48 protein-coding genes (2 of these 48 cut by a window edge) are annotated in these 57,671 nt (G+C 32.4%); 24 read left to right on the forward strand and 24 right to left on the reverse strand.

Features of this window, described 5'->3' with window-relative positions:
* Together AX016_RS09570 and AX016_RS09575 are read left to right on the forward strand one after the other, a co-directional pair.
* Positions 1–706, forward strand: the 3' portion of a protein-coding gene (locus tag AX016_RS09570; protein ID WP_100895388.1) for an alkaline phosphatase D family protein. 329 nt of this gene lie to the left of the window's left edge; 706 of the gene's 1,035 nt are visible here — the last part of the coding sequence; its start codon lies off the left edge, out of view; the stop codon is at positions 704–706.
* A gap of 113 nt (positions 707–819) precedes the next feature.
* Positions 820–1,239, forward strand: a complete 420-nt coding sequence (locus AX016_RS09575; protein WP_100895389.1) for a nucleoside-diphosphate kinase — start codon at positions 820–822, stop codon at positions 1,237–1,239.
* Positions 1,240–1,314: 75 nt separating this feature from the next.
* On the opposite strand, the gene AX016_RS09580 is transcribed toward AX016_RS09575, so the two are convergent.
* The 3 genes from AX016_RS09580 to recF all read right to left on the reverse strand — a co-directional run bounded on the left by AX016_RS09580 (position 1,315) and on the right by recF (position 3,238).
* The gene (locus AX016_RS09580; protein WP_100895390.1) at positions 1,315–1,611 is read right to left on the reverse strand and encodes a DUF721 domain-containing protein; all 297 of its coding nucleotides are present in this window, start codon (positions 1,609–1,611) and stop codon (positions 1,315–1,317) included.
* Between the two features lie 2 nt (positions 1,612–1,613).
* Positions 1,614–2,036, reverse strand: coding sequence for a hypothetical protein (locus tag AX016_RS09585; RefSeq protein WP_100895391.1), 423 nt, complete (start codon positions 2,034–2,036; stop codon positions 1,614–1,616).
* Between the two features lie 122 nt (positions 2,037–2,158).
* Positions 2,159–3,238, reverse strand: a complete 1,080-nt coding sequence (gene recF, locus AX016_RS09590; protein ID WP_100895392.1) for a DNA replication/repair protein RecF — start codon at positions 3,236–3,238, stop codon at positions 2,159–2,161.
* A gap of 124 nt (positions 3,239–3,362) precedes the next feature.
* On the opposite strand from recF, the gene AX016_RS09595 reads away from it, so the two are divergent.
* The 7 genes from AX016_RS09595 to AX016_RS09625 all read left to right on the forward strand — a co-directional run bounded on the left by AX016_RS09595 (position 3,363) and on the right by AX016_RS09625 (position 9,629).
* Positions 3,363–4,124, forward strand: coding sequence for a tetratricopeptide repeat protein (locus AX016_RS09595; protein WP_100895393.1), 762 nt, complete (start codon positions 3,363–3,365; stop codon positions 4,122–4,124).
* Positions 4,125–4,131: 7 nt separating this feature from the next.
* Complete coding sequence (gene ribH, locus AX016_RS09600; RefSeq protein WP_100895394.1) at positions 4,132–4,614, forward strand: 6,7-dimethyl-8-ribityllumazine synthase; 483 nt, start codon at positions 4,132–4,134, stop codon at positions 4,612–4,614.
* Between the two features lie 174 nt (positions 4,615–4,788).
* Positions 4,789–5,079, forward strand: a complete 291-nt coding sequence (locus tag AX016_RS09605) for a riboflavin synthase subunit beta (protein ID WP_100895395.1) — start codon at positions 4,789–4,791, stop codon at positions 5,077–5,079.
* Entirely contained in the window at positions 5,079–6,959 is a 1,881-nt protein-coding gene (mutL, locus tag AX016_RS09610) for a DNA mismatch repair endonuclease MutL (RefSeq protein WP_100895396.1), read from the forward strand. The genes AX016_RS09605 and mutL overlap by 1 nt, the downstream gene beginning before the upstream one ends.
* A complete protein-coding gene (locus tag AX016_RS09615; RefSeq protein WP_100895397.1) occupies positions 6,959–7,702 on the forward strand; it encodes a rhomboid family intramembrane serine protease in 744 nt (247 codons plus the stop codon). Before mutL ends, AX016_RS09615 begins: the two co-directional genes overlap by 1 nt.
* Positions 7,703–7,704: 2 nt before the next feature.
* Positions 7,705–8,595: a rhomboid family intramembrane serine protease gene (locus AX016_RS09620; RefSeq protein ID WP_100895398.1), complete on the forward strand. Its 891-nt coding sequence runs from the start codon at positions 7,705–7,707 to the stop codon at positions 8,593–8,595.
* Positions 8,596–8,690: 95 nt separating this feature from the next.
* Positions 8,691–9,629 carry an endonuclease/exonuclease/phosphatase family protein gene (locus tag AX016_RS09625; protein WP_232732616.1) on the forward strand — a complete coding sequence of 313 codons (939 nt, stop codon included), beginning with the start codon at positions 8,691–8,693 and terminating at the stop codon, positions 9,627–9,629.
* On the opposite strand, the gene AX016_RS09630 is transcribed toward AX016_RS09625, so the two are convergent.
* The 11 genes from AX016_RS09630 to udk form a co-directional block, all read right to left on the reverse strand.
* Positions 9,612–9,926: a DUF6122 family protein gene (locus AX016_RS09630; protein WP_100895400.1), complete on the reverse strand. Its 315-nt coding sequence runs from the start codon at positions 9,924–9,926 to the stop codon at positions 9,612–9,614. The two genes, AX016_RS09625 and AX016_RS09630, sit on opposite strands and share 18 nt — an antisense overlap.
* Positions 9,919–10,551 carry a WbqC family protein gene (locus AX016_RS09635; RefSeq protein ID WP_100895401.1) on the reverse strand — a complete coding sequence of 211 codons (633 nt, stop codon included), beginning with the start codon at positions 10,549–10,551 and terminating at the stop codon, positions 9,919–9,921. The genes AX016_RS09630 and AX016_RS09635 overlap by 8 nt, the downstream gene beginning before the upstream one ends.
* Positions 10,552–10,640: 89 nt before the next feature.
* The gene (gene lepB / locus AX016_RS09640; RefSeq protein WP_100895402.1) at positions 10,641–12,335 is read right to left on the reverse strand and encodes a signal peptidase I; all 1,695 of its coding nucleotides are present in this window, start codon (positions 12,333–12,335) and stop codon (positions 10,641–10,643) included.
* Positions 12,336–12,436: 101 nt separating this feature from the next.
* On the reverse strand, positions 12,437–13,138 hold the full coding sequence (gene dapB, locus AX016_RS09645) for a 4-hydroxy-tetrahydrodipicolinate reductase (protein WP_100895403.1): 702 nt from the start codon (positions 13,136–13,138) through the stop codon (positions 12,437–12,439).
* A 3-nt stretch (positions 13,139–13,141) separates the two neighbouring features.
* Positions 13,142–13,789, reverse strand: a complete 648-nt coding sequence (locus tag AX016_RS09650; protein ID WP_100895404.1) for a DUF5683 domain-containing protein — start codon at positions 13,787–13,789, stop codon at positions 13,142–13,144.
* Positions 13,782–14,687 (reverse strand): ParB/RepB/Spo0J family partition protein, encoded by a 906-nt coding sequence (locus AX016_RS09655; protein ID WP_100895405.1) that lies wholly within the window; start codon positions 14,685–14,687, stop codon positions 13,782–13,784. The genes AX016_RS09650 and AX016_RS09655 overlap by 8 nt, the downstream gene beginning before the upstream one ends.
* On the reverse strand, positions 14,687–15,460 hold the full coding sequence (locus AX016_RS09660; protein WP_100896840.1) for a ParA family protein: 774 nt from the start codon (positions 15,458–15,460) through the stop codon (positions 14,687–14,689). Before AX016_RS09660 ends, AX016_RS09655 begins: the two co-directional genes overlap by 1 nt.
* A 188-nt stretch (positions 15,461–15,648) precedes the next feature.
* On the reverse strand, positions 15,649–17,796 hold the full coding sequence (gene scpA / locus AX016_RS09665) for a methylmalonyl-CoA mutase (RefSeq protein WP_100895406.1): 2,148 nt from the start codon (positions 17,794–17,796) through the stop codon (positions 15,649–15,651).
* Entirely contained in the window at positions 17,789–19,147 is a 1,359-nt protein-coding gene (locus tag AX016_RS09670; protein WP_100895407.1) for a methylmalonyl-CoA mutase subunit beta, read from the reverse strand. Before AX016_RS09670 ends, scpA begins: the two co-directional genes overlap by 8 nt.
* On the reverse strand, positions 19,140–19,472 hold the full coding sequence (locus AX016_RS09675; protein WP_100895408.1) for an FtsB family cell division protein: 333 nt from the start codon (positions 19,470–19,472) through the stop codon (positions 19,140–19,142). The genes AX016_RS09670 and AX016_RS09675 overlap by 8 nt, the downstream gene beginning before the upstream one ends.
* A 7-nt stretch (positions 19,473–19,479) precedes the next feature.
* Positions 19,480–20,088: a uridine kinase gene (gene udk, locus AX016_RS09680; protein WP_100895409.1), complete on the reverse strand. Its 609-nt coding sequence runs from the start codon at positions 20,086–20,088 to the stop codon at positions 19,480–19,482.
* Between the two features lie 156 nt (positions 20,089–20,244).
* On the opposite strand from udk, the gene AX016_RS09685 reads away from it, so the two are divergent.
* Positions 20,245–21,456 (forward strand): multidrug effflux MFS transporter, encoded by a 1,212-nt coding sequence (locus AX016_RS09685; RefSeq protein ID WP_100895410.1) that lies wholly within the window; start codon positions 20,245–20,247, stop codon positions 21,454–21,456.
* Between the two features lie 3 nt (positions 21,457–21,459).
* Here AX016_RS09685 and AX016_RS09690 read toward each other — a convergent pair whose 3' ends face one another.
* Both AX016_RS09690 and AX016_RS09695 read right to left on the reverse strand, forming a co-directional pair.
* Complete coding sequence (locus AX016_RS09690; RefSeq protein WP_100895411.1) at positions 21,460–22,536, reverse strand: anhydro-N-acetylmuramic acid kinase; 1,077 nt, start codon at positions 22,534–22,536, stop codon at positions 21,460–21,462.
* Between the two features lie 3 nt (positions 22,537–22,539).
* Entirely contained in the window at positions 22,540–24,264 is a 1,725-nt protein-coding gene (locus AX016_RS09695; RefSeq protein ID WP_100895412.1) for a glycoside hydrolase family 3 protein, read from the reverse strand.
* A gap of 132 nt (positions 24,265–24,396) precedes the next feature.
* On the opposite strand from AX016_RS09695, the gene murQ reads away from it, so the two are divergent.
* The 3 genes from murQ to trhA all read left to right on the forward strand — a co-directional run bounded on the left by murQ (position 24,397) and on the right by trhA (position 34,789).
* Positions 24,397–25,212 carry an N-acetylmuramic acid 6-phosphate etherase gene (murQ, locus tag AX016_RS09700; protein WP_100895413.1) on the forward strand — a complete coding sequence of 272 codons (816 nt, stop codon included), beginning with the start codon at positions 24,397–24,399 and terminating at the stop codon, positions 25,210–25,212.
* A 456-nt stretch (positions 25,213–25,668) separates the two neighbouring features.
* Complete coding sequence (locus tag AX016_RS09705; protein ID WP_100895414.1) at positions 25,669–34,092, forward strand: T9SS type B sorting domain-containing protein; 8,424 nt, start codon at positions 25,669–25,671, stop codon at positions 34,090–34,092.
* A gap of 88 nt (positions 34,093–34,180) precedes the next feature.
* The gene (trhA, locus tag AX016_RS09710; protein WP_100895415.1) at positions 34,181–34,789 is read left to right on the forward strand and encodes a PAQR family membrane homeostasis protein TrhA; all 609 of its coding nucleotides are present in this window, start codon (positions 34,181–34,183) and stop codon (positions 34,787–34,789) included.
* A gap of 7 nt (positions 34,790–34,796) precedes the next feature.
* Here trhA and AX016_RS09715 read toward each other — a convergent pair whose 3' ends face one another.
* Positions 34,797–35,225: a DUF4268 domain-containing protein gene (locus AX016_RS09715; RefSeq protein ID WP_100895416.1), complete on the reverse strand. Its 429-nt coding sequence runs from the start codon at positions 35,223–35,225 to the stop codon at positions 34,797–34,799.
* 3 nt (positions 35,226–35,228) lie between these two features.
* Positions 35,229–35,906, reverse strand: coding sequence for a ZIP family metal transporter (locus AX016_RS09720; protein ID WP_100895417.1), 678 nt, complete (start codon positions 35,904–35,906; stop codon positions 35,229–35,231).
* A 74-nt stretch (positions 35,907–35,980) separates the two neighbouring features.
* On the opposite strand from AX016_RS09720, the gene AX016_RS09725 reads away from it, so the two are divergent.
* The gene (locus tag AX016_RS09725) at positions 35,981–37,144 is read left to right on the forward strand and encodes a THUMP domain-containing class I SAM-dependent RNA methyltransferase (protein ID WP_232732617.1); all 1,164 of its coding nucleotides are present in this window, start codon (positions 35,981–35,983) and stop codon (positions 37,142–37,144) included.
* 98 nt (positions 37,145–37,242) lie between these two features.
* Here the strand turns inward: AX016_RS09725 and AX016_RS09730 are convergent, their stop codons facing one another.
* Genes AX016_RS09730 through rlmD form a run of 3 tightly spaced genes read right to left on the reverse strand, consistent with a single transcriptional unit; the run spans position 37,243 to position 39,982 of the window.
* A complete protein-coding gene (locus AX016_RS09730) occupies positions 37,243–38,037 on the reverse strand; it encodes a DUF6048 family protein (protein WP_100895419.1) in 795 nt (264 codons plus the stop codon).
* Complete coding sequence (locus tag AX016_RS09735) at positions 38,018–38,530, reverse strand: DUF6452 family protein (protein WP_100895420.1); 513 nt, start codon at positions 38,528–38,530, stop codon at positions 38,018–38,020. The genes AX016_RS09730 and AX016_RS09735 overlap by 20 nt, the downstream gene beginning before the upstream one ends.
* A 39-nt stretch (positions 38,531–38,569) precedes the next feature.
* Complete coding sequence (gene rlmD / locus AX016_RS09740) at positions 38,570–39,982, reverse strand: 23S rRNA (uracil(1939)-C(5))-methyltransferase RlmD (RefSeq protein ID WP_100895421.1); 1,413 nt, start codon at positions 39,980–39,982, stop codon at positions 38,570–38,572.
* 256 nt (positions 39,983–40,238) lie between these two features.
* Here rlmD and rocD point away from each other — a divergent pair, with 256 nt between their 5' ends.
* On the forward strand, positions 40,239–41,519 hold the full coding sequence (gene rocD, locus AX016_RS09745; protein ID WP_100895422.1) for an ornithine--oxo-acid transaminase: 1,281 nt from the start codon (positions 40,239–40,241) through the stop codon (positions 41,517–41,519).
* Between the two features lie 27 nt (positions 41,520–41,546).
* Here rocD and AX016_RS09750 read toward each other — a convergent pair whose 3' ends face one another.
* Both AX016_RS09750 and AX016_RS09755 read right to left on the reverse strand, forming a co-directional pair.
* A complete protein-coding gene (locus tag AX016_RS09750) occupies positions 41,547–42,596 on the reverse strand; it encodes a S66 peptidase family protein (protein ID WP_100895423.1) in 1,050 nt (349 codons plus the stop codon).
* Between the two features lie 36 nt (positions 42,597–42,632).
* On the reverse strand, positions 42,633–43,940 hold the full coding sequence (locus tag AX016_RS09755) for a carboxypeptidase-like regulatory domain-containing protein (RefSeq protein WP_100895424.1): 1,308 nt from the start codon (positions 43,938–43,940) through the stop codon (positions 42,633–42,635).
* Positions 43,941–44,165: 225 nt separating this feature from the next.
* On the opposite strand from AX016_RS09755, the gene bshC reads away from it, so the two are divergent.
* From bshC to AX016_RS09780, 5 genes are read left to right on the forward strand one after another with little or no spacing between them, the layout of a single operon-like run.
* Positions 44,166–45,767 (forward strand): bacillithiol biosynthesis cysteine-adding enzyme BshC, encoded by a 1,602-nt coding sequence (bshC, locus tag AX016_RS09760; protein WP_100895425.1) that lies wholly within the window; start codon positions 44,166–44,168, stop codon positions 45,765–45,767.
* 5 nt (positions 45,768–45,772) lie between these two features.
* A complete protein-coding gene (locus AX016_RS09765) occupies positions 45,773–47,143 on the forward strand; it encodes a pyridoxal phosphate-dependent decarboxylase family protein (RefSeq protein WP_100895426.1) in 1,371 nt (456 codons plus the stop codon).
* 51 nt (positions 47,144–47,194) lie between these two features.
* Entirely contained in the window at positions 47,195–48,730 is a 1,536-nt protein-coding gene (guaA, locus tag AX016_RS09770) for a glutamine-hydrolyzing GMP synthase (RefSeq protein ID WP_100895427.1), read from the forward strand.
* Positions 48,731–48,732: 2 nt separating this feature from the next.
* Positions 48,733–51,135 carry a LysM peptidoglycan-binding domain-containing protein gene (locus tag AX016_RS09775; protein ID WP_198519423.1) on the forward strand — a complete coding sequence of 801 codons (2,403 nt, stop codon included), beginning with the start codon at positions 48,733–48,735 and terminating at the stop codon, positions 51,133–51,135.
* A 4-nt stretch (positions 51,136–51,139) separates the two neighbouring features.
* Positions 51,140–51,676: a DUF922 domain-containing protein gene (locus AX016_RS09780; RefSeq protein ID WP_100895429.1), complete on the forward strand. Its 537-nt coding sequence runs from the start codon at positions 51,140–51,142 to the stop codon at positions 51,674–51,676.
* Between the two features lie 60 nt (positions 51,677–51,736).
* Here the strand turns inward: AX016_RS09780 and AX016_RS09785 are convergent, their stop codons facing one another.
* Positions 51,737–52,768, reverse strand: coding sequence for a hypothetical protein (locus AX016_RS09785; protein WP_100895430.1), 1,032 nt, complete (start codon positions 52,766–52,768; stop codon positions 51,737–51,739).
* Between the two features lie 120 nt (positions 52,769–52,888).
* Here AX016_RS09785 and AX016_RS09790 point away from each other — a divergent pair, with 120 nt between their 5' ends.
* The 4 genes from AX016_RS09790 to mnmA form a co-directional block, all read left to right on the forward strand.
* Positions 52,889–53,122 carry a DUF3820 family protein gene (locus AX016_RS09790; RefSeq protein WP_100895431.1) on the forward strand — a complete coding sequence of 78 codons (234 nt, stop codon included), beginning with the start codon at positions 52,889–52,891 and terminating at the stop codon, positions 53,120–53,122.
* 61 nt (positions 53,123–53,183) lie between these two features.
* A complete protein-coding gene (locus AX016_RS09795) occupies positions 53,184–54,806 on the forward strand; it encodes a CTP synthase (RefSeq protein ID WP_100895432.1) in 1,623 nt (540 codons plus the stop codon).
* A 113-nt stretch (positions 54,807–54,919) separates the two neighbouring features.
* On the forward strand, positions 54,920–56,770 hold the full coding sequence (gene yidC, locus AX016_RS09800; protein ID WP_100895433.1) for a membrane protein insertase YidC: 1,851 nt from the start codon (positions 54,920–54,922) through the stop codon (positions 56,768–56,770).
* A gap of 377 nt (positions 56,771–57,147) precedes the next feature.
* Positions 57,148–57,671, forward strand: partial view of a tRNA 2-thiouridine(34) synthase MnmA gene (mnmA, locus tag AX016_RS09805; RefSeq protein ID WP_100895434.1) — the 5' portion only. 667 nt of this gene lie beyond the right edge of the window; only the first 524 of its 1,191 coding nucleotides appear in the window; the start codon lies at positions 57,148–57,150; its stop codon lies beyond the right edge, outside the window.

A 57,671-nucleotide genomic window follows, 5' to 3' on the forward strand; every position in this document is an offset into this window, starting at 1 on the left:
TTATGGTTTAAATGATGGTGGCGCAGAGTTTAAGGCAAAGAAGGAAAGTGAACAAGAGTTTTTGGACTTTATGGATGTGGCTAAAGATAGTCCTCGTAGAACAAGAGAAGGTGTTTACGCTGTTCATAATTACAACTTGCCAGAGGGGAAAATAAAAGTTTTGGTTTTAGATACACGCTATTTTAGAACGGCTTTAACACCATCTACAAGTAAAAAAAGACGTGTACAACCTAATGTTTACGGAGAGGGAACTATTTTAGGTGAAGAACAGTGGAAATGGCTAACAAACGAGCTTGTAAATTCTGATGCAGATTTTAACGTGCTAATTAGTAGTGTACAGTACTTGTCTAATAAACACGGTTTTGAAGGCTGGGGGAATTTTCCGCATGAAGTAGATAGGTTGAAAAAATTATTAGTAGAAAGCAAGGCTAAAGGAACAATTATTTTATCTGGCGACAGACATATATCTGAGTTTTCTGTAGATACGGTAAAAGATCTAAATTATCCTTTGGTAGATTTTACAAGTAGTGGTTTAACTCATACTTACACAGGCTTTAATGGAGAAGAAAACCCATATAGAGTAGGAGAGGTAGTTTTTGTAAAAAGCTTTGGACTTTTAAATTTTGATTTTAAAACTAAAACTGTAGACTTTAAGATGATGGGAGATAATGGGCAAGTGTTAGGAGAATTAAAACAAACGTATTAAGTAGCTTGTAATCATAAACCTAACAATCTATTAACGGTTGCTTTACAAGCTTTTAAGTTAATTTGTTGCGTGTTATATTAAAAGCATTATTTTTGCAAAAAATTAAAAAGACGATGATTACAAACAGAACTTTTACAATGATTAAGCCAGACGGTGTAGAAAATGGTCACATTGGTGGTATTTTAGAAAAAATTACATCTGCAGGTTTTAAAATTGTAGCTATGAAATATACGCAGTTAAGCACAAGAGATGCAGAAGCATTTTACGCTGTACATAACGAGCGTCCGTTTTTTGGAGAGTTAGTAGAATTTATGACTAGAGGTCCTATTGTTGCTGCTATCTTAGAAAAAGATAACGCTGTTGAAGATTTTAGAGCTCTTATTGGTGCTACTAACCCAGCTGAAGCTGCAGAAGGTACTATTCGTAAATTATATGCAACTTCTATAGGAGAAAATGCAGTACACGGATCTGATAGTGATGAGAATGCTGCTATTGAAGGAGCTTTCCATTTTTCTGGAAGAGAAATTTTCTAGATCTCACACAAAAAATACTAAAAAACCATCAAGTATTACTTGATGGTTTTTTTATGCTTTAAAATAAAATTTAGTTTAGCGTAGTACTAGTTTTTTAACTACTTCTTTTCCTAAATCTTCATTTATCATTTTTATTATTTTGGAATTTCCGTGACTTAATTCTTCTCTTAAAACAGAAGAACTTAAAGACACATACAAAGTTCCGCCTCGCAACTCTACAGCGGTAGTGTAGTTGTTTACGCCCGGCCCCATAAGGTTTTTCCATGCAGTACGCGTATCTACAACGTTTATACCACGGTCTAACTTGTTTTCTTTAATAAAATCTTGTAAAAGATCTCCTAGTTGTAGGTTTTCTTTTTTTCGTTTTGCCATTATTAGTCTATTTGTATAGGTTGGTAGCGTTTGTAAACGTATGTAATTTGTTCGGTATCCTTTACAGTAAAAGAGTCTTGTGTAAGATTTAGTAATTCTTCTTCTCTCTGGGTAAGGTCGTTTGTGTATAGTATGGTAAAAGTAGTTTCTTTTTGGGTAATTAATACCTTGTCTATATCTTTATTTGTGTTAAAAGTGCCTCCTATTTTTGGCTGTAATTTTGTTCTAAATCCTTTTAGATTATCAATCTTAAAAAAATCTACCATAGGACTAGCTTTATAATTTTTGCTGCTACCGTCTGCAAAAAAAACTTGGCTAATTTCCCAATATCCGTTTAGGAGGTGCAAATCTTCTTTTTTTACAGCGGTTTTACTGTTACATCCTATAACCAGTATTATAGCAAGTAAAAAGATTATTTTTTTCATTTTAAGACTTATTTTTTAGGCAGATGATACGCTTGTTTTGCAAATTTAGGTATAAAATAAGAGTAAGTTTTGGTCTTATTTTATTTTCTGATAATAAAAACGAAAACCGTAATACTTAGCTATTAAAGTTTAAATATCTTGTAACTCTGGTGTATATTTTTTACCACATTTTCAGTACGGTCTGCGTGTGTGTCACTAATAAAAATTTGTCCAAAATTATCATCATCTACTAAAGATACAATTTGTGCTACTCGGTTCTCGTCTAGCTTATCAAAAATATCATCTAATAATAAAATAGGAGTTGTTTTAGCTTGTTCTTTTATAAAATTAAACTGCGCTAATTTTAAAGCAATTAAAAATGATTTTTGTTGTCCTTGACTACCAAATTTTTTAACAGGATATTCATTAATCTCAAAAGATAAATCATCTTTATGTGTACCTACAGTTGTGTATTGTACAGCTCTGTCTTTTTCTAAACTTTCATCAAACAACTGCAATAAACTTTTTTCTAGTAATTTACTATTGTAAGTAATGGTAACATTTTCTTTGCCTCCAGAAATAGCTGCGTATTGCTCTTTAAAAATAGGAATAAAAGCATCTAAAAAAGCAACACGTTCTTTGTGTATTATACTCCCGTATTCTTGCAATTGTTCATTATAGACACTAAGTGTTGTTTTGTCAAAAGTATGGTTTACAGCAAAATATTTTAGTAAAGAATTACGCTGTAAAAGTATCTTGTTGTATTTTAAAAGGGCAGTTAAATACTCTTTGTTAGATTGTGATATTACACCATCTATAAACTTACGTCTTGTGTCACTACCTTCTAAAATAAGATCGCGATCTGCAGGCGATATAATAACTAAAGGTAAAAAACCAATATGATCAGAAAACTTATCATATGCTTTACCATTTCGTTTAATTACCTTTTTTGCACCCTTTTTTAAGCTACAAATTATTTTTTCATCTCTTTCTCCTTTAAAAAACAAACCATCTACAACAAAAAAATCTTCACCGTGTTTTATGTTTTGTGAGGCAATTGGGTTAAAATAACTTTTGCCAAAAGATAAGTGGTAAATAGCATCTAAAATATTTGTTTTTCCTACGCCATTACTACCAACAAAGCAGTTTATTTTAGCATCAAAATCAAATTCCTTAGAGTCAAAATTTTTATAATTTACAAGAGATAATTTCTTTAAAAGCATTCTGTTTTTGGCAAGTTTTATTTTGAAAATATAAGAGAAGTCGCAAATTATTGAAAAATAACGAATAAATAAGGTTTTAAATTTCAATAAAAACTTTATTTTTGCGCGATTAACAAAATTAACTATGGCTACATATAAAAAGCGAGGATACAAACCAAAGACTAAAGAAGAAGAAGTAGAAGTACAAGAACAAGATAGCACAACTGCAGAAGTTTTTAATACTTTAGATGAAAGTGCGTCTAAATCTGAAGAATGGGTAGCAAAGAACCAAAAAGTAATTTTAGGTGTTATTGGTGTTATTGCCGTTGGTATTTTAGGTTACTTAGCTTATGTTAATTTTGTACAAAATCCAAAAATAAACGATGCTAATAATGAAATGTATTACCCAGAGCAATACTTAGACCAAGCATTAAACAATACATCTGCAAACAAAGATTCATTATTAACTTTAGCTTTAAACGGTTCTGAAGGTAAATACGGATTTTTAGATATTATTAAGGACTACAGTGGTACACCAACAGCTAACTTAGCTAGTTACTCTGCAGGTATGGCTTACTTAAACTTAAAAAATTATAAAGAGGCAATTAACCATTTAGAAGACTTTAGTACAGATAATGTTACTTTAGGCGCTTTAGCAAAAGGTGGTATAGGAGATTCTTTTATGCAGTTAAACCAAACTGAAGATGCTTTAGGATATTATGAAAAAGCAATTGCACAAGGAGATAACGATTTTACAACTCCAAGGTATTTATACAAAGCGGGTATTGCAGCTTTAGAATTAGGAGAAAAAGATAAAGCGTTAAAATTCTTTGAAAGAATTAAAAACGAATACTCTGCATCTATAGAAGCAACAACTATTGATGCATTTATAGGAAAAGCAAAATAAGAAAGATATGGCTACGGCTAATAAAAATTTATCAGTTTACGATAAGGCTTCAATCCCAAACGCGAAAGATTTTCGGTTTGGGATTGTTGTTTCAGAATGGAACACAGAAGTTACAGAAGGATTATATAATGGTGCAATAGAAGCATTATTAGATTGTGGAGCAGTACAAGAAAACATTATACGTTGGGATGTTCCTGGTAGTTTTGAACTTACTTTTGGTAGTAAAAAAATGATTGCAACACAAAAAGTAGATGCAGTTATAGCTATTGGTAGTGTTATACAAGGAGAAACCAAACATTTTGATTTTGTATGTAGTGCAACAGCGCAAGGAATAAAAGACTTAAATGTACAAACAGATACACCAGTTATTTTTTGTGTGCTTACAGACAATAACTTACAACAAGCAATAGACCGTAGTGGTGGTAAGCACGGTAATAAAGGTACAGAAGCAGCTATAGCAGCAATTAAAATGGTAGCTTTAGGAAACTAAGCTCTGTTTTAAATATCATATAATTACTCCTAAGAGTCTTTTTAATAAAGATTTTTAGGAGTTTTTTTTATATTGATTTTAGCCTTTTTATGCTATTTTGACTTGTTAACAAGTTTTGGCATAGTATCTGTGCTATTTTTTGTGTTTTTAAGTACCTTTGAAAATCTAGCTATTATGGGAAAATTTACAAGATTACGGAAGAATAAATCGTACGAATACAAGCCTCGTTATTTTGATGATAAAGGTGAGGGTAACCCGTATAAAATTCAACATAAACTAGATCAATACCGTACAACTGTTGGCCCAAGGCAAGGATTAAAAAGTAAGTTTGGAAACGCTTTTTCTGACTTACGCAAAGAGGGAGACAGAAATATGAAAATAAGAATGGCTATTATTATTACCATTTTAGTTTTCGCTTTTTTATACATTATAGACTTTGACCTTTCAATATTCTCCATAAAATAATGGCAGATATCATAAAACTTTTACCGGACCACGTTGCAAACCAAATTGCAGCTGGTGAAGTTGTTCAGCGACCAGCATCTGTAGTTAAAGAACTACTAGAAAATGCAATAGACGCAGGAGCAACAACTATAAAATTAATTATAAAAGATGGTGGTAAATCTCTAATACAAGTTGTAGATAACGGTGTTGGTATGAGTGCTACAGACGCTAGACTTAGTTTTGAGCGCCACGCAACATCTAAAATACAAAGTGCAGAAGATTTATTTAATCTAAACACAAAAGGGTTTAGAGGTGAGGCTTTGGCTTCTATTGCGGCAATTGCTCGTGTAGATTTGCAGACCAAAACAGCTGACGAAGAAACAGGTACGGCTATAGAAATAGAGGGTAGTGAAATTAAATCTCAAGAGGTTGTTGCTACACCACAGGGTACTTCTTTAGCTGTAAAACACTTGTTTTTTAACATACCTGCGCGTAGAAATTTTTTAAAGTCTGATGCTGTAGAATTGCGTCATATTACAGATGAGTTTCATAGAGTAGCTTTAGCGCACCCAACAATTGCTTTTAATTATTACAATAACGGAAGCGAACTTTTTAATTTGCCAGAGTCTAATTTTAGACAGCGAATAGTAAATATTTTTGGTAAAAAATCTAACGAGAAATTAGTACCTGTAGAAGAAGAAACTCAGGTTGTAAAGGTTTCTGGTTTTATATGTAAGTCAGAGTTTGCTAAAAAGAGTAGAGGAGAACAGTATTTTTTTGTAAATAATAGATTTATAAAAAGTCATTATTTGCATTACGCAGTACTTGCTGCTTTTGAAGGGTTAATAAAACCGGGTACACATCCTGGTTACTTTTTAAATTTAGAAGTAGATCCTTCATCAATAGATATAAATATACACCCTACAAAAACAGAAATTAAGTTTGATGATGAGCAGACTTTATATGCTATTTTAAGGTCTACTATAAAGCATAGTTTGGGGCAGTTTAATGTAGCGCCAACTCTAGATTTTGAGCACGATAGTAATTTGCAAACACCATATGATTATAAAAATAAGAATGCAGTGTTGCCAAAAGTAACTGTAGATTCTACTTTTAATCCGTTTGCAGAAGAAACAAAGGTAACTTCTAGTAATTCTCCAAAATCATCATCTACTTCTTCTTTCTCATCATATAAAAAACCTAGTCCACAAAGTTGGGAGAGTTTGTATGTAGAAACTGCACCAACAGAGGTTAAAGCTTCTGGTTTTGAAGGATTAAGTTTTGAGTCTGAAGTTAGTACAAAGTCTATTTTTGATGATACTGAGGATGATTTAGATACAACAGCAATTACATTTCAGTTAAAAAGAAAGTATATTGTAACTACTATTAAATCTGGTATGGTTGTAATAGACCAAGGAAGAGCACACCAACGTGTGTTGTACGAGAAATTTTTACGTACTGTTACTTTAAATGAAGGATTAAGTCAGCAATTACTTTTTCCAATACAACTATCGTTTTCTTTAGCAGAAATAGATATACTTAAAGAAATAAAGGATAATTTAACTACTATGGGCTTTGTTTTTGGCAACATCAGCGAAAGTGTAGTAGAAATAAATGGTATTCCGCCAATGGTAGCAGAGGCAGAAGTAGATGCTATTTTTGATGAGTTAATGGCAGATTGTCAGCAAAATGTAGGAGCAGATGGTTTTTCACAGGCAGATGTTTTAAGCAAAGCATTGTGCAAATCTTTAGCTGTTAAAACAGGAGATGTACTAGATAAATTATCACAATCTGCGCTGGTAAACGATTTGTTTGCGTGTACAGAATCTATGGTAAGTCCGTTTAACAAGCCAATTTATGTGACTATCACAGAAAATGATATTGATAAAAAATTTATATAATGGGTAGACTTACAGATGTTATTAAGCATTTAATTATAATAAATGTTATTTTCTTTTTGGCAACAGAAACCCTAGGGGACCAAATGTACCAGTGGTTTTCTTTGTGGTTTCCAGAAAATGAAAATTTTCAATTGTGGCAATTGGTGTCACATATGTTTATGCACGGAGGTTTTATGCATATAGCATTTAATATGTATGCTTTGTACGCTTTTGGTACGCCTTTAGAACAAATGTGGGGTAAAAATAAATTTTTATTCTTCTATTTTTCTGCTGGTATTGGCGCAGCATTAATACATACAGGTGTTAACTATTTTTACTTTAATAAAGGTTTAGATGCTATTGTAAATTCAGGGGTTAGTAAGGAGCACGTAATGAGTATTATAGCAGAGGGTAAATATATGCCAGACTGGTATAATGTGGCGTCTAAAAGTACAATAGATAATTTTTTAAGTGCTTATAATACGCCAGCAGTAGGTGCTTCTGGAGCCATTTATGGTGTTTTAGTAGCCTTTGGTATGATGTTCCCAAATGCCGAATTAATGATGATATTTTTACCTATTCCAATAAAGGCAAAGTATTTTATTCCTGTTTTAATTGGTATCGATTTATTTTCAGGCATAACAGGTTATTCTTTATTTGGTGGCGGAATTGCTCATTTTGCACATATTGGTGGTGCCATTTTTGGATTTATTATGATGTGGTACTGGAAAAAAAATCAGTTTAACAACAATCGCTGGAATTAAAAATGAATGGAGATTTAAAATATCAATATGCAAGATTAAACGTTGCTGAAAAATTAATAGCTATTAATGTTGTTGTTTTTTTATCTACTCTAATCTTTGTTAATTTATTTAGGCTGCCAAATATTGTGCAGTGGTTTAATTTGCCTGAAAACATAGGTGATTTTATTTTACAGCCTTGGTCTATTGTTACATATTCTTTTTTTCATAATGGTTTAGGACATATTTTTTGGAATATGTTGATGCTCTATTTTTTTGGGAGAACTTTTTTAAACTTATTTAATGCCAAAAAGTTCTTAAATGTATATTTTTTAGGAGTAATAGTAGGTGGCTTATTGTTTATGCTAGGTTATAATACTATACCAGCTTTACTTGGACAAAATAGTGTTTTAATTGGTGCATCTGCAGGTGTAACGGCGGTTTTAATTTTTGTATGTACTTATTTACCAAACCAAACAGTGCGTCTGCTAATTATAGATTTAAAATTATGGCATTTGGGTGTTATAATAGTTGTTTTAGATTTAGTTAGGTTATCTACGGGGCAGAATGTAGGCGGAATGTTAAGTCATTTAGGTGGTGCAGCTTTAGGTTATGTTTATGCAAAACAATTAACTAATGGCACAGATATAGGAGCAGGTTTTGGTAGGTTTATGGATAGTTTAGCTAATATTTTTAAGAAAGAAAAAAAGGCGCCTATGAAAACAGTTTATAGGAATACAGCATCTAAATCAGCATCAAATAAGACAGTACATAATACAGCAACAACTATAGATCGTAAAAAGGCAGATAAGCAACGTAAAATTGATGCTATTTTAGATAAAATTAGCAAGTCTGGCTACGAGAGTCTATCTAAAGAAGAAAAAGATTTTTTATTTATAGCGGGTAAAGAGGACTAGTGAAAAAGCAATCGTTTTTTAATAGAATTGTATTTGTTCTCAATTATTTGTTTGCATTACTACTTTGTGTTTCTTACTTAGCACCATATATATCTGTGAAAGTACTTCCATTTTTATCTGTATTTAGTCTGTCATTACCTTTATTAGTTTTAGTTAATGTTATTTTTTGTTTGTATTGGTTACTTGCTAAAAATAGGCGAATACTACTTTCTGCGTTAGTACTTATTCTAGGTTATTTCTTAATAGATTCTTTTTTTAAGTTTTCTTTTAAAAGTGAAGAGGCTAGTAGCAAGGATTTAAAAGTGATGAGTTACAATACAAGAGGTTTTAATAAATATGAATGGTCTAGTGATAAATCTCTCGGTGATAAAATTATTGATTTTGTGTTAAATGAAGATCCAGATGTAGTATGTTTTCAGGAATTTAGTAGAGTTCGTTATCATCAACTAAAACATAGATATAAATATAATTATGTTGCACCTGGGTTTTATGTGAATAAGGTAAACCAAGCAATTTATTCTAAATATCCAATAGTAAATACGGGCGAGTTACCATTTAAGCACACAAACAACATTGCCAGTTTTGCAGATATACTTTATAAAAATGATACCGTAAGAGTTTATAATTTACATTTAGAGTCTTTAAAGGTTGTACCAGATATTGAGACAATTTCTAATGAAGAGTCTTCTAAATTATATGGCAGAATAACAAAGTCGTTTAAAAAGCAACAAGACCAAGCTAAAATAGTGCAAGAACACAGAAGAAAGGTGGCTTATAAAACCATAGTTTGTGGTGATTTTAATAACAACCAATACTCTAATGTGTACAGGACTATAAAAGGAGATTTACAAGATAGTTTTATTAAAAAAGGAACTGGTTATGGTAGAACTTATAATTTTAAATACTATCCTGTTCGTATAGATTTTATTTTGGCTAGTAACGAATTTAGTGTTACTGGGCATAAAAATTACGATATAAAACTATCGGACCATTTTCCTGTAATGGCTACTTTTAATTTAAGAGCTAATAAATAAACAGTCTACAATATCTGCTAGCATATGTAGTAGTAATGCTATTCCAAAAATTCTTGTTTTCTTAAAAAATAACAAACCAATATAAACAATCATTGCCCAATAGGTGTGTAATGGATGAAAGTTAATACTACATCTGTTAGCTTCAAAAATAGGTGTGGCAAGTAAGTGGTCTAAATCTATTAAAATAGCGGCTAAAAGTATTATAATAGCTCTAGAGCGCTGTTCCTTGTAAAAAAAATAACCAATTAATATGGGTACAATAAAGTGTATACCGTAGTGTAAGCAAAACCTAAGCATTGTTTAATTTAAGTGTATGATTTTGCAAATAGGTAAGTGCATTTGTGCCTTCATTAAAAAGTAAATCTAAAATACTGCAGTTTTCTATAAAGCCATTACGATCGTTAAAAACCTGAAAGTATTCTTCTTGTTTAAAATCTATTTTGCTTTTAGATGAAACAAGCAGCCTGCCATCTATTATATCATTAGGATTTTTTTGAAAAGTAGAAGTTTTTTCTTGGGGCATATCAACCTGAAGAAAATCACATATTAGTGATGTTGTTTCTAAATTTAGATCTAATAAAAAAGTATGTTTTTTTTCAAATAAAGAAATAAGTTCGTCTTCATAAAACTCAAAAAAAGCAGATGTTCTATAAGCTGTTTCTAGTGTTCTCCAATGTTGGCGTTGCCAAGCATAATCATTCTCTACTTTTACATCTTTGTATAGCTGTTTACCACTAGATTTACCTATGTGTTTAATAGGTATGTTTAGCATATGCTTGCCAATGTCAGCAGCAATATATGTTCTGTTTCTAAATGTTTGCTTTTGGTAATTATCATTCACTTCCCAACATACTTTATTGTTTGCTATAGCAATAAAGTTTGCAATATTTAAAAAATACCCAGGGTGTAATAAAACAGACATTAAATTTATATGTTAGTGTAATTAAAGGTGAGTATGTAAGTAGATTTACACACCCATCTTTGATATTATTATTATTATTTAGTGTGTTATTAACTAGTTTTTTTCTTCTTTTTTCTAAAGTAGTCAAAGGCAAAGTACGCAACTAATGCTATTAAAAAATATTTTAAGTATGATACAGGTTCTCCAGAGCCTCCAACTGTTGTAAAGAAACGATTCCAACGAGGTTTCCAATTAGAGAAACCATCATTAATACCATCTATACTCATCCAAATAAATATAGGTTTACCTACAACGTGGTTTTCTGGTACAAAGCCCCAGTATCTACTATCTTCAGACTGGTGTCTGTTATCACCCATCATCCAAAAATAATCTTGTTTAAAGGTGTACGTATCTGTTACTTTACCATTAACAGTAATTTGGTTTCCTGCTTGTGCTAGTGTGTTACCCTCGTACTCTGTTAGTATTTTTTTGTAAATAGGCAGGTTTTTAGTGTTTAATTTAATTGTAGCACCTGCTTTAGGAATGTAAATAGGGCCAAAATTATCTTCCGTGCCTGCTAAATTTGCATTTTGTGGAAACACCTTTGTAGTAGGGTTTTTGTAGCTAAACTTTTTAACGCTCACTACTGCGGATAACTTTTCAATTTTTTTAGCTTCAGCTTCCGTAAGGTTAAACAAGTTCATTGTTCGTACATCTTCAGCTTTTAGGTAATTTTTTATTTTTTCACTTCCAAAGTTACCTGTGTAATAAACGTAGCTAGAGTCTTGTTTTATTTCATCTAAATTAGTTCCTTTTTTCATTAACTCAGGAACGTTGTTTTTTTGTAAAACCTCCTTTGGTATACGTGTGGTATATCCTGTAAAGTTTTTTCTTCCTAAGATGTTAAGAACAGTATTGTCTAAAGGCGCTTTTGTAGTTACTACATGAAAAAACATAGGTTTTGCTCTGTCTGGTAAAACAGTTTTTTTTCCATTAATGTGCACATAGCCATCTACAACAGAGATTGTATCTCCAGAAATACCAACACAACGTTTAACGTAGTTAGATTTTTTATCAATTGGTTTTTTCACTCCTTTTTCCCTAACAAAAAACTGCCTTACTGTATCTGCTGGCCAGCTAAAAACAACAATGTCATTTCTTTTTATTCTCTGAAAACCAGGTAGTCTAAAATAAGGTAATTGCGGTTTGTTTAAGTATGATTTTAATCCTAGTACAGGTAGCGTATCGTGTACCATAGGAGCCGCAACCGTTGTCATTGGAGTACGTGCACCGTAATTAAACTTGCTTACAAATAAGAAATCGCCAACTAAAAGTGTTTTTTCTAAAGATGAAGTAGGTATTACATAAGGCTGTATAAAATAAGTGTGTACAAAAGTGGCTGCAACAATTGCAAATACTATAGAGCTTACCCATTCTCCTAAACCAGTAGTTGGGTGTAAACTTCTGTCTTCTATATATTTTACATCTAACGCGTAGTTTACATAGTAGATATAAAACCCAAGTGTTAATATAACTAACCAAGTGTCTAAAAGACTATTTTTACCGTAACTTCTAATAGTTTCTACCCAAATTACAGGAAACATTAAAAGGTTAATTATTGGAATAAAAAGTAGAATTACCCACCATTTTGGTCTTCTAATAATTTGCATTAAAACAATAGCGTTGTAAACAGGTATTGCTGCTTCCCAAGCTTTTCTGCCCGCTTTAACGTATAGTTTCCACGTTCCTAAAAAGTGTATTACTTGTATTATTAGGATAAAAATGATCCACTGAGATATATTCATTTTTTTAATTTATGGGTTTAAGTATACTATTATTGGTGTCGTATTTTTTAAAACTAAATTATTTTTTACGAAACAGTCTACTTTGTGTTATTTTTTAACTTTTAATTAAGTTCAAGAACGTCTTTCATAGTAAAAACACCTGTTTTACCAACAATCCATTCGGCAGCAATTACAGCTCCAAGCGCAAAGCCTTCTCTGTTATGTGCTGTATGTGTAATGTCTATACTATCTACATCGCTATTGTAACTTACTGTGTGTGTGCCAGGAACTTCTGGAATCCTTTTTGCTACAATTGGAATGTTATTTTCGTCTGCCTCATTAAGCTGCCAGCCTTTGTATTTGGAGTGTTCTAAAACACCTTCTGCTAATGTAATAGCAGTTCCACTTGGAGCATCTAATTTTTTTGTATGATGAATTTCTTCCATAGTAACATTGTACTGTCCTAACGTTTTCATCATTTTTGCTAAGTAACTATTAAGTTCAAAAAATATATTTACACCTAGGCTAAAGTTTGATGCGTATATAAAAGCACCTTTTTTGTTAGTACACAATGCAACAGCATCATCATATTTATCTAGCCAACCTGTTGTACCAGATATTACAGGAATGTTATTGTTTATACATTTTTCAATATTACCAAAAGCAGCATTTGGCAAGCTAAAATCTATAGCTACATCTATGTTTGAAAAATCTATATTTGTAGTATCTGCATCTATTTTTGCAACAATAGTGTGGTTTCGGTTAGTGGCTAACTGTTCTATCATTTTACCCATTCTTCCGTACCCGAACAAAGCAATATTCATACTCTAAAATTTTATTTGTAACGCAAATCCGTAATTAGGATCTGCTGTAATAGGATTGTACTCTAAATAAGGTTTAATGTTTAAACTAAGATTGTCATCTACATTAAACTGTCTAAGATGCGCTTTTACATTAGCTTCAATAATATTTAAGGCATACAAGCCAATAGTAATAAGTAAAGATAAATCTCTGTCTTCTTGGTAGCGTTCTTGTGCTCTTTGTAAATCGTCATCACCTAACCTCGGATTTCCAGGATCTATTTCTTGACCGTTAAAGGTGTAAAACTCATCATCCATAAAACCAGCTTTTCTTCTTTTAAAAGCATCTCTGGTTCTATTGTATTGCTTATTGTTATAAGTATATGCATATACACCAGTACCAATTGCAGCGTAAACCAAAGGAACTTTCCAAGTATCACCATTATAAACCTGACCTAAACCAGGTAAAATAGCAGAATAAAATGCAGCTTTACTAGGAGCTAACGGGTCTATTCTTCGGTTTTTGCTTAAAAGAACTTCGTCTACAAGTACTCCTTTTTCTTTTAAATCTTGTGTAAGTGAATCCTTTTCTTGTTTAGTTTTTTTTTGATCTTGTGACCAACCTAAAACAACAAAAAAACTAAAAAACAGTAGTGTAATTAGGTTTTTAAGCACCAGTAATTATTTTTTTTAATCGATCAAAATCTTCAGCAGAAGTAAAAGAAATTGTAATTTTTCCTTTTCCTTTTTCAGTTGCTGTAACAGCTACTTTTGTATTTAGATGTTTTTCTATTTTAGCAGAACCATCTTTTACAAAATCTGGAGATTTACTTACTTTTTTAGTAGCGGCTTTAGGTGTGTTACCACCTTCTTGATGCTCTTTTACAGCTTTTTCTGTGTCTCTAACAGATAAATTGTTTGATACTATTTTCTCGTACAAGTCTATTTGGTCAGACTTTTTATCAACGTTAACTAAAGCTCTACCGTGCCCCATACTAACAAAGCCATCTCTAATACCGGTTTGTATAATAGGATCTAGTTTTAATAGACGTAAATAGTTGGTAATAGTAGACCTTTTTTTTCCAACACGCTCACTCATTTTTTCTTGAGTCAGTTGTATTTCATCAATAAGTCTTTGGTATGATAAGGCTATTTCTATAGGATCTAAATCTTGTCTTTGGATGTTTTCTACCAAAGCCATTTCTAAAGACTCTTGGTCATTAGCAATTCTAATATAAGCAGGTATAGTCTCTAGTCCAAGTAATTTAGAAGCTCTAAATCTACGTTCACCAGAAACAAGTTGGTACTTATTAAATTCTAATTTACGTACAGTAATTGGTTGTATAACACCTAATTCTTTTATAGACGTAGATAATTCTACTAACGCTTCTTCATTAAAGTGAGATCTTGGCTGAAAAGGGTTAACTTCTATTAAATCTAAATCTAACTCAATAATATTACCAACAACTTTGTCAGCATTTTTATCTTCAGCAGAATTAATATCATTTTCAGGATCTTTAAGTAAGGCAGATAAACCTCTACCAAGAGCCTGTTTCTTTGTTGCTTTCGCCATTATACTTTCTCCTTATTTTTTTTCATTATTTCGTTCGCCAAATTTAAGTAATTGGCAGCTCCTTTACTACTTGCATCATACTTAATAATGCTTTCTCCGTAACTAGGTGCTTCACTAAGTCTAACGTTTCGTTGTATTATAGTTTCAAAAACCATTTCAGAGAAATGTTTTTTAACTTCTTCTACTACTTGGTTAGATAGTCTTAATCTAGAGTCAAACATTGTAAGTAACAAACCTTCAATATCTAATTCTGGATTGTGAATTTTTTGAACACTTTTAATAGTGTTTAATAATTTGCCAAGCCCTTCTAAGGCAAAATACTCACATTGTATTGGAATTACAACAGAATCTGATGCTGTAAGTGCGTTTAGTGTTAAAAGTCCTAAAGATGGTGCGCAATCTATAAGAATATAATCATATTTATCCTTAATTTCCGCAATTGCTTTACGCATCATATACTCGCGCTGCTCCTTGTCTACCAGTTCAATCTCAATTGCAACCAAGTCTATATGAGATGGTATAAGATCTACATTTGGTGATGTAGTAGGCATAACTGTTTCAGAAGCAGATTTGGTGTGCTCTAACAATTCATACGTACCAACGTCAACGCTATCAACATCTATACCTAAGCCAGAAGTTGCATTTGCTTGTGGATCAGCATCTATAAGCAATACTTTTTTTTCTAGTACGCCTAGGGAAGCGGCTAGATTAACAGAGGTGGTAGTTTTTCCAACTCCGCCTTTTTGATTAGCGATGGCTATTATTTTGCCCATTGTCATAGTAAGTTTAGTGGGGCTAAAAATACACTTTTTTACGACTATATAAAACCGAAGTTGTTAATAGTTTGCAAATAAAAAGCAGCTATAGGTAGCTGCTTTTGTTTTTTTAGTGCCAAAATCTGAGATAAATTTTAATTTTTTAACTCATTTTCAGCGTATTTTATTTTAAAATGAAATAAGTTTTACTCCATTAAAATTTCTAAAATTTGAATGGCAGCATCACTAATTTTTGTTCCAGGACCAAAAACGGCAACTGCACCAGCATCAAACAAAAATTGGTAATCCTGTTTAGGTACTACACCACCAACGATAACCATAATATCTTCTCTGCCGTGTTTTTTGAGCTCTTTAATTACAGCAGGAACAAGTGTTTTATGACCAGCAGCTAATGAAGAAACACCTAAAATGTGTACATCATTCTCTACGGCTTGTTTGGCAGCTTCTTCTGGTGTTTGAAAAAGTGGACCTATATCTACATCAAAACCTAAGTCTGCATAACCTGTAGCTACTACTTTGGCACCACGGTCGTGACCATCTTGTCCCATTTTGGCAACCATAATTCTGGGTCTTCTACCTTCTGTTTCTGCAAAAGCATCTGCCATAGCTAATGCTTTTTTAAAACTTTCGTCGTTTTTAATTTCTTTAGAGTACACGCCTGTAAATGATTGTATTTTTGCTTTATGTCTGCCAAAAACAGTTTCTAGAGCATCACTAATTTCACCTAATGTAGCTCTGTGCTTAGCAGCTTCTACAGCTAAAGCTAATAAATTTTTAGAAGTACTGTTATTTTCGCTAGCATTTTTACTCTCCTCAGCTGCTTTTGTTAAGTTGGCTAATGCCGTATTAACTAACTTAGTATCTCTTGTGGCTTTAATATGCTCAAGTCTTTCTACTTGTTGTTTGCGTACTTGTTCATTATCAACCTCTAAAATATGCAAGTCATCTTCGTTCTCTAATTGGTATTTATTTACCCCAACAATTACATCTTCATTACTATCTATACGTGCTTGTTTTTTAGCAGCAGCTTCTTCAATTCTCATTTTTGGTATACCAGCCTCAATAGCCTTGGTCATACCACCTAATTCTTCTACTTCCTCAATTAACTCCCACGCTTTTTGTGCAATTTCTTTGGTTAGTTTTTCTACGTAATAACTACCTGCCCAAGGATCTACTGTTTTTGTTATCTTGGTTTCTTCTTGTAGGTAAATTTGAGTGTTACGAGCAATTCTTGCCGAAAAATCTGTTGGTAGTGCAATTGCTTCGTCTAATGCATTGGTATGCAAACTTTGTGTGCCACCAAATGCCGCCGCCGCCGCTTCTATGGTTGTTCGGGCAACATTGTTAAACGGATCTTGCTCGGTTAAACTCCACCCGCTGGTTTGGCAATGTGTACGTAATGCTAAAGATTTTGCATTTTTAGGATTAAATTGTTTTACCAATTTAGCCCATAACATACGACCAGCACGTAGTTTTGCAACTTCCATAAAGTGGTTCATTCCTATAGCCCAAAAGAAAGATAGGCGAGGAGCAAAACTATCTATATCCATACCGGTTTTCAGTCCGGTTTTAATATATTCTAATCCGTCTGCTAAGGTATAGGCAAGTTCTATATCTGCCGTTGCACCAGCTTCTTGCATATGGTAACCAGATATACTTATGCTATTAAATTTAGGCATAAACTCACTAGTATACTCAAAAATATCTGCAATAATTTGCATAGAAGGTGTAGGTGGGTAAATGTAGGTATTACGCACCATAAACTCTTTTAAAATATCATTTTGTATAGTCCCAGCCAGTTGGTTTAAAGCAACACCTTGTTCTTGCGCGGCAACAATATAAAACGCCAAAATGGGTAAAACAGCACCATTCATAGTCATAGAAACCGACATTTTATCTAGAGGAATACCACCAAATAAAATTTTCATATCCTCAACAGAGTCAATTGCAACACCTGCTTTACCAACATCTCCAACCACACGTTCATGGTCACTGTCATAACCTCTGTGTGTAGGCAAATCAAAAGCAACAGACAATCCTTTTTGTCCTGCAGCTAAATTACGCCTGTAAAAAGCATTACTTTCTTCTGCAGTAGAAAAACCTGCATATTGCCTTATTGTCCAAGGTCTGCGTACATACATAGTAGAGTATGGGCCTCGTAAATTTGGAGCTAAACCAGCAACAAAATTTAAATGTTCTACACCATCTAAATCTTGTTTAGTGTATGTTTTTTTTACAGGAATACCTTCTGCAGTGTTAAAAATAGAAGTATCAGATTTTTTAGCACTGTCATCTATATTTAGTTCTAAGTGTTGTAAATCTTTTCTACTCATCTTTTAATCTGTTTTGTTCTAAGGTTTCTGCCAATCTTTTTTCAATAATTGGTTCTATAAGTGTTTTACGGGCATTTGTTTTTACAAACGGGTACAACTCTAAATCTTCCTTTATTTTGTCAGCTTTATTTATATACTTGTTAGTACCAACCAAGACTTCCTTTTCGGTATTAAAAAGCTCTTGTTCTTTAGCTGCACTTTCTTTAATTTTCTTTTGAATGCTGTGGTTTTTTAAGTTTGATAAAAATCCGCCACTAGCTTCTATCGATTTAAAAAGTTCTAATGCTTTTTCTGCTAATTGATGCGTTAGAGACTCTATATAATAAGCACCATCTGCAGGATTGGTAACTACATCTAAATAGCTTTCTTTTTTTAAAATAAGTAACTGATTCCTTGCAATGCGTTCTCCAAATTCATTATCCTTATGGTAAATAGCATCGTAAGCCAAATTGTATATGGTATCTGCACCGCCCATACTTGCTGCCATACACTCTGTAGTGGTACGTAGCATATTTACATTATAATCATACAATGTTTTATTTCGCTTACTTGGTACAGCTAAAATAGTACAGTCTGCATTTGTGTTGTATTCTGCAGTTAGTGTTTTCCACAGTAAACGTAATGCTCTTAGTTTAGCAATTTCAAAAAAGTAATTACCAGAAACACTAACTTTAAATGTAAAGTTAGGAATGGTATCTTCTATAAAATAATTTAAATATTCGTTAGCGTGTGCCACAGCAAAAGCCAACTGCTGTACCATTGTGGCTCCTGAATTTTGGTATGTACTTACATTAACACCAACTGTATTGGTTGCTTTTTTAGATATCTGAGTAAGTACCTCGTGGTCTTTCTCTAGATTATAATACCAATTGCCTGTAATGGCTAAATTGCCAATTATGTCTACATTGTAATGTATATTTACTTCTTGTTTTTTACAGAATTCTTCAATTTTAGAAATATATTCTGATGATAAAAACTGTAGAAAAAAGTAAATTGTTTTATGTTTTAAATCGATGTTTTTTAAGAGAACGTGAATCTTAATTTCATCATTAGGAATCGTAAAAATTAAGTCTTCAGCACCTCTTTCTAAAGCATTAATAGCTTTTTTATTTGCAGCAGCTTCGTTATGCACAAAAATAGCCTGACCAACTTTCCAGTCTGGTGTAGCTACATTTGTTGTTTTACCAGCAAGATCATCTTCATTGTAAAAAGGTTTAACCTTAATACCTTCTGGGGATTCCCAAACAAGCGTGTCATTATAGTCGGCACCTTTTAAATCTACCTGAATTTTTTGTTTCCATTCTTTGGTAGACACTTCAGAAAAATCATTAAACAATGTTTTTTTACTCATCTTCTTTAGTTTTAATGCTGTCTTGGTATTCTATTAAATAAATTTCTTCGTCTTTCTTTTTTAGAAAGTACTGCTCACGTGCAAATTTTTCTAATTCTTTAGGATCACTTAGTTTTTCAATAATTTTTTTGTCTCGTGCAATTTCATCCTTTAAATATTCTTTCTGCTTTTCTAGACTTTCAATCTGGTTTTGCAGTTCGTTGTGTATAAAGAGAGAGTTGGTGTCAAAAAAAATCATCCAAATAACAAAAACAGTAAGTACTAGCACATACATATTTGTAGCTACGCCAAACCATTTTTTACTTCTAAGCTTTTTAAAAATCATCTAAAAATTAAACTAATTTCTCGTTTATAATTGTACGTACAATATCTATGGCAACGGTATTGTGTTTGTTGTTTGGTATAATAATATCTGCGTATTCTTTACTAGGTTCTATAAACTCTGCGTGCATAGGTTTAATAGTACTTTGGTATTTTTCTAGAGTTTCATCTAAATCCCAACCTCTTTCATTAACGTCTCTTTTAATACGTCTAATTAAACGTTCATCAGAATCTGCGTGTACAAATATCTTAATATCCATCATTTTTCTAATTTCTGGATCTGTCATTATTAAGATACCTTCTACAATAACCACTTTTCTAGGTTGTGTAGGTACGGTTTCATCTGTTCTGTTACATTCTAAAAAAGAGTACACGGGCTGTTGTATAGTGTGTCCTTTTCTTAATTCTTCTAAGTGTTGCTTTAATAATTTAAAGTCTATTGATAGTGGATGGTCAAAATTCGTTTTTCTTCTTTCTTCTAATGATAAATGAGAAAGATCATTGTAGTAAGAATCTTGAGAAATTACGCATACTTCATCATCTGGTAATTCATTAATAATCTGGTTTACAACCGTTGTTTTACCACAACCTGTACCACCAGCTATCCCTATTATTAACATAAATTTAGTTTTTTTTGTCAAAAATACAATTTTGCTATTATATATTTTTGATTATTCCGTTTAGTATTGATTTTATTACGGTAAACGCACTTACTTTAACTTAAAATTTAATGGGGTTAGCCTGTTATTTTAAAGCAAGTAGGTTATTTTTGCAGGATGCAAAAAAACTCTTCAAAAAAACAATTTGAATTTGTTGCCTTAATGGCCTCCTTAATGTCTATAGTTGCTTTAACAATAGATGCTTTGTTACCTGCAATTTCTCATATAGGAGAAGCTATACATAGTTTAGACCCAACAAAAAATCAGATGTTAATTACAATGATATTTTTGGGGTTAGGAGTAGGGCAATTGTTTTTTGGACCATTATCAGACAGTTATGGTAGAAAACCAATTGTATATGCAGGTTTTACTATTTTTACTTTAGCAAGTATAGTTTGTGTAAATGCTACTTCTTTAGAGGTTATGATTGTTGGTCGTATTTTTCAAGGAATAGGATTATCTGCGCCTAGAACTATTACAATTTCTATTATAAGAGATAAATATAAAGGAGATTATATGGCAAAAATAATGTCTTTTGTTACTGCTTTTTTTATATTAATTCCTGTAATAGCTCCGGCAGTTGGTAAAACTGTATTGGATGTTTACAATTGGCAAGCAATTTTTTATGTACAATTATTTTTTGCTTTGGTTGTTTCTATTTGGTTTTGGAAACGACAAGAAGAAACACTGAAACCAGAATTTAAAATTCCTTTTACAGGGTCTATATTTTATGATGGATTAAAAGAGTTTGTTAAGCACAAAGAAACAGTTGCTTTTACATTTGTGTCTGGACTTATTACAGGTGCTTTTTTGGTTTATTTAAGTGCAGCGCAACATATCTTTGAAGATCAGTTTAATTTGGTTGATGAGTTTCCATACATTTTTGCAGGCTTAGCTATATCTATTGGTTCTGCTACCTTTTTAAATGGTACTTTAGTTTTACGTTTTGGAATGCGTAAATTAATATTTATAGCACTAAGTTTATTTTGCGTAATTAGTATAACTTATTCACTTTTATTTTGGGGAAGTGCAAACCCACCTTTACCCGTTTTAATAGGCTTTTTAGCAATACAGTTCTTTTGCTTAGGCTTTATTTGGGGTAACTCTAGATCTGTGGCAATGGAGCCAATTGGCCATATAGCAGGTGTAGGTGCTGCAATTAATGGATTTGTGGCTACAGTAATTTCTATACCAATAGCAACCTTAATAGGTAGTTATGTAGATACTACAGTCTTGCCTTTATTTATTGGCTTAGCGGTTTGTGGTAGCTTATCACTTTTGCTATTTATGTCTGTTAAAAAAACAAGAACAGCAGCTTTGTCTAAATAAAATTTACTGCGGAATATAAATTACACCACAACTAGAGTCTTTTTTTGCACCAGTAACCGATGCCAATGCATTAGGTTTTTCTAAGTGACGTAACACTCCCATAAATGCAAAAATTAAAGCTTCTTTAAATTCTATCACAGTTTTAGATGTAGTGTCTATTGTAAAGTTAACGCCTAATTTACTTTTTAAAGTATTCATTAAAAACCCATTTAAAGCACCGCCACCAGTAACTAATAGTGAGTTATTTGTTTTGTTTGAAGCATTTAGTAAGTCTTTAGAAATAGTATCACAAATATGAATTACAGAGGTATGTAAAATATTCTCTGTAGCATCTTTAGTCTTTTCTATAATTGGAATAATCTCTTTTTTAAACCATTCATAGCCTGTAGATTTAGGGTAGGGTAGTTTATAATATTCTAAATTGTTTAATTTATGTAGTAATTCAGTATTTACAAAACCACTCTTAGCTAGCGCTCCGTTTTTATCGTACGCTAAGTTAATAGTATTAGTTACATAGTTTAGTAGCATATTAGCTATGCCAATATCATAAGCTACTCTTTTGTTATTTTGCTGAAAAGATACATTACTTATACCACCAAGATTTAGACAAAAATCGTGTTCAGAAAACAAATGCATATCACCAATAGGAACTAAAGGAGCACCTTGTCCACCAAGAGCAACATCATTGGTTCTAAAATCAGCAATAGTTGTTATACCGCAAGCATTAGCTATATGTTGTCCAGAACCAATTTGTAAGGTGAAGCCTTTTTCTGGTTTATGGTGTGTAGTATGCCCGTGACTAGCAATAAATTGAACTTCTAATTTATGCTCTTCTCCAAATAGTTTTACTTGTTCTCCTAACCAACTCCCGTAGGAGTTATGCAACTCTGTAAACTCTGGTACAGCTAAATTTATAGCATTTTTTAATTGTGCTTTAAATTGGGTTGTGTAATCTACACTTTTTGTGTTTAGGATTTTAAACTCCCAAGTTTCGTTTTTTTTTAAAAACTGACAATAAGCAAGATCTAAACCGTCTAAAGAGGTCCCAGACATTAGCCCTATTACGTTGTATGTTTGCATAAATTAATCTATTGTAACAGATAGTTTTCCTTTAGCGTTTACCTTATCTAAAAAGTGTTCTGCTGCATTTTCCTGAAAAACAGGAAAGTCCTGGTATGCTACAATTATATTTTTAGCATTACTAGTGTCTATTTTTGTTAATACATAAGGGTTACCAAATACATATAATATTATATTTTTATTAGCCATTAAATTGGTTAATAATTCTAATTCATTATCAGATATACCAAAGTTATTTTTTGGTTTTATACTTGGCGGATATAAAGCTATAACCACATTTTCTTCAGTTTTTACAGCTTCTTTTATTTTAGATATTGTAGTTTTACTTGTGTTGTGGCTAACAAATTTTAATTCTTCTTTTATCTTATTAAAAAATGGATTTTCTTTATTACTGGTTATTTCAATACCAATAAAACCATCAGACTTAAAATTAGCAATAGTATTGGGATTACCTTTAACAACAGTTAAACTTTCGGTTGCTAAAAAGGTATTTAAACTTTTAGCAGTATAGTAGTTTTTAGACGGGCTAACAACAGTGTTCATTGCTTTTTCCTTAAGTTGCCAAACTCGTTTAAAGCTTTCTTCAATTTGTTGCTTTGTAGCATTTTTTAAAATAGTGGCAACACCTTCTTTAGGGTTTTCAGCAAAACATAAAACATCATTTCCAGCATTAAAAGCAATCCATTCTAATTCTCCTTTAACAGGGTATAGTTTAGAAACACTTTTCATATTTAAGGCATCAGAAATAACAACATTATTAAAATTCATTTCACCTCTTAAAAGTCCTTTTATTGTTTTTTTTGATAGGGTAGTGGGCGTATTTTTTTCTTCGGTTAGTGCAGGTACAGCTAAATGACCTATCATAACACTTTCTACTCCATTATTTATAAGTTGCTGAAAAGGGTATAACTCATTTGCTAGCAAAGCTTCTTTGGACTTATTTATTACAGGTAATCCAATATGTGAGTCTGTAGCTGTATCTCCGTGACCAGGAAAATGTTTAAGACAACTAATTATTCCTTGACTTTGCATACCATTAACAAAAGCAATGGCATTTTTAGTTACTAGTTCTTTGTTTTCTCCAAAAGACCTATAACCAATTACAGGATTATTTGGGTTGTTGTTTATATCTACAACCGGAGCCAAGTTCCAATGTATGCCTGCTTCTTTACAATCCTTAGCAATGTTTTTGCCAACCTCATATATAAGAGAATCTTTATTCTGCATTGCACCAAGTGTAATAGCGTAAGGATATTGCGGAGTATTATCTACACGCATTGCTAATCCCCATTCTGCATCAATAGCAATTAAGAGAGGATATTTTGCAGCTTTTTGATATCTTTTAATTAAAGATTTTAGCCTACTTAAACTAAGCGTATCGTTTTTATTTTGTCCGTCATAATTGGCAGCTGCGCTAGTTCTACTTTTAAAAAAGCAAAGCGCACCAATATTCTGGTTTTTTATAAGTTGCTCTAGTTTTACAATTTCTTCTTCAGTATCATTTATATAAGCAGCAGGCATAAAAAGTTGTCCAATTTTTTCTGCATTAGTAAGCTGTTCAGTAGCTTCGGTATATGTCTTAATTACTTGTAAACTTTTTGGTTTTTCTTCTTTTGCAACAGTTACTTCTTTAGGTTTGTTATTGCAACTAGCAAGTAAAATTACTGCAAAAACAAAATAAATTTGAATAGTGTTAAAGTAAGCTCTTAATTTAGTGTAAGTATGCATATCTAATTAAATAAGTTGTTATGCTAAAATAGGTTTTTTATAGCTTGATATTAAATGGACTTCTTAAAAAAGAGATATAAACAAGATTAAAAAACTTAAATTTGATTAATTTTTGATAAAACACTTCTATAAATGTTAGACTATACTAAAGTTACCGAAAGCTCATCAAACTATACAGATCTAGAATTAATGGACACTAGTACCATATTAACTAGTATGAATAATGAAGATAAAAAAATTGCAGATGCCGTTGCATTGTGTATTCCAGAGATATCTAAATTGGTTGATGCTTTAGCAGAACGATTTAATAAAGGAGGAAGGTTGTTTTATATTGGAGCAGGTACTAGTGGAAGATTAGGTATTTTAGATGCTTCTGAAATTCCGCCAACTTTTGGATTGCCACACACTAAAGTTATTGGTATAATAGCTGGTGGAGACGTAGCAATTAGGTTGCCGGTTGAAAATGCAGAAGACAATAAAGAACAAGCTTGGAAAGATTTAGAAGCTTATGATATTAACCAAAATGATACCGTTGTAGGTATTGCAGCATCTGGTACAACACCTTATGTAATAGGAGGGGTAACAAAGGCTAAGGAAAACGGATTGCTAACAGCTTGTATTACTAATAATCCAGGTTCGCCATTAACAAAAGCAGTAGAAATTGCAATTGCAGCTTTAGTAGGCCCTGAGTTTGTAACAGGTAGTACACGTATGAAAAGTGGAACATCACAAAAATTAGTGCTTAATATGATTTCTACAGCGCTAATGATAAAAATAGGTAGAGTTAAGGGAAATAAGATGGTTAATATGCAACTAAGTAATGATAAGTTGGTAGACCGTGGAGCACGTTATGTGGTAGAAGAATTAAATATTCCTTATGCAGAAGCAGAGGCTTTGCTAATTAAACACGGCTCTGTTAAAAAAGCAGTAGAATCTTATACTAAATAATTTTTTTAAAAAGAATTAAAAAAGGGTTTGTAACGTCTATTGTTTAAAATAGGTGTATTTATTTTATACGTAATAAAATTAATTTAAACATAAAGTTTTAAACGCAGTAATTCATATATTTTTAATGAGTTACTGCGTTTTTTATTGCACATAAGTTACACTTGTAACTTAAAATTAGGTGTGACGTTCATCGAATTTTAAGTGATAGTGTTAAAAATAGTTGTTATTTTTGTAGTAAATTACTTACCTTGTAAGGTTGTGAAATACGGCGTTAACTGTTGTATAATGTGCTTTTATAGATTAAATACATAAGAGCAGACACTATTTTACATTTTTTGGCGTTTATATAGACCTAAGAGTTTTAATAATTTAAAAATAAAGTTTTTATAAAATTACTCTAAGAGTTTATTGCAATTCCCCAAGTTGCCATACTCTTTACAAAAATTGACTTAACCTATGCAACCAAGTAAAAGAAAACTTGCGTTATGTGCTATGCTATTAGTTTTTGGCTTTATAGTATGTACTAGCGCTATTGCTAACCCTAAAGTTTACGACTTTATAACAGACGTAATAACTTTTGATGATGCTTTATTTAAAGCACTAACATTGGAGGAGAAAAAAGAAACTCCTGCCAAAGAAAAAACAAACTTTTCCAAGTTTACTACTAAAACAGAGGCAAAAGCCAATACGCTGGCAGCACCTGTAATGTTTGCAACTATTATTAATGGAGCAAATGAAGAGAGTACTTGTCCTGATGATGGTAGTACACTTGCAAAATTCTTTTTATGTGGTACTGGGGATGATAGAACTGTGTCATTAAGTTCGTCAGGGGGATCATATGTATGGCAAAAATTAGGTTCAGGTTGTTCTTTTGTAGGAGCAGATGATTGCCCTACTTACAACAGTGCTTGTAGTGGAGATTGGGTTACAGTAGGTAATGACCCAACTTATTTATTAGATGCTAGTGATGCAGGGGTAGAAGGGGAGTATAGAGTACGTATAGGCTCTGGAGTTTACTATCATTTTAGAGTAACATCTAACCCATTAGATCCTCAAATAACATCAAAAAATATTATTTGTGGTAACTCAGGTAATATAGAAGTTACTAATGTACCTGCTGGGTATGAGTATAGTTTAAATTCTTCAACAGGACCTTTTCAAGATAGTCCTTCTTTTGATATTACAGCACCTGGAGATTACCAAGTGTTTGCACAGTTAAAAGATGCGCCAGCAACATCTTGTATTTTTCCATCAGAAGTAATTACTATTACAGAGGAAACAATGACAGTAGATGTAACCAAAACAGATATTGTTTGTAGTGGTGAAAAAGGGAACGTAGGAGTATCTGTTTCTGGAGCAACAGGTTTTTATAGCTATAGACTTTTAAAAGGTGGAGTAACATTAGATACCTTTGGTCCTAGTGCTAATACAAATCATACTTTTAATAATTTAGGTCCTGGTACATACTCTGTACAAGTAGAAACTAATGATTGTGATGTAACCGTAACAGAAATTGCAGGTGACCCAATAACAATAGGTAATGGTTTAGATCCTATAGAAGCTACAGCTTTTGCAACAGATAGTTTTGGTTGTGGAGCAACAAGTGTAGATGTAACTTTAGATGTATCTGGAGGAACGTCTCCTTTTCGTTATAGTTTAGATGCAGGTACAACTTATAGCTCTACTTTTGCTAGTTCGGTTGTATTTACAGTAAGTTCTGCTGGTACTTATAATATATTGGTAGAAGATGTAAATGGTTGTACAAAAGAAGCAGCCGTAGAAGTACAAAATATACCACCACCAGTATTTAATGTAACGGCAGATGATGCTAATTGTGGTGGAGCCAATAATGGTAGGTTAACGGTGAACGTTACAAATAGTAATGGTTATGCATTAGAGTATAGTAATGATAATGGTGTAACTTTTCAAAATAGTAATGTGTTTTCTAGTTTAGCACCAGGTTCTTATGATGTTGTTGTTAGGTACGAGCAAGATACTTTTGTGTGTACAACAGCACCTGTAACACAAACAATAGGCACGCCTTCATCTATAATTTCATCTACATCAACAACAGCAGAACCAAGTTGTGGAAATGAAAACGGAGGAGAAATTACGTTTGCACCAGCAACAGGTGGTACAGGACCTTATGAGTATAGTATTGGATCTGGCTTTGTATTGGGTAACACTGTTTTTCCAGGGTTATCACAAGGAAGTACATATACGCCACAAGTTAGAGATAGTAATGGTTGTGTAGAAACATTGCCAGATGTAACTTTTGCGGCATTAAATAAACCAACAGATATAGATTTTACTGTTTCTAGTATAGACTGTGCTACAGGTACAGCAACTGTAACTTTAGCTGTTACAGACGGAGGAACAATAACAGATTATGAGATTATAGCTCCAAGTCCAGTATCAAACGGTACAAACAATATATTTACAGGTTTAGGTATAGGTAGTTATACATTTAGAGTAACAGATGCAGGTGGCTGTTCTTACACAGAAAGTTTTGCTATTACAGATATCAGTTCTATTAAAGTTACTGCGCAATTACAAGATAATGTTACTTGTGTGGGAGATTCTGATGGGCGTGGACGTTTTGTTGTAGACGGTTTTTCATCTTCATACTCATATCAAATTGATGCTAATCCAGTTGTTTCTGGAGAGACAGATAATCTAATAAATGTATCTAGTTTAGCAGCTGGTAGCTACACAATTACTGTAACAGATGATGAGACCAGTTGTGTAGAAACTGCAACTTTAACAATAAATGAACCTACAGCAGCTTTGGCAATGGCTCCTACGCTAACTCCAATGAGTTGTGATAATAATAACAGAGGATCTATTAGAGCAAATGCATCTGGTGGATGGGGAGGTTATTCATATACATTAGAAAGACCCGGAACATTGTCAGATATAGGTCCAAGAAGTAACCCTAATTTTACAGGGTTAAGTTACCCTGGTGCCTATGTTTTAACTGTTGAAGATAGTGAAGGGTGTTCTACATCATTCAATTTTACGTTAACACCATTAAGTTCACCGTCATTAGTGATAGATACTAGTGCATCAGATTTTTGTTTTGATAGTACAGATGCTGCAACTATAAATGTAACAGCTTCAGGAGGAGACGGAAATTATGAATATCGTGTAAATGGAGGAGCTTGGTTTGCAGGTTCAGCTACCGAAAATATTCCTGCACCAGGTCCTGGTAGTTACCAAATACAAGTTCGTGATGGTAATGGCTGTACAGATACAGTAGGTAGAAACATTAGACCACAAACAACAACAACAGTTGCAATACAAAAAGAATTAACCTGTAGTTTAGTTCCGGGAGACGGAGATGCAGAAATAAGAGTAAATGTTTCTAACGGTAATACGCCTTACCAAACTTATGAAGTAAGTTATAATGGAGGAACTTACTCTGCAACAGTACCTTTTACAGGAGCTTCATTTGTGTATACTACTGCTTTAGAAGGAACATATCAATTTAGAATAACAGATAATGAGGCTTGTACAGTAGAAACAAATGTAATAACATTAAATCCTACAGAGCCAATTGCTGCTACTGCCAATGTTACTGATCCTACTTGTGGAGATGATAGTACAGGTAGTGTAGAATTAATAGCAGATACCACAGTTGGTGTACCTCCTTATCAATATAGTGCAGATAACACAACTTTTACAAATCAGCCTGTATTTAGTAATTTATCTCCAGGTAATTATACATATTATGTAAGAGATAGTAGAGGCTGTAATATAGCAGTTCCTTTTACAGTAGGTCCTGCAGCACCGGCAGTAGATGCAACAGTAGATTTTACACCTCCAACTTGTGGTGTAGCTCCAGCAGACGGAGAAATAAATGTTACAGCCGTATCTAATGGTACAGCGCCATTTACATACACATTATTAGACACAGCGGGTAATGTTTTAGCAACTGTTGGTCCTACAGCGGCAACAACAGCTAATTTCCCTGGTTTAGCAGAGGGAGATTATGTTGTAGAAACTACAGATGCTAGTACTTGTGAAGACAGAGACGTAATTAATTTAAGACAAAATAGTTTAACAATAACTCCAGTACCAACACTAGGGCCAGATTGCTCTACAGCTTTTACTTTTTTAGTAGATATTGCAGGTGGAACAGCGCCGTATTTAATAGGTTTGGTTGGTGAAACATTAGTGTCTCCAAATGTAGATGCAGATACGCACGATTTTACAGGGCAAGTTGAGTATGGAATAACATATTTTGTTGAGGTTGTAGATGATAATGGTTGTAGATATATACAACAGATAGATCCTTTACCAACACTAGACCCATTAACTGTAGACGCTTCATCTTCAGCAGCATCTTGTTCTGTGCCAGACGATGCAGATATAGATTATGTAATAGATGGTTTACCAAACGGATCTGATATTATCATTAGTTTAACAAATACAGATACAGGAGCAGTTATTAGTGGTCCTATAACAGAAACTAATGTTACATTTCCACATTCTGGAACTTTTACAGGCTTGCCTATAGGTAATTATCAAGTAATAGTAACAGAAGACACAGGTACAGCTAATTACTGTAATGCAAGTGCTTTGGTTTCTATAACAAATGATAATCCAACACCAGTTGTGGAGCGTAATACAAATGCAAACTGTTTAAATCCAAACGGACAGTTAGTGTTGCGTGGAGTTGGTGGGTCGCCAGTATATACTTTTGGAGTAGTGCCAACAGGAGATCCAGCACCAGCCTTAACAACAAATAATGTATACGATTTACCACCAGGAACATATGATGTTTATATACAAGATAGTAAAGGATGTACTTCTTTATTAACAGGTGTTGTAGTAGATATGGATCCAGCCTTGGCAGATCCAACAGTAGATGTAACTAACCAATGTGTTGCCGTAGCAAATTATACTATAGATGTTACTTCGCCTTTAACAACACCAGGTGGTCCAGAAACTACTTTTCAATATGATATTGGTAATGGTTTTCAAGATAGTCCTAACTTTACAGTGCCAAATGCAGGTTCATACACAGTAACTGTGCGTGATGGTAATGGTTGTACAAGTAGTACGATTGTAGAAGTTTTCGATTTCTTTTCAATCTCAGCAAGTGCTTCATCACAACCATCATGTAATAATGCAGATGGTATTGTAACAGTAGAAACCACTGGCGGTAGTGGTAGATTTAGGTATGAGTTAAATGACGGTACAACTACAGTAACTCACGAGCCTACAGATACAGATCCAGAAGTTTTTACAGGTTTAGCACCAGGTAGTTATAGTATTACTGTTACAGATTTGGACTCTAATACAGCTCCATTATGTTCTGATATTACTACGGTAGAAATTATTACAGTTAATACACCAATCATAAGTAATACTGTTGTAGAAAATGTGTCTTGTAATGGCGCAGATGATGGTAGTATAACAGTAGAGTTAGATCCTGCTTCTGCTACAGATGCACCATTTACATATAATATTTATGTAGGGGCAAGTACAACACCATTACAATCTATAGAAGATCCAACTTTTGAAAATTTAGCACCAGGTACTTATCAAGTTGAGGTAGTTTCGGATAGAGGTTGTGCAGTGAGGTCTTTAGATATTGTTGTAGATGAACCAACTGTTTTACAAGTAGCTGTAGATGCACCAGATTTTACTTGTAATCCTTCAGCAAATTCATTTAGTACAACAACCATTACTATTTATACAGATGATAATGGAGATGGTACAGGAACACCAACAGGTAATGGCTCATATAGCTATAGCTTAAATGATGGTACTCCTTTTTATGACGGTACTAATTTTCAGTCTTCAAACACTTTTGAAATTATTGATAGAGGTGTAGACCAAACTATTGATGTTATTGTAAGAGATGATAAAGGTTGTGAGACTATAGAAACTATTACAATATTAACGCCTACAGACCTAACATTTAATTTTAATTTGTTAAGTGGTATTACTTGTGATGCTACAGGTGCAGGTTCTGCTCCAGGACAGTTAGAAATAATAATAGATCAGGGTCCTGGTAATTATGAGGTGCAAGTTTTGCCCCTTGGTTCTCAACCAGCGCAATTATCTGGTGGTACAGATCGTGTAGTTTGGGATGTAACAGTTCCTGGAGATTATATTTTTGCGGTAAGGGATATAGATAGTGGTACGTGTTTATTTGTTACACCAACAACAACAGTTCCGGACTTTAATATTATAGATGCCGTAATAAGTGAAGTTAAACCAGTTTCTTGTTTTGGTGCTAGTGACGGTGAAATAGGTATAGTAGTTAACAACTACTCTGGCGCTTATAATTACGAAGTGTTTTTAGTAGATAATACAGGAGCAGAAGTAACTACAGGTGTTACAGGTTCTTTTGATACTACAGCACCAATAACAACACCAGAAATTATAACAGGTTTACCTGCGGGTAATTTAATTGTAAGAGTAGAGGCTTTACAAACTCCGTTTTGTGATACATCTAGTAATACAGCACCAGTAAGATCACCAGATAGGGCATTAACAACTATGGCAGAGCAGACTGCTTATGTTACTTGTGAGGTTCCTGGATTGGGAGAAATTACAGCAACAGCAGATGGTGGTTGGGGTACTTATGAGTATCAATTAGAGAAAGAAACAGCAACAGCAGGTACATACACTGTTGAGGTTGCTTATGGGACTTCTCCAATTTTTAGTGACCTATCGGAGGGTAATTATAGAGTTAGTACAAGAGACGATGGTGGTTGTATTGTTTTTGATGATATAACACTTAGTTTACCAGTTGCAATAAACTCAGATATAGAAATAGTACAACCTTTACTTTGTCCTGGAGCAAATGATGGTGTAATTAGAGCATTTAATGTAACAGGTGGTGAAGATTTAGATGGTGACGGTGAAGAGTATTTATTTCAATTAAATAGATTAGATAGTTCTGGTACAATTACAAACACAAGTGGATTACAAGAGTCTGCTACGTTCCCTAACTTACCAGCAGGTTTTTATACCATTACGGTTTTTGATGGGTGGAACTGTAGCTTTACAACACCACAAATATCAATAATAGATCCAGAACCAGTAGAGGCGGAGCTAGTGGAAATTACACCTCCTGGATGTGGAGATTTAGGAAGAATTGGTCTTAGTGTAACTAACCCAGTAGCCGGTATGGAGTATTTTTATAGAAGGTCAGGAACAACAGATGCTTTCGTTAGCTTTGGCGGTCCAGATGTGATATCAGTAGTTATTACTATTCCAGATATTGATGTAGATCCAGGACCATTCCAGTATGATGTTCAAAACGGAAACGGATGTCCAGAGCAACAATCTAATGAGGTTGGTTTGGATAAAGCACTTCCTTTGGTTGTAGCTTTAGATTTAGTTGATGCACAAATTAAGTGTCAAGGAGAAGCAACAGCAATTGTTAGATCAGAAGCATTTGGAGGAATAGGAAACTACAGGTATACTTTAGTTAATAACAATTTAGGAGGTGTGCCTACAGTACCAACCGCTGCAGATATAGTTAGTCCAGAACAAGAGTCTGGTGTATTTAGAAATTTATCACCAGGTACATATTATGTATATGCTACCAGTGGAGGTTGTTCTGCAATATCTGATATTATAGAAATAGAGCCAAAAACACCTTTAGAGGTATTAGTAGCTGAGTCTAACCCAGTTAGTTGTACAGGAGATTTTGATGGTAGTATTAGAATTGAAGCTATAGGTGGAACAGGGGAAATTAAGTTCTCTATCTCAGATACTTTAAGTGAATTTTTTGTTGGAGATGAAAATCCTAACACAATTACTTTCGAAGATTTAGCACCAGGTACATACTCTGTTTTAATACAAGATTCTGTAGGTTGTAGTATACTAAGAGAAATTATTGTAGAAGAACCAGAAGTACTTGTTGTAGCAGATGTAGACACTACACCAGAGTTGTGTATTAACGCATCAGACGGTACAGCTACCTTGTCTATAGATGGTGGAACTCCTTTTGTAGACCCGGTAACTGGAGTTGAGTATTATGAAACAAGTGTAAACTCATCAGACCCAGCAGATTTTGTTAGAAATGACAACTTGTTTTTTGATAACCTAGCAGGTGGAGAAACGTATGTTGTGTTTATTAGAGATGCTAATTTCTGTGATACTAATGCTATTATAAATATAGATTACGGGGTAGATTTAAGTGCAACACCAATTATTGAATACGGTTGTAGTGGTATATTCCCTTTTAGTACAGTAACTATAGATATGGCAGATAGTAGTGTTATGTCAGATTTAATGTTTTCTTTGGATGTAGATGATATTGCTTTGGCAACGACACAAAATGTATTTGGAGATTTAGCACCTGATACCACGCACACAGTATACATATATCATAGTAATGGTTGTTCTACTTCAGTAGACTTTACTTTAGATGCTTATGATCCGTTAACTTTATCAGCAATTAAAACTGGTCCTAATGAGATAACAGCTTTAGCCCAAGGTGGGTACGGAGGATATACATATTTCTTTCAAGGAATTTCACAAGGAGACAACACAATATATCAGTTAAATGAAGACGAAACAGTAACTGTACGTGTAGAGGATGCTCAAGGTTGTGTAGTTGAGGTTAAGTTAGAGTTTGAGTTTACTGGTAAAATAGAAATTCCTAATTTCTTTACACCAAATGGTGATAATGAAAATGATAGATGGGCACCTAAAAACAGAGAGTTTTTTCCAGACATAGAAATTATAATTTATGATAGGTATGGTAGAGTAGTAGCAAGGTTAGATGATGTTACTTCTTGGGATGGTACTTATGAAGGTAACGAGGTTCCTACTGGAGATTACTGGTATGTAGTTAATGCCAATGATAAAGAAAAACAACGTTATGTTGGTCACTTTACACTATATAGATAATTTTAAATTTAAAAGGCGCTTTTAGCGCCTTTTTTAGTTAATAGAGTCAAAAGTATTGGGTAATTTTGTACTGTAATTTATTGCTGTTATGAATGAAGAAAGATTAAACACTGCCTCCCACGCTATAGGAGTTGTTTTAGGTGTAGTAGGTTTATTTGTATTGCTCTATTTTAATACTAATAAAACAACATTTGCATTATTTAGTTTAGTAGTTTATGGAGCTTCTATAATAGTGCTTTACACAGCATCTACGTTGTATCATGCAGCAACAACCAAAGCTTTAAAAGAAAAATATAGAATATTAGACCATAGTAGTATTTATGTGCTAATAGCTGGCACATATACACCTGTGGCGTTAATAACATTAGAAAGTGGTAATGGTTGGCTTATTTTTTGGGTTGTATGGGGTATTGCGCTTTTAGGTATTATTTTAAAGCTTTTTTTTACTGGTAGGTTTGAGGCTATTTCTCTATTGCTTTACTTAGCAATGGGGTGGTTAATTGTTTTAGACTACAGTAGCTTGGTAGCAAGCGTAAGTCCGTTTGCATTAAATTTATTAATGTTAGGAGGAGCGTTTTATACTTTTGGTATTGTATTTTATGCTATACATAAAATACCTTACAATCATTTTATTTGGCACTTGTTTGTGTTAGCAGGTAGTATTTCTCATTTTTTCTTTATTCTAACACTTTTATAAAGTTATTTTAAGATTTAATAATATCACTATAATCTTCAAAAAAAGCTTCAAACTTTTGCATATTTTCATTTAAAAAAACCATAGTTTCTTGCCATGTGTTTTTGTTGTGTATGCTAACATTTTCTTTAATTACATAAATTCTAGAAATCTCTTTTTTATTATCTAAGATATAAGAATCTTTAAAAATGGCACCGGGTAAAAAATCTGAAGTTAAAATAGACTTTAAAGAGGCTAGTTTTTCCCAAGTATCTATTTGTTTCTCTAAATCGTTATGTTCTAAATCTAAAGTAACCATTGCGTTTTTCTTATCAAAATAGAACTTAAAAGATAAATTTTTAATATCAGTGTTATACAAAGTCCATTTTCTTGGAAACGATTTTCCAAAAGAAATCCAGAATTCTTCACGCAATTTTTTAGATTCTTCTCTACTAAACATATCTTAAATAAAATAAGCAATGGCTATACCAAAAATAATAACTAATAACTTTCTTAAATTAAATTTGTGACCTTCGGAACTTTCAAACAAAATAACAGTAGAAATATGTAGTAATACCCCAATAACCAAAGCTGTTATTTGTATCTGGTATGTTTTTAGTATAGTTAAATTATTACTTAATAAACTACCTAAAGGAGTCATAAAAGCAAATAGGGTAATAAACAATATTGCTTGTGCTAATTTAATTTTAGAATTAAGTAAAAAAATACTTAAAATTATAGCAATAGGAATTTTATGTACAAGTATGCCATACACAAAATTATGATTGTGGTGGTGTCCTAATGGCATACCTTCTAATAAGGAATGTATAGATAAACTTATAAAAAGCATCCAAGGCAAATTAACTTTATCAATATTTAGGTGTACATGACCGTGTTCTGCTCCTTTAGAAAAAAACTCTAAAAATATTTGTAGCAGTATACCTAACATAATAAAAACACCAACTTGTTTTGGGTGTCCGTGCTTGTATACCTCTGGAAAAAGTTCAAAAACAGTTATAGCCAATAAAAAAGCGCCACTAAAAGCTAGTAGTAATTTAAAAATTTCTTTATTTTTTGGTTTGGTAACGTAAACAAAAATAAAACTAAGTAATACCCCAAGAATAGGTAAAATATAAATCATATAAATACAATTTTGCAGACAAAATGCAATAAGGGGCAAAATTAATGTATTTTTGCGTATTCTTTAATATACCTATGGATAATTATAAAATGATAGCCAAAACCTTATTTGGTTTTGAAGAGATTTTAGCAAAAGAATTGCGCAACTTAGGCGCTTTAAATGTAAAAGAAGGCGTGCGTTGTGTCTTTTTTGAAGGAGATAAGGGTTTTATGTACAAAGCAAACTTATGCTTGCGTACAGCTATTAAAATTATAAAACCAGTAACTTCTTTTAAGGTTTATAATGAGCAAGATTTATATAGAAAAATGTACGCTATAGATTGGGGAGAGTTTTTAACAACTGATACCACATTTGCTATAGACACAACTATAAAGTCTGATATGTTTACACACTCTTTATACGTGTCTCAGAAAGTAAAAGATGCTATTGTAGATAAATTTAGAGATACAGAAGGCGAAAGACCAAATGTAGATGTTAAGTTCCCAGATGTACGTTTTAATATACATATTCAGAATGATACTTGTAATGTAGCTCTAGATTCATCAGGAAGATCTTTGCACCAACGTGGTTACAGAACGGCAACCAATATAGCGCCAATAAACGAAGTTTTAGCAGCCGGTTGTTTGTTGTTAAGCGGTTGGGATGGTCAGTGTGACTTTATAGACCCTATGTGTGGTAGTGGTACTTTTTTAACTGAAGCTGCAATGATTGCCTGTAACATACCGGCAAATATTAATAGAAAAGAATTTGCTTTTGAAAAATGGTCGGATTTTGATGAAGATTTGTTTGAGAAGATTGTAGATAGTAGTTTAAACAAAACAAGAGATTTTCATTTTAAAATAAAAGGTTTTGATAAAGCACCTTCTGCTGTACGAAAAGCTCAAGACAACGTAGAAAATGCAAATTTAGATGATTATATAACTGTTGAGCGTAAAAACTTTTTTGATACAGAAAAAGAGATCAACGGTCATTTGCATATGGTGTTTAATCCGCCTTATGGTGAAAGACTAAATATAGAGATGGAAGAGTTTTATGCGAGCATAGGAGATACGCTAAAACAAAAATATCCAGGAACAGATGCTTGGTTTATAACATCTAACTTAGAGGCATTAAAACACGTAGGCTTACGTCCGTCTAGAAAAATAAAAGTGTTTAATAGTCACTTAGAATCTAGGCTTGTAAAATATGTTATGTATGAGGGTAGTAAAAAGGCTAAATTTAATAAGAGTGTAGATTAGTATTAATTAACTTTTATAAAGATATAAATACTAAAAAAGGTCAAAAACATATGTTTTTGACCTTTTTTTATGTAAAAAATAACTTTTTATATTGTTTACTATTTTTTTAGAGATTTTCTAGGTTTGCTATCTTCTGCAGGTTTAGATTCTTCTTCGGTTTGCACAGGTTCCTTTTTCTTTTTAGCTCTTTTATATAATGGTATTAAGTAGCTAATACTGTAATTATATCCAGTTCCAAAATTACTCCCTTCTGTAGTTTTATTAAATCCTGGTATCCATATATTAGCAAAACCATCAGCTGTTTTATTACTTAATAAATAGCCTAAACGTACACTAGCGCCTAAATATAAATTTTTAAATATCTCTACTTTAGTGCCTAAAACAAACTCTAACCAAGATGCATTTAAACCATCAAACTCAGATAAGTTTTCTGTACCAGGTAAAAAATCATCTTGCCAATACCTATTACTATCATAAATTTGATAACTGTTTACTTTTTGTTTAAATGTACTGTATGCGTATCTACCTCCAATGTAAATAGAGTTGTTCATTCCATACCAATTATCGTATACATTTATATCTACACCTAGTTTTAGATAGCTACCTGTAGTGGTAAAATTAAAATTATCCTCATCTCTGGTGTTTTCTTCGTTACCAAGTTCTGCTGCAACATATAGGTTTTGAGACAGTCTATAATCTCCTGTAATTTCTAAACCCTTGTAATCTTCTCTGTAGAAATTTTGAGCAAGCCTATTTAAATCAACCCCTAAACGTATACCGTAAGGTTGCTCATAAACAAGCGTATCTTTTTTGTTTAAATCAATTGTTTTACTCTGGGCAAAGCCGTTAAAAACAATACTAAAAAGGAAAATACTAGTGATAAATTTTAACATGTGTTACGGCTATGTTTTCTACTTTGGTTTCTACTACTTCTACATTTTTAATCCAATTATCTGCATCTGCAGTAAGTGTGCTTGTTAAATCATTGTAATGAATAACATATCCACAGGCTCTAGAAATATAGACTTCTTTAGTAGTGTAATTAAACGTTACAGTATCTGTGTTACCTGTTTCGTCTCCATCTTCATTATCAGCAGAATTAGAGATTAAATTATAGGTTGTAGAGGTTTCATTTATACGCAAAGGAATACTAATGGTTTTTAAATCGGTCCTGTCTATGTTGTTTTCATTATCAAAAGGAGAATCTTGTCCTTCACCAACAACTCTAAGTTTAGCTACTGCTTTTTCAGTTTCTTCCTCTGCTTCAAAATCATAAAAATTTATAATTAATAAAGCAGTGTCACCGTCTACACAAATATCATCTTTTTCACAAGATGTAAAGCCTGTAAACAAAAGAATTGCGGCTAATATTCCTATTTTTTTCATCAATATATAGTTTGATTTCTTTTTAATTTGGAACAACTATTATGCCCTCTTTTTTAAAAGTACAACATTTTCTACGTGATGCGTTTGCGGAAACATATCTACGGCCTGTAATCTAGTAATCTCATACATATCATTCATTAATTCTAAATCTCTTGCTTGCGTAGCACTGTTGCAACTTACGTAAACCACTTTATTAGGGGCGATAGCTAAAATTTGTTCAACTACATCTTTGTGCATACCTTCTCTTGGTGGATCTGTAATAATTACGTCTGGTGTACCGTTTTGAGAAATAAATTCAGGATTAAAAATCTTTTTCATATCACCTGCATAAAAAACAGTATTATCTATTTTATTATGCTTAGCATTGGCTTTAGCATCTTCTATAGCTTCTGGTACAGCCTCTATACCAACTACTTTTTTTGCTTTTTTAGATACAAACTGAGCAATAGTTCCTGTACCTGTATATAAATCATATACTAGTTCATCACCGCTAAGTTCTGCAAAATCTCTAGTAATTTTATACAACTCATACGCTTGTTCTGAGTTAGTTTGATAAAAAGACTTTGGATTTATTTTAAACTGAAGACCTTCCATTTCTTCAAAAATATGGTCTCTACCAGCAAAACAGACAATGTCTTGATCGTAAATAGTATCGTTATGTTTTTGGTTAATTACATACAATAAGGCAGTAATTTCTGGAAACGTAGTAGCCAAGTGGTTTAAAAGTGCTTCTCTGTTTTCTTTATGATCATCAAAAAACTGAATAAGTACCATAATTTCTCCTGTAGAAGAAGTACGTATCATTAACGTACGTAACTCACCTGTATGGTGTCTAGGGTTAAAAAATGTCATATTAGTTTTAGTAGCAAACTCTTTAGTTTCTAACCTAATTGCGTTAGATGGGTCTGCTTGTAAATGACACTTTTTAATGTCCAAAATTTTATCCCACATACCAGGAATATGAAATCCTAGGGCATTACGGTCTTCAATTTCTTTGTCTGATTTTACTTCGTCTAAAGTTAACCACCTACTATCAGAAAAAGAAAACTCCATTTTATTGCGATAAAAATATTGTTTCTCAGATCCTAAAATAGGAGTAATGGTAGGCAATTGTAAGTGTCCAATTCTTGTTAAATTGTTTTCTACCTCTTTTTGTTTGTAAAACAATTGGTGCTCATAACCCATATGTTGCCACTTGCAACCACCACAAACGCCAAAATGTTCGCATTGTGGTTCTGTTCTTTTATCAGATAAAGTATGGTAATTTATGGCAGTACCTTCAAAATATGCCTTTCTTTTTTTTGTGGTTTGTACATCTACAACATCACCAGGAACGGCGTTGTTTAAAAAAATAACACGTCCGTCAGGAGCTTTTCCTATAGTTTTTCCTTTTGCACCAGCATCTACTACTTCTACATTCTCAAAAACTACTCTTTTTGTTTTTCTTCGCATAGCGCAAAAATAGTAGAATTATTTGTTATCTAAATACTTGCTTATTATTAATTATGAATAAAATTACAGCTAAATTTAATTTATTAGTTTCAATATTATTTTGACGAATTATAAATTAAAGACTAATTAATTATTAATGTCTTAATTTTTTTATGCCCCGTTAGCAATTTGTAATTTGCAGCACATTAAAAAATAAGGTTGATTTCTCTCCTTAAAGCAGGAATCGTTTAAGTTTTATATTTAAAAGAATTAGATTATGTCAATTATTCAAGGATCGGCATCTGCAGACGCAATTGCATTAGAAGAAAAGCACGGAGCACACAACTACCACCCATTACCTGTTGTATTAAACAAAGGAGAAGGTGTGTATGTATGGGATGTAGAAGGTAAAAGATACTATGATTTTTTATCTGCTTATTCTGCAGTAAATCAAGGTCATTGTCACCCAAAAATAGTTGGTGCAATGGTAAACCAAGCACAAACACTAACACTTACATCTAGAGCATTTTATAATGATATGTTAGGTAAATTTGAAAAATTTGCCACAGAAACATTCAACTATGATAAGTTATTGCCAATGAATACTGGTGCAGAAGCAGTAGAAACGGCACTTAAAATATGTAGAAAATGGGCTTATGAAGTTAAAGGGATACCTGAAAATGAAGCGGAAATTATAGTTTGTGAAAATAACTTTCACGGACGTACTACTACAATAATATCATTTTCTAATGATCCTGTTGCTCGTAAAAACTTTGGACCATACACAGATGGTTTTATAAAAATTGAGTACGATAATTTAGCAGCATTACAAACAGCATTAGAGGGTAATAAAAATGTTGCAGGATTTTTAGTAGAGCCTATACAAGGAGAAGCTGGCGTTTACGTTCCTAGTGAAGGCTATTTATCAGCAGCTAAAGAATTGTGTAAAAAACACAATGTATTGTTTATTGCAGATGAAGTACAAACTGGTATTGCACGTACAGGCCGTTTATTAGCTACTTGTGGTAATTGTACTTGTGCAGATAAAAATTGTTCTGGAACTCCAGAGGTTAAAGCAGATATTTTAATTTTAGGTAAAGCATTGTCAGGAGGATCATACCCAGTTTCTGGTGTTTTAGCTAATGATGATATTATGAATGTTATTACTCCTGGTAACCACGGTAGTACATTTGGGGGTAACCCTGTAGCAGCTGCAATTGGTATTGCTGCTTTAGAGGTTGTTAGAGATGAAAAATTAGCAGAAAACGCTCAGGTTCTTGGTGAGTTGTTTAGAGAAGAATTAGGTAAATTTATAGAAACTAGCGATTTAGTTACGTTAGTAAGAGGTAAAGGTTTATTAAATGCTATTATAATTAACGATACAGAAGATAGTTCTACTGCTTGGGATATTTGTATGGCATTAAAAGAAAACGGTTTACTAGCTAAACCAACACACGGTAACATTATTAGATTTGCGCCACCATTGGTAATGACTAAAGAACAGTTGTTAGAGTGTGTTGCTATTATTACAAAAACTTTAAGCGAGTTTAAAAAGTAATAGTTACTTCTAAAAAAAATAATAAAATTAAAGCACGGCTTTTTCTGTGATGGTTAGCGTCATAGAGGCCGTGCTTAATTTTGCATTTACGCCAATAGGAAATGTAAAATTTGCAGGTATATGCCCAAAAGACATTCCGTATACCGTAGGTATATTTAAAGGCTCTAACCTATCTGTAATAACTTCTTTTAACGTAAATGTTTTTGTTTTGTGTGTTGTTTCACAACCAGCAAAAACTCCTAGAACTAATCCTGCTGCATTTTTAAAAGTTTTGCCTTCTATTAATTGCGTTAACATACGGTCTATACGGTAAGGAGACTCTTCTACATCTTCAATACATACAATTTTATTTGTAAAATCTATTTCATGCGGTGTGCCAATTAAAGCGTTAATTAATGTTAAGCTTCCGCCAACCATAATACCTTCTGCATTACCCGGTGTAATAACATATCTATTGTATTCTGTATCTTGTTTTTGCTCTTCCGTTAAGTCAGAATTATGAATAACAACATTCTTTTTAGGATTAACAACAAGTTGCTCTAGCATAGAAATTCCGTACTCGTTATCTAACGTAGTGCCAACAGGGCCGTGAAAACCAACCAAGCCAGTTTCTTTATAAAATCCGTTTAGTAAGGTTGTGATATCACTAAAACCAATAAAAACTTTAGGGTTGTTTTTAATGATGTCATAATTTATCATTTGCATAATACGTGTACAGCCATAACCACCACGTGCACATAAAATACCATCTACATTTGGGTTGGCAAACATTTCGTTTAAATCTGCAGCTCTTTCTGTATCAGTATTACTAAAATAACCATAATTGCCAATAATACGGTCTGTGTGGTAGGGTATAAAACCCATTTTGCGTAGTGTAGTTTTGGCGTGTTCTAGTCCGTCTGAAGAAACAGCATAACCAGGAGCAACCAAACCAATAGTGTCTCCTCTTTTTAAATTTTTACCTTTTAATATGTGATTTTTAGTAGTGTTAAAATCACTGTTAATTATAGTAATTGGCAACAAACTAGCTGCAGCCGTACTAAGGGTAGATGTAATAAATTTTCTTCGTTTAAGCATAGTAATAAATTGTATTTCTACTACTAATATACTCTTTTATGGTTTTACATCAGAACCATTACCTTTTGATCTTTTTAACTGTCTATTAATTTTTTTTATAGCAGACTCAATAGATTTTTCTGGTTCTATAATGTTGTATTCTCCCCAAAAGTTAGGATCTGAAAAACCTACAGCTTCATCACCTAAAATTATAGACATTTTAACTTTGTCTTTTCCTTTAGGTAAAACATTACTTGTATTTTTTTTCCAATCTGTAACTGCCATTTCACAGCTCATACTATAAACAGAGTTAAATAAACGACTATCCCAATCAATTTTAAATTCTAAAATAGCGCTACTGTAGCCGTAGTACCATTTGTTGTTTTTTTCTCTGTAGTCTACACGGTAAGCAACATCTGTTGGCCAAACTTTAGCTTTGTTTGGTTTTTTACGTACAAATAATTTAGCAGCTTTTTGTTTATCTGTAATGTTTAAAGAGTAAATAGCACTGGTAAGTATCTTTTTTTCTGCATCTATGTAAAGTTTTCCTTTATAAAGTGGGTCACTAGTTTTATCGTTTTGTTTAAAACTAATAACATATACTAGTCGGTTATTAATGCGCGTAGAGTGGTCAAAAGCAAACTCGTAATATTTTAATGCATCTAGACCAAATATATATTGCGGATACTTCATTACATCTACATACAATGCATTAAAAGGTCCGCCTTGTAATTTTAAAGCAAGCGTATCCATTTTAGAGTAATTGGTGCTCTTTCTTGTTTTATAAAGCTCAACCGCATCTTTACGAGAATTAGAATAAGGAGCTTTGTAAATATTAACTACAGCTTCAGACAGTGATATGTTTTTTCTTCTTTTTTTTATGCTTTCTCTATAAAAGGCTGTCATTAAAGTAGGGTCTTCAAAATAATTTTCACCTCTTTTTTTAAGTGTTTCCAAAACTAAAGTTCTAGGATCTTTTGGTGCAGATATATTTATTTCAGTTAAAGCAGTCACTGTAATGTCTAAATATATTTTATTGTTTCCAGATGTTTTTAAATCTTTAATAGCTATGGTTTTAGTTTTATAGCCTAAAAATGAGATAACCAATTGCTTTGTAGAATTCTCTTTTGGTATTTTTAATGAAAACTTACCTTCTGCGTTACTAATACTACTTATGTTAGAGTTTGCAACAGATAAAGTTGCAAAAACAAGTGGTTTTTTAGAGTCACTATCTAATATTTCTCCTTTAAACAAATTAAAATCTTGGGCACTAACATTCATCACCCCTAAAAAAAACAGCATAAAACTGAAAAGAAAATGGTGTAAGACCGACAATTTTACGGGTTTAGTTTGTAAGAGTATCATAGAAAAATGGTTTTTAGTTTATTAATTACTGAGAATCACAGCCTTTTAAAGATACGTTTTTTTAACATATATTAAGGTTTTTTTAGCAATGATTTATAATAATCTAAGTCTAAAAACAATAAGAAACTTACAAATGAATGCTTAGTTTTATCGTTTTTTAAACACAGTTTTTATTTAGAATAGATTGGTAAAGAGTTTTATCTTTGCCGTTATATAATCGTATTTATGAAAGTTAGCAATATTCCGTACCACAAAACAGGTTACTTCTCTAGTTTAATGTGCGATTATTTAGAAGAGAAGAAAGAGTTACAACCTTTTTATAATAGATTTCCTAATCTAGAAAATTTTAAACTTCAGATTGAAGAAAAGGCCAAAAACTTTCCAATAGATAACAGGCTAGTACTAGCCAATGCTTTAGTAAACCAGTATGCAAACATTAATGCATCAGAAAAAACTAAAACAAATATATCTTTATTACAAGAGCAAAATACGTTTACCGTAGTAACTGGTCATCAGCTAAATTTATTTACTGGGCCTTTATATTTTTTATATAAAATTATATCTACCATTAATTTAACCGAAGAGTTAAAAAGGACGTATCCAGAGAAAAATTTTGTTCCTATTTATTGGATGGCTACCGAGGATCATGATTTTGATGAGATTAACTATTTTAATTTTAAAGGGAAAAAGTTACAATGGAATAAAAATGCATCTGGCGGAGTAGGGAGGTTAAAAACAGATGGTTTAGACCAAGTTTTTAATGCTTTTTCTAGTGATATTGGAGGAGGTAAAACAGCAGAAGAATTAAAATCTTTATTCACCAAAGCCTATTTAGAGCACTCTAACTTAACAGAGGCTACAAGATATTTAGCTAATGAGCTTTTTAGTAGCTACGGTTTGGTTATTGTAGATGGAGATGATAAGGAATTGAAGAAATTACAAATTCCGTATGTTAAAGAAGATCTATTAAACCATACAGGATTTTCTAAAGTTGAAGAAACAATTACAAAGCTTAGTGCAGTTTCTGAGAGTTACAAAATACAAGTAAATCCACGAGAAATTAATTATTTTTATTTGGTTGATGGTGTAAGAGAAAGAATTATTAAAAAAGATGATTTGTATCTTATTAATAATACAGAAACAACATTTACTGAAGAGGCTATTTTAAAAGAGCTAAATGAGTTTCCTGAACGTTTTTCTCCTAATGTTGTTGGTAGGCCATTGTTTCAAGAAATTATATTGCCAAACCTTTGTTACATAGGTGGCGGCGGAGAATTAGCTTATTGGTTAGAGTTGAAAACATATTTTGAGAGTCAGAATGTTACATTTCCTATGTTATTGCTTCGTAATTCTGCTTTATTAATAACAAAGAAGCAATCAGAAAAACTAGAAAAATTAAATGTAAGTATTGAAGACTTATTTTTAAAGCAAAATAGTTTAGTCAATAAAAAAATAAGAGAAATATCTAATGTAGATATAGATTTTGCTCCTCAAAAAAAGCATTTAGAGGAGCAATTTAAAAATTTGTATACATTAGCAGAACAAACAGATAAAACTTTTTTAGGGGCAGTAAAAGCTCAAGAAATAAAACAAAAAAAAGGATTACAAGCATTAGAAGACAGATTAATGCAAGCACAAAAGCGAAAGTTAAAAGACCACGTTATTCGCTTAACAGATATTCAAAACCAATTATTTCCAAATAAATCCTTACAAGAAAGAAGTCATAATTTCTCTGAGCCCTATTTGGAATTTGGGCCTAATTTAATAACACAACTAGTAGCACAATTAAAGCCATTAGATGGTAACTTTTTAATATTAGAATTATAAAATAAATGCATAAGATAGATTTAGGTTTAGTAGAAATGACAATGGATGTAATGAAATATGCCATTGACAGAATATCTGCAACCGAAAGGGAAATAGGAAAACCAGTTAATGCTGATGAGTTAAAAAAAATGGTTGGCGAAACCATTACTAGTACAGGAATTGGTGGCGAAAATGCATTTAATTTATGGAAAAAACATTTGGCAAATGCAAATGTACAAATAGACCATCCTAGACATTTAGCATTTGTACCTGCATCACCAACAAGAGCATCTATAATGTTTGATTTGGTTACTTCTGCATCTAGTATACACGGAGCTTATTGGATGGAAGGCGCAGGTGGTATTTTTTGTGAAAATGAAGCAATGAAATGGATTGTTTCTTTAACTGGTCTGCCAGAAGGTGCTTTTGGTGTTTTTACAAGTGGTGGTACGGCAGCAAATTTATCTGCATTAGTTACAGCAAGAGAACATTTTAGAGAAAAAGAAGAAAACAGAGGCAAAAAAGGTTTAATAATAGCATCAATTGGCGCGCACTCATCTGTAAAGGCAATGGCCAAAGTTATAGATGTAGATATACTTTTAGTAGATTCAGAAGAAAGTTTACATCAATCAGAATTAGAAGAAACAATTGCAAATTTATCTACAGAAGAGCGTAACAGGCTTTTTGCAGTAGTCGCAACTGGTGGTACAACAAATGCTGGTATTATAGATGATCTAAGTGGTATAGCAACAGTTTGTAAGCAAGAAAATTTATGGTTTCACGTAGATGCTGCTTACGGTGGTGGAGCTTTGGTTGCAGATTCTGTTAGGCACTTGTTTAATGGTATAGAGCAAGCAGATAGTATAACTATAGATCCGCACAAATGGATGTTTTCTCCGTATGATTGTGGAGCTGTACTTTATAAAAATATGCAGTTAGCTAAAAATGCGCACTCACAACAAGGATCCTACCTAGATATTTTTAAAGATGAAGGTGCTCACGGATTTAATCCAACAGATTATCAAATACAGTTAACACGTAGAGTAAGAGGGCTTCCTTTATGGTTTTCATTAGCAATGCACGGTACAGATAGGTATAAAGAAGCTGTAGAACGCGGATTAGAACTTGCCCAAATAGCAGGTAAAATGATAGAAGAACACCCAGATTTAGAATTGGTTAGAGAACCAAGTTTATCTTGTGTCTTGTACAGAAGAAAAGGATGGAAACCAGAGGATTATACGCATTGGACTTATGAGAATCATAAAAAAGGATTTGCTTTGGTAACACCAACAAAATACAAATTAGGAGATACTTTTGAGACTGTTTCTAGATTCTGTTTTATAAACCCTGATACTACAGAAAAAGACATAGAAATGATATTAGAAACTATGGTTTAAATTTTCAATAGTTTCGTTTAACTTTTTTATAATTAAATATTACTTTTGCGCATGCAACATGACAAGGTATTAATATTAGACTTCGGATCGCAGTACACACAACTTATTGCGCGTAGAGTTAGAGAGCTTAACATCTATTCCGAGATTCACCCATTCAACAAAATTCCAACAAACTTAAAAGAGTACAAGGCGGTTATCTTATCTGGTAGTCCAATGTCTGTACGTTCAGATGATGCTTTTCATCCAGACTTAAAAGGTATTAGAGGAGAAAAACCAATGCTAGCTGTATGCTATGGCGCACAGTATTTGGCACACTTTTCTGGTGGCGAAGTAGCCCCTTCTAATACAAGAGAGTACGGTAGAGCAAACCTAAGTTTTGTAAAAGAAGAAGAAACTTTTCTTAAAAATATAGAAGTAGGTAGTCAAGTTTGGATGAGTCATAGTGATACTATAAAGTCATTACCAACAAACGGAACTTTGCTAGCAAGTACACATGATGTACAAAATGCAGCTTATAAAATAGAAGGTGAAGATACGTATGCAATACAATTTCACCCAGAAGTTTACCATTCTACAGACGGAAAACAATTATTAGAAAACTTTTTAGTAGATATAGCAAGTGTAAATCCAGATTGGACACCAAATGCTTTTGTTGAAGAAACAGTAGAAGCACTACAACAAAAAATTGGAGACGATAAGGTTGTTTTAGGTTTGTCTGGAGGAGTAGACTCTTCTGTAGCAGCAATGTTATTGCACAAAGCTATTGGAGAAAACCTGTACTGTATATTTGTAAACAATGGTTTATTACGTAAAAACGAATTTACAGATGTATTAGAGCAGTACAAAGGTATGGGCTTAAATGTTAAAGGAGTAGATGCTTCGGCACGCTTTTTGGATGCTTTAGCTGGGTTAAGTGACCCAGAACAAAAGCGAAAGGCTATTGGTCGTGTATTTATAGAGGTTTTTGATGATGAGGCACACCAAATACAAGGTGTTAGTTGGTTGGCACAAGGAACAATTTATCCAGATGTTATAGAAAGTGTTTCTGCAACTGGTGGTCCTAGCGCAACAATTAAAAGTCACCATAATGTAGGAGGCTTGCCAGATTTTATGAAACTTAAAATAGTAGAGCCATTAAAAGCTTTGTTTAAAGATGAAGTAAGGAGAGTAGGAGCATCTATGGGAATGGAAAAAGACCTTTTAGGGCGTCATCCTTTTCCAGGACCAGGACTTGCAATTCGTATTTTAGGTGATATTACTCCAGAAAAAGTAGCTATATTACAAGAGGTAGACGCTGTTTTTATTGGAGAACTTAAAAAAAGTGGCTTATATGACAAGGTTTGGCAGGCCGGAGCCATACTTTTACCCGTAAATAGTGTAGGAGTTATGGGAGATGAGCGTACATATGAAAAATGTGTAGCTTTGCGTGCTGTAGAAAGTACAGATGGTATGACCGCAGATTGGGTTAATTTGCCATATGAGTTTTTACAAAAAGTGTCTAATAATATAATAAATAAAGTAAAAGGTGTAAATAGAGTAGTTTATGATATTAGCTCTAAGCCACCTGCAACTATAGAATGGGAATAATTATGAATAGTAAATTTTTTAAAACAGTTCTTTCTTTTTTGTTTATTCTTTTGGTTACAGCCAACTCTTATGCACAAAAGTATAAGACACACCCTGTAAAAAGAGGAGAATCTTTAGAGAGTATATCTAAAACGTATAACGTATCTATTGATGATATTTTAGTTTATAATAAAGAGATTAAAAAAGGACAAAAACTGACTCCTAATACTATATTAATTGTTCCGTTAGATAAAAAAATGGCAGCTGTAACAGCTTCTTTATCTGGAGATAAACCAGTTGTAGAGGTAAAAAAGACAGTGCAAGAAGAACCGATTCGTTTTATAGAACACAAAGCTAAAAAACGAGAAACCTTGTATAGCCTTGCAAAACAGTACAATGTTACAGAAGATGATATAAAACGATACAATAAACAATTGTATGCAGAGCAGTTAAAAAAAGGAACTGTTTTAAAAATTCCTGTTTATAAAAAAGAGGTTGTAGATACTTCTGTATCTACAACAACTAATACTGTTTCTGAGGTTTATGAAGATACTCCGTATAAATTTACAGATTATAAGGTTAAAAAAAGAGAAACACTTTATGGTATTTCTAAGCAATTTAAACTTACTCAAGAACAAGTTAAAAAGTACAATACTAGTTTGTATGCTGGAGATGTAAAAAAAGGAATGGTGTTGAAGATTCCTCACTTTAAAAAGGTAGAAGCTAAAGAGGTTGTTTTAAAATCTTACGTTGTAAAAGCAAAAGAAACACGTTGGAGCATAGCAAACAAGTACGGTATTACCGTAGATAGTTTGTTGTTGTTAAATCCAGAATTGCCAAAATCATCTAGCTATTTAGCAGTAGGACAAGAATTAAAAATACCAGAAAAAAATATTTTAGTTAGAGATAGCATTGCTAAAACAGGAGCGCAAGAAGTACCTGCTTTTGTAACGTATACAGTGCCTCCAAAAATGACTTTTTATAGGTTAGAAAAAGCGTATGGCGTTACTGAAGAAAAAATAAAAGAAGTAAACCCATTGGTTAAGGAAAAGGGTCTTCAGGAAGGAATGAAGATAAAAATTCCAACACTTAAAGGTCAGGCTTCAGTAGATAGTCAGGCGGTAAACTCAGAGAATTTTATTTTTTACGTAGTGCGTCAAGGTCAAGGAGAAATGGCTTTAGAGAGAGAGTTAGGAGTTTCTTACAGTGAGTTAACAACATTTAATCCATCATTAAAAGATGGTATTAAGTCTGGTATGGTTTTAAAGTTGCCAAAAACTAGAAGTAGTAACTTTACGGTAAAGAACTCGTTAATACTACCAAAAATTAATTTGGCAGATAGTGTAAATGTTGCTATTAGACCAAAAGTAATGGTTTTATTGCCATTTAGGTTAGATTTAATTGATGTAAATAATTCTTCTTCAGCTAAAAAAAATATAGAAAAAAGAACAGATACTAATATTAGTTTAAGTCTATACTCAGGTATGCAAATGGCTTTAGAAACAATGAAGAAGAAAGGTGTTTCTATAGATGTTAGTGCATTTGATACTCAGTCTACCAGTAGTGTTGATAAAGTAAAAGAGATTCTAGAAAATGAAAATGTATCAGATTACAATGCAGTCATTGGACCTCTAGATCCTAAGTCTATACAAGAAGTTGCTAAAAAAACTTCAGGATTACATATTCCTGTTATATCTCCAAATTTAACAGAGCAGGAAATAGGTTTTGGTAACACTTTTTATTCTTTGCCATCAGATGAAGCATTAAGAACAAAAGTACTAGATTATGTATCTAGCATTTACACAAATCAAAACATTATAATTATTGCAGATTCTAAGCACAAAGCAGAATCTGATGCAATAACGGCAAGATTTCCAAAAGCTAAAAAAGTTAGTTTGATTAAAGATTTAACCATAAATATTAATAAATTAAAGTATTTATTGGTTAGAAATGCAGATAACTTTGTTTTTGTAGAGACTAGTAATTTGGCTTTATCTAAGCATGCTACTTCTGTTGTAAACTCTTTAAATACAAAGCAGAATAAAATTAGAATGTTTACAACAAACCTAAACAAAGCTTTTGATAGAAATAAAGTAGATAATATGCTTTTGTCTAATTTAAACTTTACTTATCCATCAGTTAATAAGGAAATTAAAGATGATGAGTTTAATAAAAATTATAAATCTAAATTTGGGACTAATCCAAACAAATACGCTGCAAGAGGTTTTGATATTATGTATGATGTTTTACTAAAGCTAGCTTATAAAAACGACTTATTTGAAGTTTCTAAAGTTGTAGGAGAAACAGAGTATGTTTCAAACAAGTTTAATTACGTAAATAAGAAAAATGCAGGCTTTACAAATACAGCTGTATATGTTATGCAATATAATGATATGAAGATTGAAGAAGTAGAACCTAAAAAATAAAGGTATGCTTTTCTTTAAAAAAATAGTTTTTTTAATAATTGTGTTTACATTTTTTAATGTTTCAGCTCAAAATCAAGAAACTATTATATGGAAACCAGGAGTAAAGTTATCTTGGTCTAATTTTAAGGGTAAAGCACCAGTAGGTAACAGAGCAGCAGCAATGACCGCTAGTGGGGTAAACTACAAATACACAACGTACTTTGATAAAAAAAACGGCAATAAATTCACTTATGAAGTTATTGCCATTTTTTATCCCAGAAAATCTTGGTATAGACCTAAAATATGTACAGATATTACATTAAGTCATGAGCAAATACATTTTGATATTGCAGAGCTTTATGCACGTAAAATGAGAGAAAAGTTAAGTAAAGTAGTGCCTTCATCTAATACATACAAGCAAGCAAGGGCTATTTATACTTCTGTAAACAAAGAGTTAGAGGCCTATCAAGATTTGTACGATAAAGAAACAAATTATTCTAGAGACCTAGAAAAACAACTCTTTTGGCAAGAAAAAGTGAAGAAAGAGCTTCAGTTGAAGTAGCTCATATAAAAAAAGCGACACAAAGTGTCGCTTTTTTTATATGAGCTATAGTTATTTAATCTATTCTTTACTTAATGTAATAACCAATGTTCCTTTAGTGTCTAAATCTACACCACCAGTAGTTACAATTCTATTAACCTCAGTTTGTAAAACTAAGTTTTCATTAGTTAAGCTAATTACTTTGTAAGTTCCGTTTACAGTGTCATTAGCATCAAGTTGTAATGTATCATCATCAAATGACCAATCTCCAGAACTCAGTGGGCTCTCAGATGTTATGGTTTCTGTATAATCAGTTCCTAAAAAAGAAAAATTAATCAATGTAGTATATTCACCAGTACTAACAATTTTATTTGGATCTTCTGTAAAGGTAGCGGTAGAAGTTTCATTAGTAGATTTTGCTGTATACTCTAACGGATAGGTTTGATTGTTAACTACTGTACTTGCAGTACCGTTATCTATTGTTGCGCTAACTAATACCCAAGTACCAAGTAGAGGAGATTTTACATCAACTTCATCTTTAATTAATGGGTTTGTTCCTGCGTTTAATTCATCAATGTTACTAAAACCATCTGCATCACAGTCTAAGCTGTTCCAAATATCACTAGTATCAACTGTTTGGCTATCTAGTAAAAATGAACAATTACTTAAAGGGTCTGTACTATTGGTTAATTCTGTGCCATCAATTACACCATCACCGTCTGTATCTACTATCAAAGGATTTGTTTTATTTTCTTTTTCGTCACCATCATTTAAACCATCATTATCAGAGTCAGAATTTAATGGGTTAGTATTGTCCTTTTTTTCATCGCCATCGTTAACACCATCCTCATCAGTATCTGATACTAAAGGATTTGTTTTGTCTGTTTTTTCAATTCCATCATTAACACCGTCGTTATCTGTATCTGGTTTCTCAGGGTCAGTTCCATCTTTTTTTTCATCTTCATCAGTTACACCATCATTGTCAGTGTCTAAATTAGAATTGTCTTCGTTAGAGTTTTCACTTTGTTCTATTAAATTAAAGAGTTCTTGGCTATCTTTGCTACAAGAATTTAAGACTAATAATAATAGAAATAAGATTGTTACATTTTTCATAGTTGTTCTGGTTAATTGTGTTTTTTTATAGTAATTCACTTGCCGATTTCACTTTTTTTATTGTAATATATTGATTTACTTAGAAATATACGTCTAAAAGTTGCTTTTGGACTTTTAAATATGTTAAAAAACGATAATAAAAAGCTAATAGAGCTAGCACATTACAGAATGCCATTTGGAAAATACAAAGGTTGGTATTTAGTGCACTTACCAGAGCGGTATTTAATATGGTTTAATCAAAAGGGTTTTCCTGAGGGTAAACTAGGTGTTTTGTTAAAATCTATGTTAGAAATTAAAATAAACGGATTAGAAGATATCATTCTAAAAATTCAGAAAGATTTTCCTAAAGAATAGACCGCTTTTGTAATAGCAATTTGCTATTTTTGCTTGCGTTAAGAAAACAACCTAACGCTACATGGCAAACACTAAGTACATATTTGTAACCGGAGGGGTTACATCTTCTCTAGGAAAAGGAATTATAGCTGCATCTTTAGCTAAATTATTACAAGCTAGAGGATATAGAACTACTATTCAAAAATTGGATCCATACATAAATGTAGATCCAGGAACATTAAACCCTTATGAACACGGTGAATGTTACGTTACTGACGATGGTGCAGAAACGGATTTAGACCTTGGGCATTACGAGCGTTTTTTAAATGTTAGAACTTCACAGGCAAACAATGTTACAACTGGTAGAATTTATCAAAGTGTAATAGAAAAGGAGCGTAGAGGAGAGTTTTTAGGTAAAACAGTACAGGTTGTACCTCATATTACCAACGAAATTAAAGAACGTATTCAAATACTTGGAAAAAGTGGTGATTACGATATTGTAATTACAGAAATTGGTGGTACTGTTGGTGATATAGAATCTTTGCCTTATATAGAATCTGTTAGACAATTATTATGGGAGCTAGGTGATAACAATGGTATTGTTATACATTTAACCTTAGTACCATATTTGTCTGCTGCTGGGGAGTTAAAAACAAAACCAACACAACACTCTGTAAAAACATTAATGGAAAGTGGTATTAAGGCCGATATTCTTGTATGTAGAACAGAGCACGAAATTTCTGATGAAATAAAACATAAACTTGCTTTATTTTGTAATGTTAAAAGAGAAGCGGTTATACAATCTATAGATGCATCTACTATTTACGATGTACCTTTATTAATGCAAGAAGAAGGCTTAGATACTGTTGTTTTAGAACGATTAGCTTTATCAGATACAGAAAAACCAGATTTAACTACCTGGAACCAGTTTTTAAAGCGTCATAAAAATCCAAAAAATCAAGTTACTATTGGTCTTATTGGTAAGTATGTAGAGTTACAAGATTCTTATAAATCTATTTTAGAAGCATTCATACATGCTGGTGCAGAAAATGAGGTAAAAGTAGTAGTTAAGTCTATACATTCTGAACATATTTTAGGTAAAAATATGTCTGAAGAGTTAAAAGGTTTAGATGGTATTTTAGTAGCACCTGGTTTTGGAGAAAGAGGTATAGAAGGTAAAATAGAAGCTGTACAGTTCGCAAGAGAAAATAAAATTCCGTTTTTAGGTATTTGTTTAGGTATGCAAATGGCAGTTATAGAATTTTCTAGAAACGTTTTAGGTTTAGCAGATGCTAACTCTAAAGAAATGGATGAGGAAACTCCTAATCCTGTTATTAACTTAATGGAAGAACAAAAAACCGTAGTAAACAAAGGAGGTACTATGCGTTTAGGTACTTGGGCTTGCCATTTAGAAGATAATAGCTTAGTTAAAGAAGTTTACAGTGGTAAAGCAGATATATCTGAACGTCACAGACATAGATACGAGTTTAATAACAAGTACAAAGAACAAATTACAGCTGCAGGTTTACAGGCATCTGGTATTAATAAAGATACAGGTTTGGTAGAGATTGTAGAATTGCCAAAAGAAGTACATCCTTGGTTTATAGGTGTACAGTATCATCCAGAGTACAAGAGTACAGTTGCAAACCCGCACCCATTATTTGTAGGTTTTGTTAAAGCTGCATTAGAACACAAAAAGCAATAAAAGAGTGCCACTTTGGCATAAAGTGTACATTTGGACATATATTTGCAAACTGTAATTTATTATTAACAATATAGATTTATTAGTTTTTACTATAAAATCTTTGACATATTAGAATGGAAGAAAAGAAATTTGATGTAAAAACCCTTATTGGTTTTTTACTAATTTTTGGATTGTTTGTATTATGGTTTAATACCACACAACCAACTGCAGAGGAGCTAGAAGCACAAAAACAAGAAGAGCAAAAAACAGAAGCAGCAGCAACTGAAAGTAAAGAAGAGAGTGAAAAAGTTGCTGAAGAACCTGTATTAAATTTAGCAGATTCTACTGCAGTTGCTAATTATAAAAGCAAAATAGGTGCTTTTGGTTATACGCCAGCAACAGAAGGTACAACGGTTTTAGAAAACAATGTTCTTTATTTAAGAGTAAGCAATAAAGGAGGACAAATAGTAGAGGCAAAGATGAAAAACTTTGTAACTTATGATTCTCTTCCTGTACATTTAGTAAAAGATAACAACGCTAGTTTTGGGTTAACTTTTTCTACTTCTGATAATAGAGTTTTAGATACTAAAGATTTATTTTTTGAACCTACAATATCTAAAAACGGAAACAACACTGTTCTCTCTATGAAGGCAAAAGTTTCTGCAACAGACTTTTTAGAATACAGATATGAGATTAAGCCAGATGAATACCTGTTAGATTTTAATATTAGATCTCAAGGTTTAAATGGTGTATTAAATAGTGCTGCACCAATTGCTTTAGTTTGGAAACAAAAAGGAATTAGACACAGTAAAAGTGCAACTTATGAGAATAGGTATACACGTTTAACTTATAATCATGATGATGGTGATATTAGTAAATTATCAGAAAGTAGTGATGATGAGGAAGATGAAGAAGTGGATATCAAATGGTTATCATACAGACAGCATTTCTTTAGTTCTATTTTAGCATCAGATAAACATTTTGAAACTGCTAAATTAAGTTCTGTAAATCTAGTTGAAGATGACACTCCAGAAACTAAGTTTACAAAAGAGAATACATCAATATTACCTTTAAAAACAGAAACAGGTGAGTTAGCTTATAATATGAACCTGTATTACGGGCCAACAGATATAAAAGAGCTGTCTAAATATAAAGAGCTTGGTTTAGAAGATTCTATACCTTACGGATGGGGTATATTTGGATTTATAAACAGATATGTGTTTACACCAGCGTATACGTTTTTAAGCGGATTTTTACCTTACGGTATTGCTATTATTGTAATGACAATTTTAGTTCGTTTACTAATGTCACCAGTAACATACAAATCTTACTTGTCACAAGCAAAAATGAAGGTTTTAAAGCCTGAAATTGCAGAATTAGGAGAAAAGTACAAAGATAATCCAATGAAAAAGCAGCAAGAAACTATGAAGCTGTATAACAAAGCAGGAGCCAGTCCTATGAGTGGTTGTTTGCCAGCATTGGTGCAGTTACCAGTTTTTTATGCTTTATTTATGTTCTTCCCAACTTCTTTTGCATTACGTCAAAAGCCATTTTTATGGGCAGACGATTTATCTTCTTATGATATTATAGCAGAATTACCATTTAAAATTCCGTTGTATGGAGATCACGTAAGTTTATTTCCAATATTAGCTTCTATTGCTATTTTCTTTTATATGATGATGACATCTGGGCAAAATATGCAACAGCAGCCAGGAATGCCAAATATGAAGTTTATACTTTATTTATCTCCATTAATGATGTTGGTATTCTTTAATAGTTATGCAAGTGGACTTAGTTTGTACTATTTTGTATCTAACTTAATTACAATATTTATAATGTTGGCAATTAAGAAGTTTATTATAGACGAAGATAAAATACACGCTAAAATTCAAGAGAATAAAAAGAAACCTAAGAAAGAAAATAAGTTTCAGAAGAAGATGCGTGAAATGATGGAGCAAGCAGAAGAGCAAAAAAAGAATAGATAATATTCTTTAAACTACATATAAAAAAATCCTGCTTCGTAAATGAAGCAGGATTTTTTTTTAGTTGTTTATTTAAATAAAAAAAGCTCCTATTTCTAGGAGCTTTAGCACTAAGTAGGTTAAGCTTAGTAACATTTGGGACTCCAAAGATGCAACCTATTAGAAGCTTAAAAAAAGTTTAGTTGTAAAAGCCGCTTTTTTGTATGTTAATTAGAGTCATTTTGTTGTTTGGTTTACGACTAAGTTTTTAGTAGATTTTTAATCGATTTAAAACATCGATAAACGGTATATTTCTTTATGAAAAATTAAAGATTTATGGGTGTTAATAGAAATACAAAGCATTTTAGATTTTTGTATTTTTGCAATTCAGAATATAAAAAATGAAAAAAGTAGTAGTAGGACTTTCAGGAGGTGTAGATTCTAGCGTTACAGCTTATCTTTTAAAAGAACAAGGTTATGACGTAATTGGGCTTTTTATGAAAAATTGGCACGATGATTCTGTAACCATTTCTAATGAATGTCCTTGGTTAGAGGATAGTAATGATGCATTAATTGTTGCAGAAAAATTAGGTATTCCTTTTCAAACAGTAGATTTAAGTGCAGAATACAAAGAACGTATAGTAGACTATATGTTTAATGAGTATGAAAAAGGAAGAACACCAAACCCAGACGTACTTTGTAACAGAGAAATTAAGTTTGATGTGTTTATGAAAATTGCAATGCAACTGGGAGCAGATTATGTTGCTACAGGTCATTACTGCAGAAAAACATCGTTTGTAAATGAAGAAGGTAAAGAAATTCATCAGTTATTAGGTGGTAAGGATGATAATAAAGACCAGTCTTACTTTTTATGTCAACTATCACAAGAGCAACTAGCTAAAACATTATTTCCTATTGGAGATCT

It is taken from the genome of Cellulophaga sp. RHA19 (assembly GCF_002813425.1).
GTDB lineage: Bacteria > Bacteroidota > Bacteroidia > Flavobacteriales > Flavobacteriaceae > Cellulophaga.

Coding starts and splice junctions, on each gene's coding strand:
- AX016_RS09575 (WP_100895389.1), top strand. CDS start 820: ATGATTACAAACAGAACTTTTACAATGATTAAGCCAGACGGTGTAGAA.
- AX016_RS09580 (WP_100895390.1), bottom strand. CDS start 1,611: ATGGCAAAACGAAAAAAAGAAAACCTACAACTAGGAGATCTTTTACAA.
- AX016_RS09585 (WP_100895391.1), bottom strand. CDS start 2,036: ATGAAAAAAATAATCTTTTTACTTGCTATAATACTGGTTATAGGATGT.
- recF (WP_100895392.1), bottom strand. CDS start 3,238: ATGCTTTTAAAGAAATTATCTCTTGTAAATTATAAAAATTTTGACTCT.
- AX016_RS09595 (WP_100895393.1), top strand. CDS start 3,363: ATGGCTACATATAAAAAGCGAGGATACAAACCAAAGACTAAAGAAGAA.
- ribH (WP_100895394.1), top strand. CDS start 4,132: ATGGCTACGGCTAATAAAAATTTATCAGTTTACGATAAGGCTTCAATC.
- AX016_RS09605 (WP_100895395.1), top strand. CDS start 4,789: ATGGGAAAATTTACAAGATTACGGAAGAATAAATCGTACGAATACAAG.
- mutL (WP_100895396.1), top strand. CDS start 5,079: ATGGCAGATATCATAAAACTTTTACCGGACCACGTTGCAAACCAAATT.
- AX016_RS09615 (WP_100895397.1), top strand. CDS start 6,959: ATGGGTAGACTTACAGATGTTATTAAGCATTTAATTATAATAAATGTT.
- AX016_RS09620 (WP_100895398.1), top strand. CDS start 7,705: ATGAATGGAGATTTAAAATATCAATATGCAAGATTAAACGTTGCTGAA.
- AX016_RS09630 (WP_100895400.1), bottom strand. CDS start 9,926: ATGCTTAGGTTTTGCTTACACTACGGTATACACTTTATTGTACCCATA.
- AX016_RS09635 (WP_100895401.1), bottom strand. CDS start 10,551: ATGTCTGTTTTATTACACCCTGGGTATTTTTTAAATATTGCAAACTTT.
- lepB (WP_100895402.1), bottom strand. CDS start 12,335: ATGAATATATCTCAGTGGATCATTTTTATCCTAATAATACAAGTAATA.
- dapB (WP_100895403.1), bottom strand. CDS start 13,138: ATGAATATTGCTTTGTTCGGGTACGGAAGAATGGGTAAAATGATAGAA.
- AX016_RS09655 (WP_100895405.1), bottom strand. CDS start 14,687: ATGGCGAAAGCAACAAAGAAACAGGCTCTTGGTAGAGGTTTATCTGCC.
- AX016_RS09660 (WP_100896840.1), bottom strand. CDS start 15,460: ATGGGCAAAATAATAGCCATCGCTAATCAAAAAGGCGGAGTTGGAAAA.
- scpA (WP_100895406.1), bottom strand. CDS start 17,796: ATGAGTAGAAAAGATTTACAACACTTAGAACTAAATATAGATGACAGT.
- AX016_RS09670 (WP_100895407.1), bottom strand. CDS start 19,147: ATGAGTAAAAAAACATTGTTTAATGATTTTTCTGAAGTGTCTACCAAA.
- AX016_RS09675 (WP_100895408.1), bottom strand. CDS start 19,472: ATGATTTTTAAAAAGCTTAGAAGTAAAAAATGGTTTGGCGTAGCTACA.
- udk (WP_100895409.1), bottom strand. CDS start 20,088: ATGTTAATAATAGGGATAGCTGGTGGTACAGGTTGTGGTAAAACAACG.
- AX016_RS09685 (WP_100895410.1), top strand. CDS start 20,245: ATGCAAAAAAACTCTTCAAAAAAACAATTTGAATTTGTTGCCTTAATG.
- AX016_RS09690 (WP_100895411.1), bottom strand. CDS start 22,536: ATGCAAACATACAACGTAATAGGGCTAATGTCTGGGACCTCTTTAGAC.
- AX016_RS09695 (WP_100895412.1), bottom strand. CDS start 24,264: ATGCATACTTACACTAAATTAAGAGCTTACTTTAACACTATTCAAATT.
- murQ (WP_100895413.1), top strand. CDS start 24,397: ATGTTAGACTATACTAAAGTTACCGAAAGCTCATCAAACTATACAGAT.
- AX016_RS09705 (WP_100895414.1), top strand. CDS start 25,669: ATGCAACCAAGTAAAAGAAAACTTGCGTTATGTGCTATGCTATTAGTT.
- trhA (WP_100895415.1), top strand. CDS start 34,181: ATGAATGAAGAAAGATTAAACACTGCCTCCCACGCTATAGGAGTTGTT.
- AX016_RS09715 (WP_100895416.1), bottom strand. CDS start 35,225: ATGTTTAGTAGAGAAGAATCTAAAAAATTGCGTGAAGAATTCTGGATT.
- AX016_RS09720 (WP_100895417.1), bottom strand. CDS start 35,906: ATGATTTATATTTTACCTATTCTTGGGGTATTACTTAGTTTTATTTTT.
- AX016_RS09725 (WP_232732617.1), top strand. CDS start 35,981: ATGGATAATTATAAAATGATAGCCAAAACCTTATTTGGTTTTGAAGAG.
- AX016_RS09730 (WP_100895419.1), bottom strand. CDS start 38,037: ATGTTAAAATTTATCACTAGTATTTTCCTTTTTAGTATTGTTTTTAAC.
- AX016_RS09735 (WP_100895420.1), bottom strand. CDS start 38,530: ATGAAAAAAATAGGAATATTAGCCGCAATTCTTTTGTTTACAGGCTTT.
- rlmD (WP_100895421.1), bottom strand. CDS start 39,982: ATGCGAAGAAAAACAAAAAGAGTAGTTTTTGAGAATGTAGAAGTAGTA.
- rocD (WP_100895422.1), top strand. CDS start 40,239: ATGTCAATTATTCAAGGATCGGCATCTGCAGACGCAATTGCATTAGAA.
- AX016_RS09750 (WP_100895423.1), bottom strand. CDS start 42,596: ATGCTTAAACGAAGAAAATTTATTACATCTACCCTTAGTACGGCTGCA.
- AX016_RS09755 (WP_100895424.1), bottom strand. CDS start 43,940: ATGATACTCTTACAAACTAAACCCGTAAAATTGTCGGTCTTACACCAT.
- bshC (WP_100895425.1), top strand. CDS start 44,166: ATGAAAGTTAGCAATATTCCGTACCACAAAACAGGTTACTTCTCTAGT.
- AX016_RS09765 (WP_100895426.1), top strand. CDS start 45,773: ATGCATAAGATAGATTTAGGTTTAGTAGAAATGACAATGGATGTAATG.
- guaA (WP_100895427.1), top strand. CDS start 47,195: ATGCAACATGACAAGGTATTAATATTAGACTTCGGATCGCAGTACACA.
- AX016_RS09775 (WP_198519423.1), top strand. CDS start 48,733: ATGAATAGTAAATTTTTTAAAACAGTTCTTTCTTTTTTGTTTATTCTT.
- AX016_RS09780 (WP_100895429.1), top strand. CDS start 51,140: ATGCTTTTCTTTAAAAAAATAGTTTTTTTAATAATTGTGTTTACATTT.
- AX016_RS09785 (WP_100895430.1), bottom strand. CDS start 52,768: ATGAAAAATGTAACAATCTTATTTCTATTATTATTAGTCTTAAATTCT.
- AX016_RS09790 (WP_100895431.1), top strand. CDS start 52,889: ATGTTAAAAAACGATAATAAAAAGCTAATAGAGCTAGCACATTACAGA.
- AX016_RS09795 (WP_100895432.1), top strand. CDS start 53,184: ATGGCAAACACTAAGTACATATTTGTAACCGGAGGGGTTACATCTTCT.
- yidC (WP_100895433.1), top strand. CDS start 54,920: ATGGAAGAAAAGAAATTTGATGTAAAAACCCTTATTGGTTTTTTACTA.